45 protein-coding genes and 1 riboswitch (2 of these 46 only partly in view) are annotated in these 57,671 nt (G+C 35.3%); of the genes, 29 read left to right on the top strand and 16 right to left on the bottom strand.

Going from position 1 to position 57,671, the window contains the following annotated elements:
- Both LF887_RS01490 and LF887_RS01485 read right to left on the bottom strand, forming a co-directional pair.
- On the bottom strand, positions 1-1,799 hold the 5' end (the start) of the coding sequence (locus LF887_RS01490; RefSeq protein ID WP_236857075.1) for a CusA/CzcA family heavy metal efflux RND transporter. Its footprint begins 2,563 nt before the window's first position; the window shows 1,799 of its 4,362 coding nt (coding positions 1-1,799); the start codon lies at positions 1,797-1,799; the stop codon falls past the left edge of the window.
- Positions 1,800-1,939: 140 nt separating this feature from the next.
- Positions 1,940-2,263: a DUF6660 family protein gene (locus LF887_RS01485; RefSeq protein ID WP_236857074.1), complete on the bottom strand. Its 324-nt coding sequence runs from the start codon at positions 2,261-2,263 to the stop codon at positions 1,940-1,942.
- A 280-nt stretch (positions 2,264-2,543) separates the two neighbouring features.
- On the opposite strand from LF887_RS01485, the gene LF887_RS01480 reads away from it, so the two are divergent.
- The 13 genes from LF887_RS01480 to LF887_RS01420 all read left to right on the top strand — a co-directional run bounded on the left by LF887_RS01480 (position 2,544) and on the right by LF887_RS01420 (position 18,065).
- Positions 2,544-3,356, top strand: coding sequence for a cell wall anchor protein (locus LF887_RS01480; RefSeq protein ID WP_236857073.1), 813 nt, complete (start codon positions 2,544-2,546; stop codon positions 3,354-3,356).
- A 27-nt stretch (positions 3,357-3,383) separates the two neighbouring features.
- On the top strand, positions 3,384-3,854 hold the full coding sequence (locus tag LF887_RS01475) for a hypothetical protein (protein WP_236857072.1): 471 nt from the start codon (positions 3,384-3,386) through the stop codon (positions 3,852-3,854).
- 5 nt (positions 3,855-3,859) lie between these two features.
- Complete coding sequence (locus LF887_RS01470; RefSeq protein WP_236857071.1) at positions 3,860-10,738, top strand: RHS repeat-associated core domain-containing protein; 6,879 nt, start codon at positions 3,860-3,862, stop codon at positions 10,736-10,738.
- A 2-nt stretch (positions 10,739-10,740) separates the two neighbouring features.
- The gene (locus LF887_RS01465) at positions 10,741-11,091 is read left to right on the top strand and encodes a hypothetical protein (RefSeq protein ID WP_236857070.1); all 351 of its coding nucleotides are present in this window, start codon (positions 10,741-10,743) and stop codon (positions 11,089-11,091) included.
- Positions 11,092-11,330: 239 nt separating this feature from the next.
- Positions 11,331-12,119, top strand: a complete 789-nt coding sequence (locus LF887_RS01460; protein WP_236857069.1) for a hypothetical protein — start codon at positions 11,331-11,333, stop codon at positions 12,117-12,119.
- On the top strand, positions 12,100-12,774 hold the full coding sequence (locus tag LF887_RS01455; RefSeq protein ID WP_236857068.1) for a hypothetical protein: 675 nt from the start codon (positions 12,100-12,102) through the stop codon (positions 12,772-12,774). The genes LF887_RS01460 and LF887_RS01455 overlap by 20 nt, the downstream gene beginning before the upstream one ends.
- 89 nt (positions 12,775-12,863) lie before the next feature.
- Positions 12,864-13,385, top strand: a complete 522-nt coding sequence (locus LF887_RS01450; protein WP_236857067.1) for a hypothetical protein — start codon at positions 12,864-12,866, stop codon at positions 13,383-13,385.
- On the top strand, positions 13,375-13,626 hold the full coding sequence (locus LF887_RS01445) for a hypothetical protein (protein ID WP_236857066.1): 252 nt from the start codon (positions 13,375-13,377) through the stop codon (positions 13,624-13,626). The genes LF887_RS01450 and LF887_RS01445 overlap by 11 nt, the downstream gene beginning before the upstream one ends.
- Positions 13,626-14,264 (top strand): hypothetical protein, encoded by a 639-nt coding sequence (locus LF887_RS01440; protein ID WP_236857065.1) that lies wholly within the window; start codon positions 13,626-13,628, stop codon positions 14,262-14,264. The genes LF887_RS01445 and LF887_RS01440 overlap by 1 nt, the downstream gene beginning before the upstream one ends.
- A 32-nt stretch (positions 14,265-14,296) precedes the next feature.
- Positions 14,297-15,127 (top strand): hypothetical protein, encoded by an 831-nt coding sequence (locus LF887_RS01435; protein ID WP_236857064.1) that lies wholly within the window; start codon positions 14,297-14,299, stop codon positions 15,125-15,127.
- Positions 15,128-15,130: 3 nt separating this feature from the next.
- Positions 15,131-15,700: a hypothetical protein gene (locus LF887_RS01430; RefSeq protein ID WP_236857063.1), complete on the top strand. Its 570-nt coding sequence runs from the start codon at positions 15,131-15,133 to the stop codon at positions 15,698-15,700.
- Between the two features lie 88 nt (positions 15,701-15,788).
- Positions 15,789-16,949: an RHS repeat-associated core domain-containing protein gene (locus LF887_RS01425; protein ID WP_236857062.1), complete on the top strand. Its 1,161-nt coding sequence runs from the start codon at positions 15,789-15,791 to the stop codon at positions 16,947-16,949.
- Between the two features lie 564 nt (positions 16,950-17,513).
- Positions 17,514-18,065, top strand: a complete 552-nt coding sequence (locus tag LF887_RS01420) for a hypothetical protein (protein ID WP_236857061.1) — start codon at positions 17,514-17,516, stop codon at positions 18,063-18,065.
- Between the two features lie 35 nt (positions 18,066-18,100).
- Here the strand turns inward: LF887_RS01420 and LF887_RS01415 are convergent, their stop codons facing one another.
- A complete protein-coding gene (locus LF887_RS01415; RefSeq protein ID WP_236857060.1) occupies positions 18,101-18,259 on the bottom strand; it encodes a hypothetical protein in 159 nt (52 codons plus the stop codon).
- Between LF887_RS01415 and LF887_RS01410 the strand changes: the two genes are divergently transcribed.
- From LF887_RS01410 to LF887_RS01395, 4 genes are all read left to right on the top strand, one after another.
- Positions 18,246-19,097: a hypothetical protein gene (locus tag LF887_RS01410; protein WP_236857059.1), complete on the top strand. Its 852-nt coding sequence runs from the start codon at positions 18,246-18,248 to the stop codon at positions 19,095-19,097. The genes LF887_RS01415 and LF887_RS01410 overlap by 14 nt on opposite strands.
- 8 nt (positions 19,098-19,105) lie before the next feature.
- On the top strand, positions 19,106-19,561 hold the full coding sequence (locus tag LF887_RS01405) for a hypothetical protein (protein ID WP_236857058.1): 456 nt from the start codon (positions 19,106-19,108) through the stop codon (positions 19,559-19,561).
- Between the two features lie 134 nt (positions 19,562-19,695).
- A complete protein-coding gene (locus LF887_RS01400) occupies positions 19,696-20,256 on the top strand; it encodes a hypothetical protein (RefSeq protein ID WP_236857057.1) in 561 nt (186 codons plus the stop codon).
- 88 nt (positions 20,257-20,344) lie between these two features.
- Positions 20,345-20,818 carry a hypothetical protein gene (locus tag LF887_RS01395; protein ID WP_236857056.1) on the top strand — a complete coding sequence of 158 codons (474 nt, stop codon included), beginning with the start codon at positions 20,345-20,347 and terminating at the stop codon, positions 20,816-20,818.
- 521 nt (positions 20,819-21,339) lie between these two features.
- On the opposite strand, the gene LF887_RS01390 is transcribed toward LF887_RS01395, so the two are convergent.
- Both LF887_RS01390 and LF887_RS01385 read right to left on the bottom strand, forming a co-directional pair.
- Complete coding sequence (locus LF887_RS01390; protein ID WP_236857055.1) at positions 21,340-22,833, bottom strand: RagB/SusD family nutrient uptake outer membrane protein; 1,494 nt, start codon at positions 22,831-22,833, stop codon at positions 21,340-21,342.
- A 17-nt stretch (positions 22,834-22,850) separates the two neighbouring features.
- Entirely contained in the window at positions 22,851-25,784 is a 2,934-nt protein-coding gene (locus LF887_RS01385) for a SusC/RagA family TonB-linked outer membrane protein (RefSeq protein WP_236857054.1), read from the bottom strand.
- A gap of 83 nt (positions 25,785-25,867) precedes the next feature.
- Positions 25,868-25,964: riboswitch (SAM riboswitch) on the bottom strand.
- Between the two features lie 242 nt (positions 25,965-26,206).
- On the opposite strand from LF887_RS01385, the gene LF887_RS01380 reads away from it, so the two are divergent.
- Together LF887_RS01380 and LF887_RS01375 are read left to right on the top strand one after the other, a co-directional pair.
- Complete coding sequence (locus LF887_RS01380) at positions 26,207-26,614, top strand: type II 3-dehydroquinate dehydratase (RefSeq protein ID WP_236857053.1); 408 nt, start codon at positions 26,207-26,209, stop codon at positions 26,612-26,614.
- 63 nt (positions 26,615-26,677) lie between these two features.
- Positions 26,678-27,115 carry a hypothetical protein gene (locus LF887_RS01375; protein WP_236857052.1) on the top strand — a complete coding sequence of 146 codons (438 nt, stop codon included), beginning with the start codon at positions 26,678-26,680 and terminating at the stop codon, positions 27,113-27,115.
- A 49-nt stretch (positions 27,116-27,164) separates the two neighbouring features.
- On the opposite strand, the gene pckA is transcribed toward LF887_RS01375, so the two are convergent.
- The 8 genes from pckA to LF887_RS01335 form a co-directional block, all read right to left on the bottom strand.
- Positions 27,165-28,781 carry a phosphoenolpyruvate carboxykinase (ATP) gene (gene pckA / locus LF887_RS01370; RefSeq protein WP_236857051.1) on the bottom strand — a complete coding sequence of 539 codons (1,617 nt, stop codon included), beginning with the start codon at positions 28,779-28,781 and terminating at the stop codon, positions 27,165-27,167.
- A gap of 127 nt (positions 28,782-28,908) precedes the next feature.
- A complete protein-coding gene (locus LF887_RS01365) occupies positions 28,909-29,814 on the bottom strand; it encodes a GYDIA family GHMP kinase (protein WP_236857050.1) in 906 nt (301 codons plus the stop codon).
- Positions 29,815-29,823: 9 nt separating this feature from the next.
- Positions 29,824-30,699: an ACP S-malonyltransferase gene (fabD, locus tag LF887_RS01360; protein WP_236857049.1), complete on the bottom strand. Its 876-nt coding sequence runs from the start codon at positions 30,697-30,699 to the stop codon at positions 29,824-29,826.
- Positions 30,700-30,769: 70 nt separating this feature from the next.
- Positions 30,770-32,710: a LysM peptidoglycan-binding domain-containing protein gene (locus LF887_RS01355; protein WP_236857048.1), complete on the bottom strand. Its 1,941-nt coding sequence runs from the start codon at positions 32,708-32,710 to the stop codon at positions 30,770-30,772.
- 38 nt (positions 32,711-32,748) lie between these two features.
- Complete coding sequence (gene bshC / locus LF887_RS01350) at positions 32,749-34,335, bottom strand: bacillithiol biosynthesis cysteine-adding enzyme BshC (RefSeq protein WP_236857047.1); 1,587 nt, start codon at positions 34,333-34,335, stop codon at positions 32,749-32,751.
- Positions 34,336-34,347: 12 nt separating this feature from the next.
- Positions 34,348-36,288, bottom strand: coding sequence for a putative porin (locus LF887_RS01345; RefSeq protein ID WP_236857046.1), 1,941 nt, complete (start codon positions 36,286-36,288; stop codon positions 34,348-34,350).
- Between the two features lie 90 nt (positions 36,289-36,378).
- Positions 36,379-38,016 (bottom strand): RagB/SusD family nutrient uptake outer membrane protein, encoded by a 1,638-nt coding sequence (locus tag LF887_RS01340; RefSeq protein ID WP_236857045.1) that lies wholly within the window; start codon positions 38,014-38,016, stop codon positions 36,379-36,381.
- A gap of 12 nt (positions 38,017-38,028) precedes the next feature.
- The gene (locus tag LF887_RS01335; protein ID WP_236857044.1) at positions 38,029-40,893 is read right to left on the bottom strand and encodes a SusC/RagA family TonB-linked outer membrane protein; all 2,865 of its coding nucleotides are present in this window, start codon (positions 40,891-40,893) and stop codon (positions 38,029-38,031) included.
- Between the two features lie 436 nt (positions 40,894-41,329).
- Between LF887_RS01335 and LF887_RS01330 the strand changes: the two genes are divergently transcribed.
- Positions 41,330-42,010, top strand: a complete 681-nt coding sequence (locus LF887_RS01330; protein ID WP_236857043.1) for a hypothetical protein — start codon at positions 41,330-41,332, stop codon at positions 42,008-42,010.
- Positions 42,011-42,098: 88 nt separating this feature from the next.
- Here the strand turns inward: LF887_RS01330 and infB are convergent, their stop codons facing one another.
- The 3 genes from infB to rimP all read right to left on the bottom strand — a co-directional run bounded on the left by infB (position 42,099) and on the right by rimP (position 46,861).
- Positions 42,099-45,065 (bottom strand): translation initiation factor IF-2, encoded by a 2,967-nt coding sequence (gene infB, locus LF887_RS01325; RefSeq protein WP_236857042.1) that lies wholly within the window; start codon positions 45,063-45,065, stop codon positions 42,099-42,101.
- A 76-nt stretch (positions 45,066-45,141) separates the two neighbouring features.
- Positions 45,142-46,377, bottom strand: coding sequence for a transcription termination factor NusA (gene nusA, locus LF887_RS01320; protein ID WP_236857041.1), 1,236 nt, complete (start codon positions 46,375-46,377; stop codon positions 45,142-45,144).
- A gap of 16 nt (positions 46,378-46,393) precedes the next feature.
- Positions 46,394-46,861, bottom strand: coding sequence for a ribosome assembly cofactor RimP (gene rimP, locus LF887_RS01315; RefSeq protein ID WP_236857040.1), 468 nt, complete (start codon positions 46,859-46,861; stop codon positions 46,394-46,396).
- Positions 46,862-47,076: 215 nt separating this feature from the next.
- On the opposite strand from rimP, the gene LF887_RS01310 reads away from it, so the two are divergent.
- From LF887_RS01310 to LF887_RS01270, 9 genes are all read left to right on the top strand, one after another.
- Positions 47,077-48,390, top strand: coding sequence for a UDP-glucose dehydrogenase family protein (locus LF887_RS01310; RefSeq protein WP_236857039.1), 1,314 nt, complete (start codon positions 47,077-47,079; stop codon positions 48,388-48,390).
- 5 nt (positions 48,391-48,395) lie between these two features.
- Positions 48,396-49,475, top strand: a complete 1,080-nt coding sequence (gene rfbB / locus LF887_RS01305) for a dTDP-glucose 4,6-dehydratase (protein ID WP_236857038.1) — start codon at positions 48,396-48,398, stop codon at positions 49,473-49,475.
- A 106-nt stretch (positions 49,476-49,581) separates the two neighbouring features.
- Positions 49,582-50,445, top strand: coding sequence for a glucose-1-phosphate thymidylyltransferase RfbA (rfbA, locus tag LF887_RS01300; protein ID WP_236857037.1), 864 nt, complete (start codon positions 49,582-49,584; stop codon positions 50,443-50,445).
- 172 nt (positions 50,446-50,617) lie between these two features.
- Positions 50,618-51,466 (top strand): ABC transporter permease, encoded by an 849-nt coding sequence (locus LF887_RS01295; protein WP_236857036.1) that lies wholly within the window; start codon positions 50,618-50,620, stop codon positions 51,464-51,466.
- A gap of 34 nt (positions 51,467-51,500) precedes the next feature.
- A complete protein-coding gene (locus LF887_RS01290) occupies positions 51,501-52,736 on the top strand; it encodes a polysaccharide ABC transporter ATP-binding protein (protein ID WP_236857035.1) in 1,236 nt (411 codons plus the stop codon).
- A gap of 6 nt (positions 52,737-52,742) precedes the next feature.
- The gene (locus tag LF887_RS01285) at positions 52,743-54,056 is read left to right on the top strand and encodes a glycosyltransferase (RefSeq protein WP_236857034.1); all 1,314 of its coding nucleotides are present in this window, start codon (positions 52,743-52,745) and stop codon (positions 54,054-54,056) included.
- A 3-nt stretch (positions 54,057-54,059) separates the two neighbouring features.
- The gene (locus tag LF887_RS01280) at positions 54,060-55,919 is read left to right on the top strand and encodes a DCC1-like thiol-disulfide oxidoreductase family protein (RefSeq protein ID WP_236857033.1); all 1,860 of its coding nucleotides are present in this window, start codon (positions 54,060-54,062) and stop codon (positions 55,917-55,919) included.
- A 40-nt stretch (positions 55,920-55,959) separates the two neighbouring features.
- A complete protein-coding gene (locus tag LF887_RS01275) occupies positions 55,960-57,084 on the top strand; it encodes an acetyl-CoA carboxylase biotin carboxylase subunit family protein (protein ID WP_236857032.1) in 1,125 nt (374 codons plus the stop codon).
- On the top strand, positions 57,081-57,671 hold the 5' portion of the coding sequence (locus LF887_RS01270; RefSeq protein ID WP_236857031.1) for an acetyltransferase. The gene runs 42 nt beyond the window's last position; 591 of the gene's 633 nt are visible here — the first part of the coding sequence; it begins with the start codon at positions 57,081-57,083; its stop codon lies beyond the right edge, outside the window. Before LF887_RS01275 ends, LF887_RS01270 begins: the two co-directional genes overlap by 4 nt.

Genomic DNA, 57,671 nt, shown 5'->3' with positions numbered 1-57,671 from the left:
AACTGTTTTATAATTCTTGATGCCTGCATTGAGGTCTCTATACTCTGGCTGAGTGAACTTCCCTGTGGCAAAATACAATGGAAAGCAAAGTCTCCTTCCTGCAATTGCGGAATAAATTCACCGCCCATATTTTTGAATATAAAAGCGGAAATAAGAAAGACAACCACTGTTGCAGAGACCACAATATATTTTACTTTGATTGCTTTCTGCAATAAGGGTTGATAGATCTTCTGAAGACGGTTCATCATCTTATCTGAAAAAGTTTCTCTGTGAGAGATCTTCTTGGATAAAAACAAAGCGCTCATCATTGGAATATAGGTCAGAGAGAGAATCAAAGCTCCCAGAATTGCAAATCCTACCGTTTTGGCCATCGGGGTAAACATTTTCCCCTCCACTCCAGCCAATGTAAGAATTGGAATATATACAATAAGGATAATAATCTCTCCGAAAGCAGCACTGCTCCTGATTTTGGATGCAGAAAGAAATACTTCTTCATCCATTTCAGACTGTGTCAATGCCCGGACAGATTTCCTTACCCCCAAATGATGCAGTGTGGCTTCTACAATAATTACGGCTCCATCTACTATTAACCCGAAATCTATTGCACCAAGGCTCATCAGGTTGGCACTTACCCCAAAAACATTCATCATTCCCAGCGCAAACAGCAAGGAAAGCGGAATTGCTGAGGCTACAATAAGACCTGCTCTCAGGTTTCCGAGGAAGATAACAAGAACGAAAATAACGATCAAAGCTCCTTCAATAAGATTTTTTTGAACGGTATTGATCGCCCGGTCCACTAAATCCGTCCTGTCAAGAAAAGGTTCTATTACCACATCATCAGGAAGAGATTTCTGGATGGTTGGAATCTTTGCTTTGATATTGTTAACTACTTCATTACTATTGGCCCCCTTCAGCATCATAACAACCCCACCTACAGCATCTACTTTCCCGTCATAAGTCAGCGCCCCATAGCGAACGGCACTTCCTAAACGGACATCTGCCACATCTTTTATGAAAATCGGAACGCTTCCTGTTTCATTTTTAACAGCTATATTTTTAATATCCTCCAGAGAAGTTACTAATCCGATTCCGCGGATAAAATAAGCGTTCGGCTTTTTATCAATATAAGCTCCTCCGGTATTCTGATTATTTTTTTCAAGGGCGGTAAATATTTCGGTAATACTGGTTCCCATGGCCTTCAAACGGTTGGGGTCAATAGCTACCTCATATTGTTTTAACTCTCCACCAAAACTGTTAATTTCAGCAACTCCCGGAGTTCCGTTCAACTGTCTACGCACGATCCAGTCCTGCATGGTACGAAGTTCTTTGGCATTGTATTTCTTTTCGCTTCCTTTTTTAGGGTGAAGAATATACTGATACACTTCTCCGAGACCCGTACTTACAGGAGCCAGCTCGGGAGTTCCTACCCCTTTTGGAATTTCTTCCACTGCGTTTTTCAGTTGTTCATTAATGAGCTGTCTGGCAAAGTAAACATCTACATTTTCCTTGAAAACGACTGTAATCACAGAAAGTCCAAATCTTGAAATACTTCTTGTCTCCTGAATATCGGGAACATTGGCAATACTCTGCTCTATTGGGAAGGTTACCAGCTGCTCTACTTCCTGTCCGGCTAGTGTAGGACACACAGTGATGATCTGCACCTGGTTGTTGGTGATATCCGGTACCGCATCTATAGGCAGCTTTGTAGCACTCCAGGTTCCCCAGATGACCAGTAATAAAGTCATGATACCAATAACCGCTTTATTTCTGATACTGAATTTTATGATTTTATCTAACACAATTAATATTTAATTTTTATTGAAAATGAATGCACACAGCATTACAATGCTGCTGCAAAAATATCCTGAAAACCTCTGCAATGGTATTGCAAAGTTTCAAGCACGGTTTAGAAAGCTAACTTTCTAAGAATCAATAAAAATTAAATTTTAGGAGGCTGCCAGATGGGATCGTAAATCTGGTAAGCGAAATCGTTTTTCTGGAATAGAATTTTCTTTGAGAAATAAACCGGAATCTGCTCAGGAATCTCCAACAAGGGATCCATTTTGAACGCAGAAACAGTCATCTGACAGCAGCTGCAGGAACAAAGCGGAGAGCAAATGTCTCCTTTTTCTGTGGAATGATTCTCTTGAATGTTTAACGATATCTTTTGATTTCCTGAATTCAGTGGATGGAGCGCATCTTCACAGGGCATCAGTGATAACGCCATGAAATAAATTGCCAGTATCCATCTTAACAGGTTCATTGTGACAAAGGTAGAGATTTTTTCTAAAATGGGTAACAACTCATCTTATAAGTTGAAAAACTATAGCACGACTACCCATTTATCAAAAAATTTCAAAAAATATTTTCCCATTAAACAGATGATTCATCGTAAAAAAAAATACATTTTTTATTTTTATCATCACCCTATACTACAAACAACAAAACCAACTTAAAATCAATACATTAAGTTAAAAATTAGATCAAAAAACATTACTTTTAATGCATAAACGATCTAGAATTCTTAAACAAAAACACAGATTATGAAAACACAATTATTTTCGATTGCACTATTAATGTCATCATTTACATTTGCACAAAATTGGAATATTACAGGAAATTCAGGAACCAATCCTTCCAATAATTTCATTGGGACTACAGATAACCAACCATTAGTCTTTAAAGCTAACAATAACCCATCACTTCGTATACTTCCAACAGGAGCCTTAAGGGTTGGACTCAATGATACGGATACTAATCCTTATACTACAATGAGAGTGTATAATAATGACAATCCTGTTCTTGAAATTGCCAATTCATTAGGAAGGTTTCAAATTGGGAAATCATCATGTAATGGCTGTTATGGTGGTGGTGTAGGGGATACTGTCTTAAGAAATCTTGACGTTTCTCATAATATTATTGTAGCTCAACCTAATGATGGCAATGATGGTTCTACCTATTTTGGTATTCAGGATGGCTATAACGGAACCTGGGTAAAGTTCTTCAATAATGCCATTGCCAGATTTGACGGTAAAATTAAGGCTAAAGAAGTTGAAGTCAAAGCTAATGTATGGGCTGATTATGTCTTTAAAAAAGAATATAAACTGAGGTCTTTAGAGGATGTTGAAAAACATATTATTGAAAAAGGGCATTTGCCTAACATTCCCACTACTCAGGAAGTACTTGAAAACGGAATTAACGTTGCTGAGATGAATTCCAAGCTGCTTGAGAAGATTGAGGAGTTAACTCTTTATTCCATTGAGCAGAATAAGAAATTACAGCAACAATCTCAAAAGATTGAAATATTAGAAAAGCAATCCGAGGAACTTAGAGAGTTGAAACAGCAGGTTCAGTAACTATTATCAACACAAAAATAATCACAAATGAAAACAAAATTACTATCACTATCATCTCTGATGATAGGTTTCTTCGGATTTTCCCAAACAGAAGTCTATTTCAAATACGATGAAGCAGGAAATCAAAGATACAGGGGTACTAATATCGCTGGGAAAATAGCCCAAGAGCCTGCAAAAACAGAAGCTAAAACTGTTTCTATAACACAACCAGAATCTCAAATTATAGATGAAACTTCATTTTGGAAACAAATAAGGTTATATCCAGTTCCTGTAAATGATGTGTTAACTATTGACTGGAGCGAAGAAGTAGATGGGCTAATAGAATCCGTTTCATTATATCAGCACAGTACTATTCACTGGAAATTCCACGAGCAGAATGCGCCTGATCTTAACAAGCAAGTCAAGGTTAACATGATAGGCTATGATTGGGGGGTATACGTTGTACAATTTACCCTAAAAGATGGCAGAATTTTTAGTAAAAATATCACCAAACGATAAGAATCATGAAACGTTACGATAAGAAAATACAACTATTTTCATCATTCATACTGTCTTTATTTTCAGTATTGGGATTTTCACAGACCATACTGTATCAGCCAGAAGGTGTGTCAAGAACGGTGCAAGATCCACAATCAGTGGTGTTAGCACAAGGATTCTATGCTTCTTCAAGCTCATCGAATCCCTTTGTAGCTAAGATCGGTACAGCTACTGATAATCCGGGAGGTGGACCTGTGGATTCAGGAGCGGGAGCAAGTAATCCATCAGGAACGACTGCACCACAGGGACAAAGTTTTCATGATACCAAGGGAAATATGGAAGTCAATGGAGCCGGACAATTGCAATTTACTTTACCCATTGCATTACCACCAGGGGTGAAAAGTGTAGCACCACAAGTTAATCTGGTTTATACCAGTGGCGCAGGGAATGGAATTGCTGGCTATGCCTGGAATTTATCTGGTGTTACAGCTATTTCAAGAATAGGAAAGACCATTGAAAAAGATGGAGAAGTTAAGGGAATACAACTGGATTATTCTGATTATTACAGCTTCAATGGTCAAAGATTAATTCTTAAATCCGGTGAATATGGAAAAGATGGAGCTGAATATATAACGGAGAAGTATTCCAATATTAAGATAAAATCTTTTGGTTCCATACCAGGACAAGCATGGAAAGGACCCGAATATTGGGAGGTTACTTTTGAAGACGGATCTCAGGCCTGGTATGGAGCTGGCAGCGCCACAGGCAATAATTTAGCAAGAACACCAATAGAGTATAATATTGTAAAATGGAAGGATAATAAGGGTAACTATATTACTTATAACTATACCCAAAGTAATAATACGGCTTCCATTAATACAATTCAATGGGGAGGCAATGAAGGACTTGGAAAGGCTCATTATAACCAGATCAACTTTTACTATTCTCCCAGAAATGTTCAGGAATCATCTTACGTCAGGGGAGTTCCTTTACTACAGGACAAAATTCTAAGCACTGTAGTGGTTAAGACAGGTAATGCAACGTTTAAAAACTATTCCATCAACTATTCTGTTGAAACGGTAAATAATGATTCCAATAAAAGGGTTAACTACCAGTTTGTAAAAAGTGTGATCGAAGGTAATAGTGTAGGAGATGCCGCCAATCCGGTTACCTTTACCACAAAGCCATTGACTACCAGCAGCAGTGAAAGTAATTTTGCAGATTACAACAATATTGTTACAACCGGAGATTATAACGGAGATGGATTGGTAGATTTTATCGTGATGCAGCCTGCGCAAAATGGCAGACCGGATGGATACTATATTTATTTTGATGCTATTAACAGCAGCAATCCTTCTTTTGTCTACTTAGGCTCTTCAAGTACTTTCTGGCCAAGTAGCAATTTTACTACATTTAATATAAAATCAGCGGATAACTATATTAAAACCAAGCAGGGACTTATTATCTCCAAGGCTAATTCAGAATATAACCCTCCCTCTACAGGAAACATAGAATTAAGATACTACTCCATTAAAAGCGATGCGTCCGTTTTAAATACGTATAACAACCCTTTAGTGTTGGAATATTCAAAAACAATACAGAGTTCCAGTTACATATTCAGTAGCTCGACATATCCTAATAGCGGAAGTGGTTCCAATGTCTCACGTCTTTCAAATCTGAAAGAAGTTGATATTGATTCTGATGGAATCTCTGAGCTGGTGATGGGTATACAAGATCAAAAATGTCGTTATGTAGTCATTGTTCCTGACCCGCCTAAAGGAAGATGGGATTGTAATACATTAGGATATAGGTATATGGTTGCAGACAATGATGATATACAAAACAACACCATTCATATTATACCCGATACAACCCCTAAAAATATCCTGAGCAAAGGGGGAATTATGGATTTTGACAATGATGGGAAGCAGGATATCGTTTTTGTAGACCCTACTGGTACCAATACAGATGTTACCTTTTTCACCAAAGAATATATGAATGAAAACGGTCCCTCTGTCAGCAGGACTTTTAGTACTCCATTGAACAGTGTTCATCAATATGAGCTCAAAAAACAAAATAATGCCTATATCTTAAATCTGAAAAATATCCATTCCGTAAAAGGACTTGTAGATGGACTTCAATTTGGAGATTTGAATGGTGACAGAAATATTGAAATACTTCTACCCTTACATGAAAATGCAACAAATGATATCTATACCACAGGATGGTCTATTTATTTAAATAATGGTATCTCGTTATCCGAAAGTCTTCAGGGGCTTATGTACTATAAGAAAGTATCTCAGAATCCAACAACACTTGTAAATTATTCCCAGGCCGGACTAATCGACTTGGACAATGACGGGAAAAGCGATATTGTAAACTCTACCGTAATATTTGCAGCTGCTAATAATCAGCAATCAACATGGTTTATTGATAATTATACGGAACCTTATTATAATCCGGCAAATACAGAATTTAAATGGCGTTTTACAAAAAAACAACTCTATTATTCTCAAAGAGCTAAAGTAATAGTAAGTCCTTTATTTGGAGATTTCAGAGTGAATAATAGCTCCTCTAAAGTACTGTTTTTATTAAAGGGTGTGAATAATAGTGAGAGAAAGCTCATCAGTTACCAGCATTATAATCTGAATGCTGATAAGAATATTTCAAGCATACTTCAGGCAGGTCTTCAGTATGATATCGATTATAAAGAGCTTGACCCTGCTGTTAATTCTAATATATATGCTCCGGTAAAAAAAGAGCAGTATCCCTATGTAGAAATGTACAGGCTATCCCAGATGTATGCGGTGACTCAAATCAGGATGTCCGGCAAAAAGCAGGATTTCAGATACAGAGGATATATAGCGAATTTACAAGGGAAGGGTATCATCGGATTTCGCCAAACTGCCCGCTCTTCCTGGTATGCTGATGGTTTTGAAAACACTAAAATATGGAGCGGAACAGAGGTAGATCCTTTCAACGAAGTCGTTCCGGTAAAAGAATGGTCAATCAGAACCAATAACGAAAATATGATCTTTCCTCAGGATATTTCTGAGAACAACTCCCAATTATTAAGCTTCAAATCAACACAATATCAAACCGATAAATTGTTGAACGGACAAGTAGTCACTTCGGTAGCTAATGCTGATAAACCTAAAATCGTAACTGCAATAGTACCAAAGAGTACCAAAACCAAAGACTTTTTAACGGGCAACATTACCGAAAGCAGCATTACCTATGGAGAATATTATCTTCCTGCCCAAAGTATTGTGAATATCAATAACGGCTATGGCATCACTACTTCCACCTTCGATTATACTCACAATCCCTCTGGAAACGGGGCAGACTATTATATCGGACGTCCTCAATCTAAAACAGATGTAGTGCAGGCCTATGGTGATACAAAATCTGCTAAGGAAGAATACACGTATGAAAACAACCTTCTGAAAGTCCTGAAAACCTGGAACAGGGACAATACAGGGTACTTACAGGAAACCTATATTTACGATGGCTTTGGAAATACTATTCAGAAAACTGTAAGTAATAGTGTTGATTCTGGGACTCAGACCACCAAAGCAGACTATGATCCTAAAGGAAGGTTTGTCATTAGAAAAACAGACAACTTAGGATTACAGACCGGTATTGTATACAACGATTGGGGGCAGATTCTGACCCAGGTCGATCCCTTAGGAAATATTCTCGCCAATACTTATGATAACTGGGGTAAATTATTAACTTCTAAAAGTAATATAGCAGGAACTACAACGTATCAGTACGAAAAAGATTATTTCTCTAATTTGATCATTACACAATACGATCCGGATGGGGATATTTCAAAGAAAACAACCAATACATTAGGACAGGAAATTACATCTTCAACCAAAGCTTTTGGTCAGGGGTATTTTGTTTTGAAAGCTTCCCAGTATGATATTTTAGGTAGAAAAATAAGAGAGTCTGAACCTTTTTTTGAAGGACAGGGTGTTAGCCAGTGGAATACCATTGCCTATGATGACAGTGTATTCCCTGCTAAAATAACCTCCACTTCCTTCACTGGAAAACAAGTGAAGACCAGCATTTCAGGACTAACAACAACGGCCCAAGAATCAAATCCTGCGGATTATGGAAGAATCACCACTAAAACAGCAGATGCTCTGGGAAACACTATCACCACTACTGACAAAGGTGGAACGATCACATTTTCTTACAATGCCGCAGGTGAACAGATCAAGGCTCAATATGCCGAAAATATTGTTACCACTAAATATGATTCGTGGGGAAGAAAATCAGAGTTTAATGATCCTTCCAATGGAATCTACAAATATGAATATGATGGATTTGGTCAACCCAAAAAGATTATAAGTCCTAAAGGAACGAAAGAATATACCTATAATAGTGTACAACAACTGATCACTCAAAAAGAACTTTCTACAACAGATGGCGGACAAGCAACCGATAAGACCATTTCTTATTCGTATGATGATAAAGGAAGATTGGTTGCAAAAGCCGGAACTTCCAAAGGTAAAGCCTATGGTTCCAATGTTTCTTATGACCCACAAGGAAGACTACTATCTTCTTCGGAAAATAGCAATGGTAAATATTTTATTCAAAAAGGAATTACTTATGATGATAAGGCAAGAATAATATCTTATGAAAAGCAATTGTATTCTTCTGGAACTTTGACTAAAGTGCAAATAGAAAATGTGTACAGTGCATGGAATGGAGAGCTTACCCAAGTAAAAGATAAAACTTCAGGTAAGATCCTGTGGGAACTTCAGGAAACCAATGCTAAAGGTCAGGCTTTAAAAGCAAAACTAGGAGCAGCAGATATTAATAATAAATATGATGAGAATGGTTTCTTAACTCATGTGAAGCATTTTTCTCTTATACAGAACATTCTAAGCCTTGAATATACTTTCAATGCAATTAAAAATGAACTCAATCTTAGAAAGACTTTAGGAGACTTCAATATTATCGAATCATTTAATTATGAAAATAATGATAACAGATTAGTAAGCTGGACTAATCCTAGAACAGGGCAGACTTCACAAAACACCTATGATGTTAAAGGAAGAATTATAAAAAACGATCAGGTGGGAACGATTAAGTTTGAAAATTCCGCAAAGATCTACCAGCCTACAGGTATGACATTAAATGCTACTGGAGAGCAAAATTATAACAATGATCTCATCCAAAGCATTGTTTACAATGAAAACAATGATCCTGTATTCATTGATGGAATGAAAGGTGATGTTGCTTTCCAGTATGGCTTAAACTCAATGCGTCAAAGAGTTACCTATGGAGGCAACTTCAGTACCGATGGGGAAGGTAAATTCACCAAATATTATAGTGAGGATGGGAGCTTTGAAATAGTAAAAGATAATACAACCGGAAAGGAAAAGCACATTCTTTATATTGGAGGTAATCCTTATGAAAGTAATATTGTATATTTAAAAAATTATACAGAAAGCAGCGGTTCTTACAAATTCCTGCATAAAGATTATATTGGAAGCATCTTAGCGATCAGTGATGAAGCAGGAAATAAGCTGGAGCAGAGACATTTTGATGCCTGGGGCAATTTTACCCATCTTCAGATAGGAAGCGGGGCTATTATCACCGATAAAAATATAATTGACAATACATCGTTATTATTAGAAAGAGGCTATACCAGCCATGAGCATTTTGCAGAAGTAGGCATCATCCATATGAATGGAAGGTTATATGACCCACTATTGAGAAGGTTCTTAAATGCAGATGAAAACATACAGGATCCTTACAATACCCAAAACTATAATAAGTATGGGTATGTGATGAATAATCCACTGATGTATAATGATCCCAATGGAGAGTTTGTATTTGCCATTTTTGCTGCGCTGCCTGTTTTTTGGGGAACTGTAGCTACTGCAGCAGTTATAGGGGCTGCTATTGGAGCAGTTTCTTATATAATGAGTGCGTCTTTCTCCAGTAACTGGAGTTGGGGAGGCTTCCTGAAGTCTATTACCTTTGGGGCAATAAGCGGGGCGGTGACCGCGGGAATAGGAAGTGTATTTGTAAGTTCTGCCGGAACTGCAACCCAGCTTGCAACAGAACTTGGGAAATTAGGGACGGTATTTGTACAAAGTGCTGCACATGCTTTAGCGCAGGGAACATTATCTTTAATGCAGGGTAATAATTTTGGGCAGGCTTTTATTGCAGGAGCTTTGGGTAGCTTAGGAGCCAGTGCATTCGGAGCTATTGCTAAAGGGGCTGCCAGTTCTGCCATAGGACAAATTACTTTTGGAGCTCTGGCAGGAGGTGCAGGCTCTGCCCTTTCAGGAGGAAACTTCTGGGAGGGTGCTTTGATTGGGGGTACAGTTGCTGGTTTGAATCATGCATTGCACTCAGGAGACATGCAGCCTGATCAGGAAGATCCTAAGCAAAAAACACCAGGAAATAAATATGGTACTTTAGAAGAATACCGAGCTTGGAGAGATTATCCAGGTTATCACGCAGGTGAAACCAAGATGGACAGGATTTTCAGGATGATGAACTCTTCCCATATTGAAATAATGGCGGATGAAGGAGCTGGAGGTGGTATGATGTATGGTGGGTTTGGAAGAGGAGTAAATACAGCAAAGAACATAGGAGCTGATGCAAATAGATTAAATCACATATTTGGAAAATCAGAACATGCCTTAGATGGATTAGTTTCAAAGTATGGAAGCCAAGCAAAAGCTTTTAAGGCTGTTCAGAATGCGGCAAATAAAGCATTTAGTGCAGGTAGACTTACACCTAATTCAAACGGGGTTTTACCTAAAGGAAATGCAGGAAATATCATAAATGTAGGCGGGACACCGGTTCGGTTAATTGGTGGTCGAATTCAAGATGGGAAAGTAATAATATCTTCTTTTAGTAGAAAAGGTCTTTAGGAATGAATAAATTAAATAATATAGAATTAAAAATACTGGATAAACTAAGTCTAAAATATCCCAGTATTAAACAACATATCCCTTTACTTAGGGTTTTAAATCGAGAAATAACGGGAGTAGGTATGTATGTTAATTTTTACTACGTAGATCCCTTAAATATTCCTTTTTTAGAAATATGTAATACTTCAATTAGCACTAATGAAGATCTACATCTTGATACTTTACAATATGGGCTTGCTCATGAAGTGGATATTACAGATTGTAAAATTAATTTTATTGAATTTGTAACTTATGGGGAAAACTGGGATGGGAGTTTTATAAATTATAAATGGTCTGATAATATTGATTTGTAATAATGAGAGGTGATATTAAAGCTGCAAAGTTTTATAAGGCAATGAATCCAAAAGCCTCGAATTTATCTCCAGATCAAGGTTTTGCCAGTTCAAATGGAATTAAATGGTAATATTATAAAGGAAGCACAACTAATTCAACTGGATTAACAATCAAAGGCATTACACCTAATAAACAAACAATAATTTTCACAACGATTAGTTATCAGGCTGCTACGGAGTTTGCGAGTACAACTTTAGGAGTGCTGGCGCAAGCTGGAGCTCATGCGGTAGCACAGGGAGTATTATCTTTAATGCAAGGTAATAATTTTGGACAGGCTTTTATTGCTAGAGCTTTGGGAAGTTTAGGAGCTAGTGCATTCGGAGCCATTGCTAAAGGGGTAGCCAATTCTGCCATAGGACAAATTACTTTTGGAGCTCTGGCAGGAGGTGCAGGTTCTGCTTTATCAGGAGGAAACTTCTGGCAAGGTGCTTTGATCGGAGGTACAGTCGCCGGGTTGAACCATGTTATGCATCAGATGGATACGAGTAATAAATTAGTAACAGAATTAGATTCTCAAGGTAAATATATACTGGAGAGCCAACTTGAACAAGCAGGTTATGATCCTTGGGCTAAGCCAGTAGCTACAAAAGAATATGCTCAAACCATGATGGAAAAAGTGGCAATACTTAAAAATCAAAGAGATTTAGCAGGCGGAAGAGGAAAGATTGCAGGATTCACAAATGCAGATAGCTATCATGGAGCAACAAATGTAAAAACCGGAGATATTTATTTAGCTAGAAATAGCTTATCAACAGCAAGTAATATGTCTTTGGGAACAGTTATTTTCCATGAGCTAAAACATTTAGTATTTTATTGGAATCCAGGATTCCAAAAACTTCTCAAATACTCTGGTCAAAAACGGAGTGACTATGAACATTTTTTAATACATAAAGAAATCGGTACTGTATTATTAAATAGTAGATTTACTTTTGGTACAGGAGATGCATTAAAATCATTAAATCAAAAATATGGCTGGCAATATAAATAACTCATTATTATTACTTTTTCTGTTTTTACTTTGTAATTGTTATAATCTAAAGAAAACTGATGAAAAAGAAAATATCTACATTAGGTTGAATAAGAATATTTCTTATAACCAAGATATTGTAAGTTATTATATTGTAAACAAAACAGATAATGACATACGAATTTTATGTAATCCTGATTTTTTTCAACGTGAAAAAGATAGTCTTTTTATAAATACATGGTTTAACCCTAAAATAAATATATACAACAACAAAAATATTGTAATTCCTGGTTTATTTAGGGTGAATTATAAAGGAAAAATTTTAGATAGTTTAGCTTCTATAAAAGAAGAATATAAAGAAATAGAAAGTTTGAGTAACATCAATAATATTGATCTTTCTCTTTTAAGAAGATATATTAAAACTATCAAAAGAAATGATTCTATGAAGTTTTCAACAAGAATTGATTTTGAAAATGAACCTCGTTTTTATGATTTTTCAGAAATAGAAGGTTATATTTTGAAAAAGGATAAGAAATACAATTTAAAGATATGTCTTAACGAAAATATTAATCCTCAAGTCAGAGATTATCTAAAAAAAGAGAATATTTATAACAGAAAAATTTGTAGTAATCAAGTACAATTAGTCTTTATTAAAACTAATTATTCTGATGAGTAGCAACACTTCTTGGGCTTGATAGTGCTACCCAAATTGCCAACGAAATTGGAAAGTTTGGAACTATTTTAGTACAGGGAGCTGCACACGCTATGGCACAGGGTGTATTGTCTTTAATACAAGGACAGGATTTCCTTGAAGGTGTACTGAAAGGGACTGTCATTGGTGGTGGTGTGGCCGTAGTTACAAGTTTAGTATCTTCAACATTTCAGTATTTCTTGAATAAGAGACCTGCACTTACAACTTTAGAAGATCTTAAAAACCTAGGATTTGATATTACTGCAACAGGAGAAGATTATACTAGTACATTACAAGTCAGAAGTGACTTTGATAATTTAGTAGAAGATTATGAAACATCAGCATCTAATATAAATAATGAAATGAAGTTAGCTACCAATGCTGATTTATATGCGTACAACTACAATTTCAATAGTAATGGTCATATTCAATCGAATGATATAAGAGATACAGGATATATTTTAGGCTTTAACGTCGGAAAATCACGTTCTTGGCTAAGTACTTTATTTAATAAAAAACCAGAATCTGTTACATACATTTCTCCTGTATTAGGAAGATATACTGATGGAGTGAAGAAAGCCTGTCATGGGACATGAATATATTCATGGCTTTCATAGATATATCGGTTTGGCGGCTAGATATTCCCAAGAAGCATTCCACACTTATACAGAGGCTTCAGCACATCAATTTTCTTTAGGAGTTTCAACGATTTTTGGAGATTCATGGTATCAACAAAGTGAACTTCAAATGTTTTTAAACTATGGGGGTAAATTTCCGAGTGCATTTGATTGGAAGCCTGCTTTATCTAAGATTAGTAATTTAAAACTTTTTAAATAATGGTATTAAGAAGAGTGTTAAGTCTATTATTAATAATTATATTATTAATAATTTCATATTTTTTCAATACATATTCTGCAAATTACCCATCAAAACTAAGAGCTGATTTAATAAGTTTTGATTTTGACATGAAAATATTTCTATATTGCTTGATTGCAATATTCCTATTATCCACTTTTATGGCTGCCATACCTTTTAGAAATAAAAGATATGGATATAAATTTTTTTTAGTTTTTATAAGCATGAACTTAGTTTTTATAATCATAAATTTTATAGGAAGTTCAAAGCAATATTTTGAAAAAAAAAATGAATATGAATATTTACTTGTAAAAACAAAGCAACGTGCAGAATCTGACATGAAGACAGATCTTATCAAGTGTTATTATTTCGGAGGAGATTTTATTTTTGATAATTTGTACAGGGATCACCAAAAAATAGGTAAAGAAATTGATAGTTTAACAAAAACCTATGGGGTTATATATATTAATAAAGGAGGAGCTATTGATGATATTTCAATTGAATTAAATAATAGATATGAAGAATATACGGAAAGTTTTTTAGAAAAAAGAAATGGTAAAAAATGGAAATATAAAATGAAAAAAGAAATAGAATTACTTAAAAACAAGTACAAAAAATAGCTTACAAGCGCCTTTATCAATGCCCTCTGTTAATGGGTTCTGTCACAGGAGGAATCTCCGGTGGATTAGGACAGGTTTTTAGTGCCAGCGGTTTCTGGGGATCTGTAGGAAGCAGTGCTTTCGCAGGAGCAGGAACAGGAGGTGTTACAGCTTTACTTACCGGACAAAACTTCCTTGAAGGAGTACTGAAAGGGGCTGTGATTGGAGGGGTGGTCACAGCACTAGGACAGGGTATTAACCAACTCTTTAATAGACCTAATGGAAATCAAATTGTAAGCGAAGTAAAAAGAGAAGATATTTTTAGCCCTACAGTATCAAGTCCTGAAGATACGCAAAAGTATTCTTATGGTACAATGAAAGAATTTGAAAAGGGATATGGTAGTTTAAGAAAGTATGGTGTAGAATATTATTACTTGAAAAATCCAAGTGGTTACGGTATAGCAAAAGATGGGAGTTTTTATAGATTGAGCTTTTGGAACAAAATTGGACTGGGAAGCGTACCGGAAACTTCAAATGTACTGGGAGTAACTTTAGGCAACGACATTTATATCTCAAAGGCAGCATTTGCATCCAAAGGTTTATTAACGGAAGTTGTTACACATGAAACCGGACATGTTATTTTAGGAAACTCAAATCTTTCCGTGTTAGCAAGTTCTTTTTTTGAGGGAAAAGGTAGATTTGCTAAATTCTTTGATGATTTAGGGCATATATCAATAAGAAAAATGTCTCTAAAGCTATTTGATACAAATACATGGCTACAAAAGTCAGACTGGATGCAAGTTATAAAATCTTGGGAGATTCCGGAATCAAATCCTCTATTAGATAAGTTACTTATTCCTTTGATTAAACCTTTTAAATATTAACTTATGAAAAAGTATATAGCACCATTGTTACTTTTTATTTTCACCTCTATACTTATATCGTGTGAAAAAAAAGACTTAAAAATTTATGCTTCAATAAATAAAAAAGATTCTATTTTGATTTTAAAAATTGAAAATACAACAGAAAAAGATTTTTTAATAGAAATCCCTACATTGGAAAACTTTTTTTATGAAGATGAATTCAATGAAATTGGTCCTGAATATTTTGGGCCACTTACATTACTAATTATGAAAAAAGATAGTAGTGATATTAAAAAGTATATTGCTTTAAAATGTGAAGGAATAGAAGACCACCATACCTTAAATACTAATTATCCAAAATTTATTGATAAAAAAAGTAGTAGAAAGTATTATTATAAATTAGTTGGATATAAATCTGGGCGAACAATTCTTTTAAAAGATGACAATTTTAAAACTGTTATACATAATTTAAATATTTCAGTAAATGATAAACGAAAGGAGAAGCTTATGAAACTGAAGGATCAAACATGTGGCAATTATACATATTTTACCGGAAGTATAAAATTTTACCCAGATAAAATTATTTTGCCTTAATAGAAATGGTTTTTACAAATTTTTATATAAGGATTATACAAGAAGCATCTTTAGCCATGAGCATCTTACAAAGGTAGGAATCATCCATATGAACGGTAGATTGTATGATCCTTTATTAAGGAGATTCTTAAATGCAGATGAGAACATCCAGGACCCTACAAATACGCAGAATTATAATAAATATGGCTATGTTCTGAACAATCCTTTGATGTATAATGACCCGAGTGGAGAATTTGCTATTGTTGCCTTGATAGCGGTGATGGCTAAAGCGGCCTTCGCTGCAATTGCAATAACCGCTGCTACCTATACTACCATAGCATTAATAAAAGGAAATTGGACGGTTAGCGGATTTTTTAGGTCTATTTCTTCAGCAGCGATTACCGGAATGGTAAGCGGAGCACTGTCTTTTGGGATAGGAACATTGTTTCAGGTCGCTAGTATTGCCAATTCTTTAGGAACAACAGGCGTTACGCTTGCAAGAGCGGGATTACATGCTGTAAGCATGGGTGTACTTTCTTCCGTTACAGGAGGTAGTTTTTGGAGTGGTGCTGCAAGTGGAGCATTTGCAAGTTTAAGCGGTGATTTGCTGAACGGTGTTAAAGGCGGATTTTTCGCAAGTGATACGGGCAAAATTTTAACAGGTATGACCTCTGGAGGTGTAGGTAGTGTATTAGCAGGAGGAAACTTCTGGGAGGGTGCTATGAGCGGATTTTTTGTGATGGCTTTTAATCATTTGGAACATAAAACAGATAACCCGTTCGATACAGAAAAAAATAAGAAAGCAAATTATAAGATTCCAAGAAAAAACGTAAACGCTTCAGACGGTGACGGGGTTATGGATAAAATAGGAAAGGCATTAGGTGGTTTAGGAATATCAACCAACACCAAATTAGCGATCATGCAATTAGTAAAAGGAGATCTTACCGCTTTTGGAGGCTATTTGAAAGGGTTGGCTAGGTTTGGACAAGGAATTGCTGTGTTAGGTGCAGGAGTAGCACTTTATCAATATTCTATTAATCCTACTACGGCAAATCTTCTTAATTTTGTAATAAGCACAGCTTCAATTATCTTTTCACCGGCGGCTAGTTTAGCTTTAGGGTTTTTAGATGCAACAGGAGTTAGTGGCAAGGTTTATAACTATGTGGGTAATATAATTGATAATCAAGTAGGCTATTCTGTAGGAAAAGCATTCTTTAACAACTTTCAATATACCTATAACCATATCCAGACACAACTGGCAAAACCATAATCTATGAAAACACTTACTTATTTATTTTGGAGCTTGAAAAAATATTATGAAAAAGTTTGGTTAACAAAGGGACAGTATAATTGGACGATATTAGTTTTTAGTCTCCCCTATAATATTCCTATAATGCTTTTTTCGGGAGCCTTTGTCCAGGTATTTATTAACCCCTATTTAGAAATGGAGATATTGCGAATAATAATATTTTTATTATTTACTTTATTAATTTTCTTTTTATTAGCGCAGCCTCTGAAGTTAATTTTCCCAAGGAAAAAGATAGAAAGCTTATCTTATACAAAAGAGGAGGTAAAAAGATATCGATTAAATATTTTATACTTTTTCCTGGGTGTCATACTCTTAATTGCTTTATTAGTAATCTATAAAAAGTATGTTAGCTAATCGAGAACAAAGGTAGTATGAACTATTGTATTCGGAGCTATTTATGGAAGTGTAAGCTCCCCCAAAAACAGGAAACTACATGGATTAATCTTTACCAGGATATGATGGTAAACTTCCCTGTTTCAGTTTACTTAAGAAATTTTTACTACCCGTTTTTAATCGAATAATGAAATGAAAATAATATTTATATTACTAATTATCGCACTTGGAATTTGTTCTTGTACAAATAAGAATGAGTGCAAGGCCATTACATTGGAAAAAAAATATATTGGGAATCAAGAAGATCTTATTATAGATTTAAATTATAGTACTGATAAAAAAGCAATAAATTTATCCATATTAAACGTAGGAAAAGATTCTATTGTTTTTACGCTTCCAAAATTGAACTTTGTTTTGATAGAAAATAATAATAAAATAAATAAAGATGATGATGTAATAAAGCCATATACCCCCTATGTTCATATCTCCAAATCAATTTCATATATTAAAAAGGGCTCTAATATTAAAAATATCAGCACAGATTTTACAATGCAAAGAAATGAAGAAAGTATTCCTATTAAAATAGGATTCAAAGAAAAGTTTATAAAAGAACTTTATATAGATTGTAAAAAATCTGATATAGGAGATTACATGATATATTTCTTAGCAAAAAATAATTCAAATAATGATAAACTTATTCAAATTCAATATCCACGTGAGGTTATTTTAAAGATCAAAAAATGATGTTAATATCTGTTAGCATAAAATGAGTAATTTATCTAGGTATCAGGATTTTTCCTAACGTATATTGCTCTGGTCATTTGGGGAGCAGTAGTAGGAACATTGATCAGTGCAGGGATGTATGCAAAACAGGCACTGGTCATGAATAGCTGGTAATGGAATGGTTTTGCCAATGCTCTGTTAATGGGTGCAGTCACAGGAGGTGTCTCCGGCGGGCTGGGACAGGTATTCAGCGCCAGTGGCTTCTGGGGGGCTGTAGGAAGCAGTGCTTTTGTAGGAGCAGGAACAGGTGGGGTAACAGCTTTGCTTACCGGACAGAACTTCCTTGAAGGAGTATTGAAAGGGGCTGTAATCAGTGGCGGTGTGGCTGCTGTAAGTTATACTGTTAATTATTTTATAACAAACCAATCCACAACATCATATATGGAAGCATCAGACGAGAATATTCTATCTGATGGAACGCCTGTTGGTAATAGAAGTTATGCAAGAGAGCTTTATAAATCTCAGTTTGAGCACCAAAGTGGATTGTCTTCCGGTGATATTTATAACAGAGCTAATCCGGGAGGAACTATGAATTCGGAAACAGGATTTATAGAATATTATTCTAAAAATGGTGAAAAGATAGAAGCATTAGGAGTGACAACAACAAAAAAAGATTTTATTTCAGGAAAAATAAAATCTAAAATCTACCTTTCTAATCAAGCTTTCAGTAGTAGAGAACAACTATCCTATGTTCTTCAGCATGAATTAAATCATGTTAGGTTAGATTGGTCAGCTTTTGCAGATGCTAGCGGAAAATCAATTTCATTTAAAAGTGACGAACCTGCTTTTAAATATAAAAACAGGCTTAATAATGTCGGGCATTACTATATTGAAGAAAGCGGTACCAATTTCCTTAATAATAATGGATGGCAGAATATGATTAAACATATTCCAGATAGAGTTTTTAATACTATGTGGTATCATGATTTTAATGAAGCGATTAAAAAACTTTTAATAGGTACGGATAAAAAGATAAATATAAACTTTAAATAACAATTATTATGAAGTTAGTAACAAAGACGATTCTGACTATATGTCTTTTATTAATAGTAAGTTCTTGTAAAAAGAACAGTAAAGAATATGAAATTCTAAATGATTTTATTCAAACTAATAAAATTGAGATAACTTGTTTGCAAGATGAACCTTTTTGCTTTAAAGATTTGCATTTAACTGATTTAGAAAAAAAAACATTAAATATAAATCTTAAAAATGATGTATTTTGTAATGGAAAAATTGATTTAGATAAATTACATGGAATCAAAATTAAAAAAGAGATGTATAAAAGTCAGATATCTTTTCCTATTTATAGTAATGACGGAAAATACATCTATGTAGTTGTATCACGTTACTATACTAATAAAATTAATTTCTATGAATCAACCATATTATATAAGCTTGAGAAAATTAATAATCATTGGAAAATTATTGATGAATATAAAAATGTTACTCAAAGTTAATTAATTCAAATTATCTATGAGAAGGTGAAGAATTCCCGTTTTTCAAACAGTTAATAAATATAAAATATACTCTAATACACTAAAACTTCTTATATTGCCTACAGACAAGAATGGATAGGAATTTTATCGAAGAAATGAAGTTAAGAAAAGCACTATTGTTATTATGCCTTTTTCAGTTTACAGTTATCTTATCTCAGGAAAGCTGTATTAGTATGACAATTAACCAGGCTAAAAATGACAGTTTAAATATAAGATTTACAAATAAATGCAAGGAAGAAGTTGCATTATACCAGTATAATACGATAACCAATACACCGCTTAATAAAGCTTATGATTTTGACAGTATTGCTTTATTGGAAAAAAGGAAATACGATATACAAAATATTACAGTGGCTCAAAACCACGAAAGTCCAATTGATTATCAAAAAGTAAAAAAAGACTTTTTCATTTTAAACCCGAATGAATCCCATGAGTTTACTTTTCCTTTGCTCATTTTTCTAAAAAAACACCAATCAGTTTATGAGAAAAATGACAATTATTATCTATTTCATAATAAATACGAGGGGAAAAAAGTACAGTTTAAGCTAAGGTATGACGCAAAAATCATCAGTGAAAAGCTGGTAAATTTTGAAAATCAAATGTCCTTATACACTCAGTCCATCAAGTCTAATATGATCAAAGTGGTTTTAAAATAGAACTTAGATGATTCTTCAATGTTTCGACAGCAATTTTATTTGGAACAAACCGTTATTTTTATTTCAAATCACAGCTATAAATATTCGAATGAACTTATTTACTCCAAAAAAAATTCTATTCTTCATCTTTTGTTTCACCGTATTATCCTGTGAACAAAAAGAAGTACTGGCCAAAGACATTTCAATTAAAACATTCAGCAGAAATCTTTCTACAATAAACGGAACCGATATTTATACAACAAACCTTATGACTGAGTCTGACACTTCCGACACACTCAGGTTTAAACTAACAGATAAGGATTGGGCTTTTTTAAGAGAAAGTTTTGACAAAAATAAAATCTATCTTATTAATAATAACACAAAGATAGGGATAAAAGCAAACTCCATTACCCCTGGAGATACTATTGTAATGAGAACAAATGAAAGATCTCTTTCAATAAACTATCGCTATTTTCTTGACGAAAAAGAGAATATAGATACCGTAAAAACCAGAAATTTCAAAAAATTCATGCACACTTTTGATTCATTAGTTTATTATAGATCCAGGAAACCTATTAATTAAGATTTTAAATGCCGAAAACACATCCTGGGATTGTAGCAAAAAGTGATTTAAGCTTTGAGCTATCCTATATTGGATATAATACTTTCTCAATCGAACAAATATTATTTTTAATGAAGGCTGTGAGCCCTGATTTTTATTCAAATCAATGGCAACATCTACCTACTTTCAAATTTTAATGGTTACAGTCATGATGATGAAAATAGATTTGATAATACACCACAGGGAAAAGAAAGATACATCAATAACATTTCCCTCTCGGATCTTTTTTATTTTTCGGAAGACCTACAATCTCATGAGCCAGAAACTCAGAAGAAAATAGGATCATATATTCTGGAATTTTGGAAAATGAGACTTTATTATTTGTTTCCGGATAAAAAATTTGATTTTATTGTTTCAGAAAATGGATTATTTGACGAGAGTGGTATTTGTATTACTTTTTCTCAAATCTCATAATACCTATATTGAAAAAACCACTGCAAAAGCAGTGGCTAAAAATCAAATCTAATTATTTGGATGATGTATTATAAATTAGGGTTATTCTCAGATTCTCTCTGTGGAATACTGAATAAATAATAATTGCTGTTGGGCGTGAAAGCAGATTTATCCGGAAAATCAAGAACAGAATGCCCCTTGCCATCTACAGTTTTCACGGTACCATCCGGTGTCGTTATCTGAACTTTTATCGGTTTACCATCAGCATCTACAAACGGTTTTCTTACCACTGTCCCCTGAGTTCTGATAATATCTGAAAGGGAGAAACCTTCTCCGAATAATTCTTTTCTTCTTTCGATCAGAACTGCATCTACTACTGCATTCTGTGCTAGTGAACCATTATAAATATTGGCATTTCTTGCTGATTTCAACTGATTCAGAACAACTACTGCCTGAGATACATTTCCGTTTCTGGCCTCGGCTTCAGCTTCGATCAGATACATTTCTGCAGCTCTCATGTATACAATATCTGCAATAAGGGTGGATTTAAATTTAAATTTAGCATACCTCAGCAGCCCTTCCCTTCCTTTAAGGCCATCCCATGAAAATAACTGGGATCTGATATCATTGGCATCAAACAGATCTTTAAAGTAAGGATCGGCCATAAAGCTGTAATAATAACTTCCCGATGAAGACACATCCAGATAATGGAATGCATAACTTGCATCAGATTGTTCCTGCGTCTGCCCATGTCCCCAGATCCATTCTGCATTGTTGATATCATTGAATCCGTCTTTATATTTTTCAGGAGCCATCAGTGGAAAGCCTTGTCTTGCAATTTTTGCGGCTGCTGAAGCTTTGCTCCATTCACCGGTATTCAGATAAGTTCTTGCCAAAAGACCGTTCACAACAGAGCTGTTAATTTTATCTTTATTGTTTCTTGTATAATTTTTCAACAGGTTATCTGCCTCTGTAAGATCACTTTTAACCAATACATAAATTTCTTCAAGACTGGCTCTTTTCTTTCCTATGGTACCGGTAGTAGATGGTTCCGTATAAATCGGAGCCGTTAAAGCTGTTTTATCTTTCAGATAGCTGAACTGGTAAAAACTCGCCAGATTCAGATAACAGAAAGCGCGTAATGCTTTTGCCTGGCCTTTTACCTGATCCTTTTTATCCTGGCTTCCTTCCGTACCGTCGATTCTTGCAATAACATTGTTCATATTATTAATTGTGGAATACAGCATTGTCCAGATGAATAGCGGTCGGCTCGCCGTACTGTTCACCATTTCTGTAAAAGCATAGGTAGAAGCAAATCCATATTTGTTGGTCAATACCGCTACATCACTTCCCATGGCATCACTTGCTCTTAAAACAGTTGAATAACCAATGTTAGCATAGGTAGTTCCGTCGTTATTAAATTTTGCCCAGGTACCGTTCACTACTGTTTCAGCACTTTCTGCTGTTTTAAAAACTTCTACACTGTTAGCCTGATCAGTTGGAGCAGTATCCAAATCATTTTCACAACTTGTAAGCGACCATAATCCGACAAGAGCAAATGATAAATATTTTAATTGTTTCATTGTTTCAATTTTAAAAGTTAAAGAGTTGCCTGAAGACCGAAAGTGATCGTTCTCATTGCAGGATATCTGTAATAAGTAGTTCCGTCCAGTGCCTGCTCAGGATCCATTCCTTTATGTTTATAGAAGGTCAGAAGATTTTCCGCCTGAATATAAATTCTGAACTTTTTAAGTCCTATTTTTTCAAAATAATCACCAGGAAGCGTATATCCTAAGCTTACATTTTTAAGTCTTGCATACGTTCCTGAGTATAAGAATCTCGAAGATGTTGACGTCCAGTTATTCGTTGTTGTGCTCAATCCCGGCACATCTGTATTAGGATTTTCCGGTGTCCACCTGTTCAGCATTTCTGCACTCCATGCACGTCCTCCGGCACTTCCGTTATGCATGATTGAAGTATAATCGGTATCGAGAATCTTCCCTCCTATTTTAAATGTCAGTAACCCTGAAAAATCAAAATTCTTATAAGTGATACTAGTACTGATTCCCCCAGTCAGCTTAGGCAGCGCAGAACCCTGTATTATTTTTGTTGCTTTTGAATACTCTGATGTTGTTCCTTCCACAGAATTTCCGTTAGCATCTGTAGAAATCGTTTTCCATAGAGGCTTTCCGTTGCTAGGATCTACTCCTGCCCATTCCGGAATAAAGAAATCATATACAGAACCACCTTCGCGTAAAAGTTTAGTTCCTACAACAAGAGATCCTGCCGGTAACTTGGTCACTTTATTATTTAAAGTACTTAGGTTTATATCTACATTCCACTGGAAATTATCATTCCTGATCGGGGTAGTAAATAACGAGAACTCGAATCCGGAATTTTTAATTGTCCCAATATTTGCCGGATAATCGCTGATCCCCAATGATGGTGCAACAGGCATATTAAACAACAGATCCTGGCTTTTTCGCTCGAAGTATTCAATATTTCCTTTAACTCTGTTATTCAGAACGGCAAACTCTAACCCTACATTTAAATTAAGGTTGGTTTCCCACTTCACGTTCTTTGTAGATGTTTTCTCCAGAGTTGTTCCCGGTTCTCCTCCAAGGCTGATGAACCTGTACAGTTCCTGATAGGCATAATAAAGAGGCTGCCCATTCGGACGCAGTAACTTATCATTCCCCTGACCACCGTAACTTGCACGTAATGTCAACTGATTGAAGGTGTTCAGGTTTTTGATAAATTCTTCATTTGAGATCTTCCATGAACCTCCAACAGACCAGAACCTCCCCCATCTGTTATCCGGCGAGAATCTCGAAGAACTGTCCGCCCTTCCGGAAGCAGATAGGAAATAGGTATTGTTATAGTCATACTCTACTTTTCCAAGGAAACTCAATAAACTTAATTTATTACTGTTTCCACTGAAACTTCCCAATAAAGAAGCCGCATCCGGCTCATAATAGTAAGGCAGAGAAAACTGGCTTCTGGTACCGGATATGGTCTGGTAATCGTATTTGTAGAACTCATGTCCTGCCAAAGCATTCACATGGTGTTTTCCAAATTTTTTATCAAAAGTCAGAATATTACTCGTTGTATAAGAAAGTGTTCTGCTATTGGTTCTCGTTACCGAGCCTCCGATCTCAGCTCCCTGTCCAAGAAGCGGGTTTGAGTAATAATGTCCATTATAATTAACCAGATCAACAGAAAAACTGGTCTTGAACTTTAGCTCAGGTAAGAATGTAAAATCAAGGAATCCTTTACCAGAAAAATTATCTTCCTGATTTTCGTTTTTATCCAACGGTAAAGTTGCTGCAGCATTCTGATTCTGAAGAGCATTGGTTGGTCTGTATTTTCCAAAATCATAAATTCTGTTTCCCGCTGCATCTACAACATATGAACCATCTGCATTTCTTTCATAATAAGGATAGAATGAAGGAATGAACCGTGCCGCATTGATAATATTACTTGCCTTGGAATCTGAAGAGGTAGGAGCCTGCTGAACACTGTTTGTGTAACTTAAGTTCACCCCAACATTCAGCCATTTTTTCACTTCAGAATTAATCTTTAATCTTGTATTATACCTTTTAAATCCTGATTCAATAGCCATTCCTTTATCATCCAGATATCCGAGGGAAAAGAAATAATTGCTTTTTTCACTTCCACCGCTAATATCCAGATCTACCTGGTTTCTGGAAGCTACTCTTTGCAGTATATCTCTCCAGTTATCATTCCATAGAGGTGATGCTCCCGGCAAAAGTTTCCCGTCCGTCCCTACCGGTTTCGGATAACTTGCTCCGTAAGGGTTAATCCCAAGGGTTGAAACAAGATTATCAGTTGCCATCTGGCCGGCCTGCTGTGAAGATATTTTACCGGATTGATATCCGTTTCTCAAAGCTTCCCAGTATAATTGAAAATACTGATCCGTATTCACCTGCTCATAATCTTTTACTGCTCTTCCGGAGAACCCCTGGCTTATATTAAAGTTAATTTTAGCTTCGCCTTTTTTCCCGGATTTCGTAGTAATGATAATGATTCCGTTTGCTCCTCTGGATCCGTACAAAGCACTTGCTGTAGCATCTTTTAAAACACTTATGGATTCAATATCACTTGGACTTATAGAGTTTAGGTTTCCATCAAAAGGAATTCCATCCACTACATAAAGTGGATCACTGGAAGCACTGATTGATCCAATTCCTCTGATTCTGATTGTAGAAATAGCCCCTGGCTGCCCTGAAGCACTTGTTGCCTGAACCCCCGCTACCTGTCCTTCCAGAGCTTTGGTAATATTGGTTACAGGTCTATTGTTAATTTTATCACTGGAAATAGTTGCTACTGAACCTGTATAGCTGTTTCTTTTAGCCTTTCCGTATGCTACTACAACTACTTCATCAATCTCCTTTTCACGGAGCGTATCTTTTTTCAACCTGGAAGTCTGCCCGCTTACACTTGCAATTCCTAAGAAAAATACAGCTACTGGCGGTATCCAAATTTTAGAATTAAATAAAGTTTTATTAATCATAATCAATTTTGTTTATCAAATATTAAAAATTAACCCCTTGCAGAAAAGACAGCAAAGGGCATCGATAAATACGATAAACCAAATGCTTATTTTTCCTTTATAGGCTGAATGTAACACCTTACGTATAGCAGGTTGTCAAGATTTCGCAGGGTCAGTTCCCTCCATCTTTCTTTATAAGCCGATCGAAATATGGTTGCAAAGCTATAAACTTTTAGTCTACAAAACAAGTAGACTTATTAAATTTTCATGATAATTTTTCAAAAATTAACATAAGATTTTATAAAACTCACTAAAACAGAACATTTAACGAATTACGATTTTAATAAATATGATAAATATCATTATTAATATTTCAAGAAATAAAAATGAAGCTTATAAGAAATTTTTAATCTTTAATTGAAAAAACTTTTTAATTTTATAGAATGAAAGTTTTAATTATAAATGGACCTAATCTTAATCTTTTAGGAACCAGAGAACCGGAAATCTACGGAACAGTTTCTATGGAAAGCTACTTGGAAAATCTAAAATCAGAATTTCCTTCTCATGAATTGAAATATTATCAATCCAATATTGAGGGCGAGCTTATCAACAGGCTTCAGGAAGATGATTTTGAAGCGGTTGTTATCAATCCCGGTGCTTTCACTCACTATTCATATGCTATAGCAGATTGTTTAAAGAATATTCAAAAGCGTAAAGTAGAAGTTCACATCAGCAATATTTACAAAAGAGAAGAATTCAGACAGAAATCTGTAACGGCAGCCTGCACAGATTCTGTATTATCAGGATTTGGAATGGATGGGTACAGGCTGGCTTTATTAAGTCTGCAATAATTTATAGAGTTCATTTTAGCAAGAGTCTACTCAGATATTTATGTATCAGTAATACAATAATCCATGAAAGTAAAAGATGAAATTTTCTGTAATTCTGTCGGCGTCTATTCTAATCAATTAACAAAAAGAAAATCCTATGTTATTCAGAAAATAAATGATGAGAATATTAGGGTTTTTAATGATGAAAATAAATTGAAGTGGTATTCAAAATACTACTTTAGTCTTAATAAAGAACCTGAAATTCTTTCTATCCATATTGATGACAAGATAGACAACGCTGAATCTGATGAGATAGAAGTGACCATAGAGTTCACAGATAAAGAAAAATATTGGTTGACTTTTACCACTCCGAAATATGTAGATGAGATCCTGGACAATGATTATTATTTCTCCGCCAGCCATTTTATCATCATCAAAAACCTGAGTGAAGAATCAATCAAATCAACAATAAAAAAACTGGATGACCAGAACAAACTGATTGAACATTGCCAGAAATATTAAAAAAGCCTCATCAGTGATGAGGCTTTTGTATGTATTATAAGGAATTTTATTAAGTAGTCTGTTCCTGCAATTGAGGTCCTGAAGCGATCAATTTTCTTCCTGCCTCAGTATCACAGTACTGCTCAAAGTTCTTGATATATCTTGAAGCCAGATCTCTAGCTTTTTCTTCCCACTCTGAAGCCATCTCATAAGTATCTCTAGGATCTAAAATACCTGCAGAAACGTTTGGAAGTTCAGTAGGAATTTCAAGATTCATAATCGGAACCTGAGTTTTAGGAGCATTATCAATAGAACCATCAATGATTGTATCAATAATTGCTCTTGTATCTTTCAGCGAAATTCTCTTACCCGTTCCGTTCCAACCTGTATTTACTAAATATGCTTTAGCTCCGTGCTCCTGCATTTTACCGATCAATGTTTTAGAATACATTGTTGGGTGTAGTGTAAGGAAAGCTTCTCCAAATGCAGGTGAGAAAGATGGCTGAGGTTCAGTAATCCCTCTTTCAGTACCCGCTAATTTAGACGTATAGCCACAAAGGAAGTGATACTGTGCCTGATCTTCATTAAGGATAGAAACCGGAGGAAGTACTCCGAATGCATCTGCTGAAAGGTAAACAATCTTCTTAGCATGACCTGCTTTAGAAGGCAGTACAATTTTATTGATATGATAAATAGGATAAGAAACCCTTGTATTTTCCGTGATTGAACCGTCTGTATAATCTGCTACTCCATTGTTAACAACAACGTTTTCAAGAAGTGCATCTCTTTTGATGGCTCTGAAGATATCCGGTTCTTTTTCTTCTGATAAATCAATTACTTTAGCGTAGCATCCTCCTTCATAGTTGAATACTCCGTTATTATCCCATCCGTGTTCGTCATCACCGATAAGGTATCTTTTAGGATCTGCAGATAAAGTAGTTTTTCCTGTTCCGGAAAGACCAAAGAATAAAGCTACATCTCCTTTTTCTCCAACGTTTGCAGAGCAGTGCATTGAGGCCATACCTTTTAACGGAAGGTAATAGTTCATCATTGCAAACATTCCTTTCTTCATTTCACCTCCATACCAGGTACCACCAATAATCTGTAGTTTTTCAGTAAGGTTAAACATGATAAAGTTTTCGGAATTCAACCCCTGAGCTTCCCAGTTCGGGTTGATAGTTTTAGACCCGTTGATTACTGTGAAATCCGGCTCACCAAAGTTTTCAAGCTCATAATGAGAAGGGCGAATAAACATATTAGTCACAAAATGTGCCTGCCATGCTACTTCAACAATAAATCTTACTTTAAGTCTTGTATCTGCATTGGTTCCACAGAAAGCATCTACAACATAAATTTTCTTAGCTTCAGCAAGCTGATTCAGCACTAGTTCTTTACAAGACCCGAAAATTTCCGCTGTGGTAGGTAAGTTTACTTTACCATCCCAGAAAATTGTATCTCTTGTAACATCATCCTGAACAATATATCTGTCTTTAGGTGAACGACCTGTGAAAATTCCTGTTTTTACTGATACCGCGCCAGATTCTGTAAGCTCAGCTTTCTCAAATCCTTGATTTTCAGGAGAAACTTCAGCCTGGTACAATTCTTCGTAAGAAGGGTTATACACTACTTCATAGTTTCCTTTAATCCCTAATTTCTCTAAATCCTGGATGATTTTAGTGTTTTTCATTTTACTTATATTTTCTATTTCTTTATTGACTTCAACAAAAATAATATTAATTATTTGTTAAAGGTGGTTTAAATATACTGATATAAGTCAGAATGACAAATAAAAAAACAGGGCTGTAAAATATTGATTATAAATCAATTATATTTTTCCATTCAAAAATAGTTGCAAAACCTTTCTCCAAAAAATAGTCTTTATAGCCCCCAAATTTGGCACTCATTACAAAATCGCCACCCCATGCACCCAAACTTTTGACAAAAGACGGGCAATCAGGAAATACCTTTTCTTTAACTGTGGAAATATCAAGAAAATCAGCAATTTTTCGCTCATGAATCAAAATTAATTCAGAAAAACTTTCCAATTCATTGCATAACAAAATTTTCTTTGTGATATCTGAAAATTCGGCAATCAATTCCGGAGACTTCTTTTTTGACTTGTAAAAGTTAATTCCTTCTCTGCTATCCTGCTTCTGATTTAAATGAATAAAAATCAGTTCATTTTTAAAGGAAGGGTTAAAATCTATCTTCTCGTATTTTATTTCAGGTTTATTACGGAAAAGCACTGCTGATTTTTCTTTTGCAACGGCAATATCATATCCACTCCCTCCAAGGCTTATAGTATTAAGGTGGAAGGGATCAATATCTGCCCACTCAGAAAGATTGTTCATTAAAGTAGAACTGCTTCCAAAACCGTAGTCTGCAGGAAACTGCAGGTTTGTTCTTAAATGGTAACTAAAGTTATTTTTGAATTTACTGTGAGAAAGCTGCTGAACATTCTTTAATGTCCTTACAATAAATTCAGCGCTTGATGGTATATTGGTTTCCAGGATCTGCCATTCTTTGTAATCGATGACAGCCGTTAACCATAGTGTATTTTGATGATATGCTTCCCAGAAGATAAGGGATTTTTCATCGTTTCTTTCTTCAAAAAAAAACTCTTGTCCCAGCTTGGTTGGCACCGCTAAGACAAGAGCTCCGTCGATTGCGAAATATTCTGAAGTAAGCATAAGCTTGCCCGGTGAAAAGATCGCGTTCATATTTTTTTATTAGATTGCAGAAGCAACTTCTACTGATCCGTCAATTTTTTTGATCAATCCCTGAAGGGTTTTTCCCGGTCCTACTTCAATGAAGTTTGAGCCACCATCCTTAATCATATTCTGAACAGACTGCGTCCATTTTACGGGACCTGTAAGCTGAGCGATCAAATTCTGCTTGATCTCATCAGGATTGGTTACTGCTGTAGTGGTGATATTCTGATATACAGGAATAGTTGCTTTTCTGAACTTTGTTTTCTCGATAGCTGCTGCCAGTCTTTCTTGTGCCGGCTGCATCAATGGTGAATGGAAAGCTCCGTTTACAGGTAATAATAGTGCTCTTTTAGCTCCGGCTTCTTTCAATTTTGCACAAGCCTCTTCTACTGCCAGTGTTTCTCCTGAGATTACCAATTGCCCCGGGCAGTTATAGTTAGCAGGAACTACGATTCCACTAATCTGAGCACAGATTTCTTCTACTTTAGCATCTTCCAATCCTAAAATAGCGGCCATAGAACTTGGATTTGCGTCACAAGCCTCCTGCATTGCCTTAGCTCTTTCGGATACTAATTTCAGTCCATCATCAAAAGATAGAACGCCATTTGCTACCAATGCAGAGAATTCCCCTAAAGAGTGTCCTGCTACCATTTCAGCTCCTAAACCGTTTACTGCTTTTAATGCTGCTACTGAATGTATAAATATTGAAGGCTGGGTAACCTCTGTTTTTTTAAGATCAGCATCCTCTCCGCTAAACATAATGGAAAGAATATCAAAACCTAAAATTTCATTGGCAGATTCCATCAGATCTTTAATATCTTTTCTAGAATCATACAGTTCTTTTCCCATTCCTACGAACTGAGAACCCTGCCCTGGAAATACAAGTGCTTTCATGTATTGAATTAAATATTATGCAAATATAACTATAATGTTAAGAATATTCTTTGAAAAAGCTATAAATGATTTAAGGTACTAATCTAATTACTCTGTAACCGGTATTCACATAAGCTCCGTTAGCTTTTGATTTTACAAACTCAAATTTTGTTGCAAGCTGAGTCTGCACTTTATTCATCTGCTTAAAGATTTCGCCTTTTTTATTTTCTCTGGTCAGCATATCATTGACTACATCAAATCCTACTATTGCATATTTAGGAGGTGTTTTGCAGTATTTGCTCTTATATGCCGCCAAGATTTCTTTTTCAAAGTTACCATCAGTATTGATTTTTCTATCCATCAGATAAACCAAACTTGCCTGGCTCAAATCATCTACCCTCTTTTCGAAAACCGGAGAATAGAACATACTGAAAGCTTTTACACCCTGTACTTCTTTCGAAAGTGCAATTATTTTTGTAGCAAAAGCATCTCCAGCGTTATTGTCATCATTCGCAAGAATGGCAATTACCGGTGCAGACTGTCCCGTCATCATATTTTGGTCCAGCTGAATATCAGCCGGAGAATTAACGATTACAACATCAGCATTTTTCACTGCTTTTTCAAGACCAGCTTTGATGTAATTGGCGTTTTCTTTCTTAGCGTCTGCCACTACATATATTTTCTGGTTAGAATAGATTCCTTTTACTTCTTCTACGATCTTATCAGCATAGGTCTGATTGTTCGTTTCAACGATGATAAGATTATTATAGTTATATAATTCCGGAGTGTTGGCAAATGGTGCTACAACCGGGATTTTTTGATTTTTTGTAAAGTCCAGAACGTCTATGACGTTGGATTTGAAGAATGGACCGATAATCAAATCTGTATTATCGGGATTAATCTGGGTTAAAGAACTTTTGAAAGATGCTTCATTTCCAGAGTCAACAATCTTGATATCCAATTTTTGCCCGCCTCTTGCATTTCTTTCGATAGCAAGTTTAGCACCGGTCAAGAAGTCAAGTGCCATTGCTCTGTACTGTGTTTCGTTCGTACTATATCCAAATGGTAGCATAAGTACTACGCTTAAGGCATCTCCGTTTTTCTTACTATATGCCGGATCCTGCTTTTTGATTTTTAAAACCATTCCGGTTTTCAAACCATGTGAAAGGTCCGGGTTAAGAGCAATCAGTTCATCGATTGAAATACCAAATCTGTTAACAATAGAGAAAACGGTATCTCCCTGCTGAACAGTATACGTTACGTAATCATCCCCCACAACTACATTGGAAGAAGTAGATGATTTGTCGCTTCCTGAATCCATTTTTGCTTTTGGATTTACAGCAGGCACATCAGTAGGGGTAACGGTCTCAGTATTTGATTTTTTTATTCTGATGGAATCTCCAGGCTTTAATCCTTTCTCTTCCAAACCTGGGTTTAAAGTGTAAAGATCCTGTTGGCTGATTCCAAACTGTTTTGTAATTCTGTAGTAATTATCTTTAGCCTGGATCACATAAGTTTCTCCTTCTACAGCAGGGGTAGCTGCTACAACTTTCTCAACGGGAACCTCTACAGGTTTTTCTGTTGCTACAGGCTGCTGGCTGCCTCCGAATTTTTTGATACTTGCAAGAGGTAGTGTAATCTCATCCCCGATTTTCATATGAGTATCCAATTCAGGATTCAGTTTTCTCAGATCGGTTTCAGAAATTCGGTATTGCTTGGTAATTCCGTAGATCGTTTGTTTTGGCTGCAAAACAATTTTACCAACGGAAGTACTGGGAGCTGCCTTTTCAGCAACAACTGTTTTTGTAACTACAGGAGTAACTGCTTTATCTGATTTTACAGTTAAAACATCTCCAATAGCCAGCTTACCATCTTTATGCTTTGGGTTTAGCTTCAGCAATTCATCTACAGTTATTCCATACTTTTTTGCAATGTTGTAAGGGTTATCACCTTGTACAACCGTATGTGATTTCTGGGCTGAAACTCCCAAAACCATAAATAAACTGGATAGAATAAAAAACCTCTTTATCATATTCGATAATTATAATTTACAAAAATACTTCTTTAAAATTAAATGGCAACAATTATTAGTTTGGAATCTTGAACCACCATTTCTTCGAAACAATTTTCAAGCCACGAATAACCATAGTCTGAAAAGAACACACTAAAATTATAGACTCTTTCCTGCCATGTTTTCCCGGGATGAACATCTAAAAACAGATTTTCAAGTCTTTCCAACAATTCAATCTGTTTTATTTTTTCGGCATGAAGCAAACGCTTTTTCATTCTTTTGAATGATTTCAGCTGTCTCACTTCTTCTGCTTTCACCATATTTCCAAAAGATTTCTCAGTAGTTTCTGCAGAAGTTTTTAGCTCTTCAAAATTATGCATCAGCAACTCCTCTTTCTCATCCAATAATTTCAAAATGGTATTATCTTCTAAAATTTTATGATTGGTAAGTACTGTGAAATTCTGAAAAAAGTCTTCTATTTTAAGATCCAGCTTTTCAATTTTCCCAAGTATTTTCTCTTTTAAGAAAAGCATAGAATTCCTTGGAATGAGGATAGGAAAAGGAATATTAATGGTTGAAAAGTAATCTTTAAGTTCCAGCCAATACATGATTTCTGCATTTCCTCCAATGTAAGCAAGATTTGGAAGTACCCTTTCCTGATATACCGGACGCATTAATGCATTAGGACTGAATTTTTCAGGATGATTTTCCAGTTCAGACAATATCTCCTCTTCTGTAAACTGAATATTCTTATCTACAATGATATATTTCTGACCATTAAATTCAATTCTGTCTCTGGTATCGGAAAGATAGAAAAGATTAATTTCCCTTGGGTTCACCTGAACCTTTCCATATTTTTCGGTCAGAAAATCTACTTTAGCTTTAGATTGTTTTTCTAAACTGAAATGAAGAAGTTCATCTTTAAAAACTCCTTTGATCTGATTTTTCAGTTCTTTGGAATCACCATCTAATATCAATAGACCAAATTCAGAAAAGAGACGGTTTACAAGAATTTTAATAGCCTGTGTTAAAGTATTTCCCGGTTTATAGGCCTCCTTCATCATCAGGATCAATTCGGTTCCGAAAACAGAATCTTTAAATTCTTTTTCAAATTCGGAAATAAAATAGATATCGCTGATTTCTATTCTCCCCACCGGGCCTCCTGATTTTTCGTTGGTCTCGTAGTAATTGTTCTCTGTTTTAAAATGATTGATCTCGGCAAAGTCATGATCCTCCGATGCCATCCAATATACTGGAACGAAATTAAAATCCGGAAAATTTTCTTTTAGATAGGTACAGGTTTTTATTGTCTGAAGAATTTTATAGACAAAGAATACCGGTCCCGAAAACAGATTCAGCTGATGCCCTGTTGTAATGGTAAACGTATCCGGCAGTTTAAGGTATTCCAGATTTTCTTTCTGTTTTGAGGACAGCTTAATATCCGAAAGCTGCTTTTCAAATACATCAAATAAAACGGTTCTCTGTTCAGGTGAAAAGGAGTTTTGTTTTTGATGTATCTGCTGGCTGAAGTTATCTAAAGAAAATGTTTTATTTTCAAAACCCTCAATTTTTTGGTTCAAAAAATCTTTTACCAATTGAGGTATGCTTGCTATATCGTTAAATGATAATTTATTAATTGTTTTCAACTTGTACAGTTTTTAGTTGAACATATACCATACAATACCAATATTGAGTCTGAAATCATATACCGGGTAGTGTGGAAATGCATACGCTTTGTTATTAGAAATAAAGGTCCCTATCTGCTGTCCTTCTATAAAGAAGAACATTTTCTTCACTTTCATATTGATATAAAGGTCCGCAATAGGCTGCCCCCCGATTGAAAATGAGTTTGAATCGGGAAGAATATATTCATTGAGGACAGGAAGATAATCTCTTGAGGCAAATTTAGAGAAGTAATACACTTTAAGTCCTGCCTGAATTTCTGCAGCTTTTTTGAATGCCTGTGTCTGATAGAAGAAGTTGGCTCTACCAATAAATCCCGGCATAGGAAGCAGATCTTTATTTGTCAATGCATTTTGGAAATGCAGTCTTGTATTTAAGTGAAATTTACCATAGCTAAATGTAGCATCACCTCCGATCTGAGAAATATTCAAAGAGTTATCACTCTGTTTCGGATTCCCATTGCTGTCAAAATAGGTATAATTATCAATTCTGAAATAGTTGGCAAAGATCTCTGTTTTAAACCATTTTAAATTGATACTTCCTCCAAGTTCCATTACGGACTGATTTTTTGCATTTTCAAGATAATAGTTGAATTTATTATATACAGAAGTATTTAGCAAATAATTGAATGATGGATAAGCACTTTGAAAATTAACCTTAGCATTTACAAAATAATCTTTTATAGGCTCAAACTTTAAATTATTTGTTGTTCTAAGATAGCTTTTAAACTGACTTCCGTTTGAAAATTCTAAAAATGAATTTAACTGAATTTTATCCAAAAGTTTTACCTGTAAATTTCCGACAGCTCCAATCCTGTTTTCTTTAAGCTCGCCAGGAAAAGGAACTCCGTTCAACGCAACGACATCTCTTATTCCAAGTTTGATGATCTGATAACGTACTCCAGCATCAAGCTTAAATTTTTCGTTATTAAAAATCAAACTTACCGTATTGCTTAAGTTTTCAGAATATTTTTTTGTTGTCAGCGGAAAGCCATTCACTAACTCTGTTGCATCCTTGTACCAATAAGTTTCTAATGCACCCTGATTATAATAGTATTTATTTCCCTGGTGAAAAATGGTATGTCTGATGCTGAAAGGAAATTTTTCTGAATTAAATGGCGTGAACTGCTGGCTCAGATAATATCTTCTGTAAGAAAACTGGGAACTACTCGAAGCTAAGTTTACCTGAGCATTCTGTCTGTTTTTATAGTTGCTGTCCCCGTTCTGAAAAAGATTATCTTCAGTGATCCCCCCACTTTCCTGGTTATTTACATTTTGATGTAAATAATGGGCAAAAAGTTCATAGTTTCCACTTTTCGAAGTATAGTGTCCTGAAAATATGGTATTATTATTTGCCGCTAATGAATTTCTGTAAAGTCCCTGAGAGCGGAGTCCCATATATTCAACAGAAAAGTTGAATCTTTTTCCAATGTTTTGAGTATAGGTAGAATTTAAAGCAGCTCCATTTCTCATTGCATTATGATAAACAAAAGTTGCCGTAGGTGTTTTTACGTCGTAATACTTTACATCATTAGCTCCAATGATCATATAAGATTTATTGGAAGGCAGTAAAGAAAGGTTTTCTTCTGCATTGACTTCAAAAACCAGGGGATTGAATCCCGAACCTATATTGGCCGGCTGAATTCTCCCGAAGTTGTCACGGTTATTATATTGAGAAAAGATGTTGGTCTTATCAAAAGTCATTACTGTATCATAAATCTTCTTTTCAGAAAACTGGGTTTGAAACTGGTAATCATTGATAGTAGGTTTGAAAATTTTAAGGGAATCTTTCTTTCCCGAGTCTATTACTAATGTATCTTCTTTTTTCGGCAGAGGCCTCTTATTAGCTGCTTTATCCACAATCTGTGCCTTGGCTACGAAACTAAAGAAGGAAAGTATGAAAAGGATGTACTTCATTATTCATTATTGTACAGCAAAAATAAGAAATAATAGCAAATAAAAAACCCTGCTCGGAGCAGGGGTTGTATATAATATGATTATTGTTAATTAATAACCAGGGTTTTGCTGAGCATTCGGGTTAGCCGAAGTCTCTTGCACAGGGATAGGTAAAGTATACTTATAACTATCATTTGGCAGATTAAGAACAGGAAGCGTGATAAAATCATCTTTAATGTTTCTATCCATCGTTACACCTGCTACTGTTGCAAGTCTTTTTAAATCTATATAACGGTGTCCTTCTAAAGCTAATTCAATTCTACGCTCTTTCAAAATATCAGCATAAGCAGATTGAGCATTAGCATAAGTAGGAGTTGTTGCTGTTCCTAAATAATTTCTAGCTGCTCTCACTTGCTGAATTAATCCCTGAGCTGTAGATAAGTTACCAGCCGCTGTTTCAGCTTCGGCCAAGATAAAGTACATTTCTGATAATCTAAATACTTTTAAATCATTTCTTGTCGCTGTACTTGTTTTACCTGGATACTTATCAATTACTAATCTATCGGCTTTAGAATCAACATTCATATAATTTGTATTGATAACAGATGTTGGATCTATATAATTGTATCTTCTAATATCTCCTTTGTCTGGCTGCCCTGTAGGAGTATAAATTAAATTAAATAAATTTCTGCCTAAGAACCACATTGGTACTCCACTTACAGTAGATTGGTTAGTATTCCATCTTGTTCCGATACTTCCACCTGCTCCTAATGGAAGTCTGTTTAGAGAGAAAATAATCTCCCCTCTTGCAGAATCATTCCACATATTTCTGTATGGGTTAAAAGAAGATGCTGTACCATAAAATGCTGTATTCCAAGCTGGATTACCTACAGGTTGAAATCCTAAAGCAGGATTATTAGGGTCAATGAGAATAGAGCCAGGTGTTGCTACAGTAAGGCTCAAACCAGAATTTGAAATAACATCTTGAGCATATTGTTTTGCCAATGCTGTATTTCCTCTATATATATTGAAACGAGCAGTAAGAGCATTAACGAAATTTTTATCTACATAATACCTAGCAGCATTAGATGAAGATGAAGTTAATATACCTCTTGCGTAATCTAAGTCTGAATTGATAAAGTCATAAACATCCTGATTCTTTACTCTAGGCAATTTAGCATCTGTAGAAGGCACATCTTTAACAAGAAGAACCCCTAAAGCACCAGGATCCTTCATGTTGGTAGAAAAATAAGCCTCCAGCTGAACATAACAAAATGCTCTGATTGCTCTCGCTTGTGCAAGGATATTATTATATGTAGCTGTTTCCGCAGCACCATTAGGAGTAATACTTTTCGCTCCTTCCAACAATCTGTTAATTCTGTTAATAACTTTATAGTTATTAAGCCAGATTCCGTCAGTTGAGGTAGTACTGATAGTACCTCCTCCAACAGCTGAAGTAGATGGATCTAGAAAGAACCTGTGTAAATCATACTCCTGACCTCCACTACCACTACCCGGTTTTACCTCATCAGTAAAAACAGCAGTAAAATATATTTCATCTATTGGATCAAATATTGCATAAACTGATCCATTTAAAGCTTCACTTAAATTTGATACATTCGTAAACACTTCTTCAGGCTTTAATTCTCCTGCTTGTTTAATATCAAGAGCATCTTGGCAACTGTTCAAAGCAAATCCTGTTGCTGATAAAGTTGCTAAAATTAAAACTGTATTTATAATTCTTTTCATAATTCTTTTTTATTAAAAATCAACATTTAACCCAACTGACACCGTTTTAGGGTTCGGATATACGTTTAACGAATAAGTAGTAACCGGCTCTGGGTCAAAACCTTTCCAGCTGCTCCATGTATAGATGTTTTCAGCCTGAACGAACACTTTAATTCCCTTAACTGGTAATTTTCCTAACTGTTCTTTAGTGAATGAATATCCTAAAGAAATATTTTTAAGTCTTATGAAATCTGATTTATACAAGAATCTGTCTGACGACCCATCTAAAGTAGCGTTGGTAGCATCTAAGTTCGGAACGTTAGATCCTGTATTCTGTGGAGTCCAAGCATTTAATAAATCTGCAGATACGTTGATATTACTAGCTGCATAATCAGGATTCATTACCCAAGAGTGTAAGTTATCATAGATATATCCTCCTTGCTGGAATGAGAATAGAGTATCCAAGAACCATCCTTTATACTGGAAGTTAAATCCAAAACCACCGGTAAATTTAGCATACGGAGATTTTCCAGTTAAGATTCTATCTGCAGATGTTACGTTTTCTGTAGTATTTCCGTTTTTGTCAACAAATAGTAAGTTACCATTTGCTGAATTTACACCGGCATAGTGATACAACTGATATTGACTAATAGGTCCTCCAACAGCATTAACGACATCTCCTGCAAGATCCTCATTACTCATTGAAACAATTTTGTTAGAATTGTATGCACCGTTAACAAAGATTGATAACTTCAGGTTTTCATTTTTAATTGCATTAAATCTGATTAAACCTTCAACCCCTTTATTATCAAGAACCCCGTTATTCCCTCTAATACCATAAGTTCCGGTAGCTGCAGAGAATTGTAAAGTGTTATACATTCTGGATGTTCTTTTTTGATAGTAATCAAAACTACCTTCTACAATACCTTTATAGTTAAAATCTAAACCAATATCTGTCTGTTTTACCTGCTCCCATTTTAAGTATGGGTTTGATAAGTTAACAAAGTTATATCCCATTAAGTTCTGGTATCCTGAAATTCCTGAGTATAAATCAAGGAAGTTGTTTGGAAGTAACGCTAATGGGTTAGCATTATTAGTTGCAATTCCTAAGTTCTGGTTACCTGTTGTACCAATGGAAGCTCTTAACTTAAGTAATCTGAATCCAGAGTTGGCCATGAAATCTTCTTTATCGATATTCCATCTAACCGCAGCAGACCAGAAAGTCTCCCATCTGTTTGTAGGTAAGAAACGGTATGACCCATCTCTTCTTACAACTCCACTTATCCCATATTTATCTTTATAATCGTAATCTAACGTCCCGAAATAAGCTAATGTTCCCGCTGTTACTTTTGAAGCGCCAACAGTTGGTCTGTAAATATTTGGAGTATCCGGGTTAAAAGGAATATAACCTGTACCTGCTCCGAATTGCCATTGCAATGGGTTCAATCCATTTTGAGTTTGAGTATTAGTATTTACATGAGCTTTTATATAATCCATGTAAGCCGCTACTGAAAGCGTATGATCTCCAAATGTTTTGTTAAATGTAATGTTCGTAATACTGTTAAATGTTAAGTCCTGAGTTGTAGTAAAACTTTCTGACCCTCCGTATTTAGCACCTGAACTAGCAGCTACAGCTGTAGATAAATATCCCTGAGCACCTCTTGCAAAGATTCTTTCGTATTCTTTATACTCAATACCAGTTCTGTTACCAACAGTTAAATAATCAGTTATTTTATAGTTTACATTGGCATTAGCAGAAATACTTAATTCAGTAAATCTGTTTCTTACGCCTCCATTAATGTTGTCCTGAAGAACCCAGGGTCTGTAGGCTGCGCTATTCTGTCCGATAGCATTGAATAATTGCACCCCATTAGAATAAGGATTAGGAGCTAAATAAGTAGGTGAAATTACACTTCCAAATAATGGGTTTTGTATTACATTGTTAGAAACTCCTGAATTCTCCTCATCATCTAACTGATTTCTCTTAGAATATCCTAATCCTATAATAGTTCCGAAGGTTAACTTACCATCTTTAGATCTACCACTCAAGTTATTTCTCAATGTAAATCTCTTGAAATCAGTAGACTTTATAGTACCTTCACTATCTAAATATCCTAAAGATAAGAAATTATTAATATTTTCTCCACCACCAGTAATAGACAAGTTATGTTGCTGGGAAATACCTACCTGAGTAAATTGTTTTCTCCAGTCTGTGTCTGTCGACCAATTATCAATGTCTTGTTGAGACAAACCGACATCAGCTGCATAACCTCCATCATAATTTTTTTGTATTTGTAACAACTGCTTAGCATTAGACATGTTGTACTGTGTCTTAGGTATCATGGAGAAAGATGTCAATGCATCATAAGAAACCTTTAATCCAGAATTAAATTTCCCTCCTTTTGTTGTAATTACAACAACCCCATTAGCTGCTCTGTTACCATAGATGGCAGTTGCCTGAGCATCTTTCAGAATACTGAATGTATCAATATCATAAGAGTTTAGGTTTCTAAACTGAGATCCAGATGTGATGACACCATCTACTACATATAATGGATCTCTAGAACCATTTAATGAACTCAAACCTCTAATAAGGATATTGAATTTACCAGAACCCGGAGAACCAGATGCTGAGTTAACTACAATACCAGGAGCTGTACCCTGAATTGAGTTCAAAACAGAAATATTTGGTCTGTTTTCTAACGTTTCAGAACCAACTGTCACTGAAGCAGTTGTAGATTTTGCCTTTGTAGCTGTCTTACTATACCCTAAAACAACTACCTCCTCAATTTTCGTCTCCTTGTCCTTTTTGTCCTTAGAGCCATTTTCCTGAGCAAACACAGCCTGGCCTGTAAAAAACAAAACACCAGCTGTTAATACACGTAGTTTAACATTCATATTAACAAATTTTAATATATTTTAGGGGCAAATATGTTAATAAATATTAATACTAGCAAATTTTTCATTTACATCTTACTCTTTAATATTCACAATATACCAGGTTTAACATTGAATATATAACATATTTCGTAATTTATCATGTAAATTATTCTTTAAAATTTAAAATAAAATCCAAAAATTCAATCTTTTAACGTTTTATAGTCAACTTAAAAAAAATTATTTATAATAAATCTAAATTACAATAGTGCTAATTTTCAGCCTTCTAACAACTTTATAGAAGAAAATATATTTTTAAGGCAAGATCATAATATTTTATTCATTAATTTCAAAAAAATCACTTTCTTTACAAACAAAAAAGAATATATGCTATATTCTTATAAAATAGTATATTAACATATTACTTAAAAAAACAAAAATTTCATAAATTTAAAGCATGAAAAAAACGATTTTAACCACATTAATTCTCGCTGGCCTTAACTTCAGCTTTGGCCAACAGACCCTTTCTATAAACGGTGCTACAGGCGCACAATCCGTATTTGATGGAATCAAGTCTACAACAGGTAAAACTTTGAAATATGATGAAATTCCAGGAGCTTCTCCATATCTTACTAAAGAATTTTCTAACGCTAAGGTGGCTGCTAACTATGAACAGGTTCCGGTACGTTATAACAGCTATAGTGATGAAGTGGAGTTTAAGAAAAACAACGAAATTCAGGTTCTTCCTAAGACTGCAGACTTTTCAAGAATTGAAATTTCCTCTCCTAAACAAACAATCGTACTTCTTCAGACCTCTGATGATTTAAGCGGCTATTTTTTAGAACTAGTTAATGGCAAAAACAGTTTGTATAAAAAAGTAAAAACCAAATTCACTGATCTTGTTCCGGCAGCTAATTCTTACGCTAGTGACAGACCGGCAAATTTCAGGGCTTTAGATCCTGCATATTATATAAAAACAGACAAAGGTTTTATAAAGAAACCTCGAAATCAGAAAGAAATCATCGAGCAGTTTCCTGATAAAAAAGAAGCTTTAAACACTTTCTTTAAGTCTAATAAAATCAAGTTTGATAAAGATGAAGACTTGATAAAACTGGTCACTTTCTTAAACCAGGATTAGGCAATCAACATCCTAGTGAAATAGAAAAATTATTACAAATAAAACAGCCGTCTCATTGAGACGGCTGTTTCTATTTTATCTGAAAGAATTATTTCAGTTTTTTCTTAACGGCTACTTCTTCGTAAACTTCAAGAATATCACCGACTTCGATATCATTATACCCTTTCAGGTTCAGACCACATTCGTAACCTTTTGTTACTTCCTTCACATCATCTTTGAAACGCTTCAAGCTTTCAAGCTCTCCGTCAAATTTCACGATTCCATCTCTCAATACTCTTACTTTAGAGTTTCTGGCCACTTTTCCTGAAAGAACCATACATCCAGCAATTGTTCCGACTTTAGAGATCTTAAATACCTCTCTTATCTCGACATTACCGATTACCTGTTCTTTAATTTCAGGAGAAAGCATCCCTTCCATAGCTTCTTTCACCTCTTCAATAGCAGCATAGATTACAGAATAGTTTCGGATTTCAATTTCTTCTCTGTCTGCAAGATCTTTAGCGTTAGCACCGGCTCTTACGTTAAATCCAATGATAATAGCATCTGAAGCGGCAGCTAAGTTAACGTCAGATTCAGTAATCTGTCCTACTCCTTTGTGAAGAATATTAACGTTAATTTCGGCAGTAGATAACCTTTGCAACTGATCGGATAGTGCTTCCACTGATCCATCCACGTCACCTTTTAAGATAATATTCAATTCTTTGAAATCACCTAAAGCAATTCTTCTACCTAATTCTTCAAGTGTAGTATGTTTCTTAGTTCTGATTGAAAGTTCTCTCTGAAGCTGCTCTCTCTTATTAGCGATAGTCTTAGCTTCACTTTCATCTTCATATACTTTAAACTTATCACCGGCTGTAGGGGCTCCGTCTAATCCTAAAATAGTTACAGGAATAGATGGACCAGCTTCTGTAAGGTTTCTTCCTCTTTCATCAAGCATCGCTTTTACCTTACCGTGGTTTTTACCTGCCACTACATAATCTCCCACTTTTAAAGTTCCTGTCTGTACCAACATTGTTGCTACGTATCCTCTTCCTTTATCCAGCGAAGCTTCAATAACAACACCTTGAGCATTTCTATTAGGATTAGCTTTTAAATCAAGCATTTCTGCCTGAAGTAATACCTTTTCTAATAGAATATCCATATTGTTACCAAATTTTGCAGAAATTTCCTGCGCCTGTACATTCCCTCCCCATTCTTCTACCAGAATATTCATTCCGGAAAGCTGCTGTCTAACATTATCAGGGTTTGCACTCGGTCTATCTACCTTATTTAATGCAATAATCATTGGTACACCAGCAGCCTGTGCGTGAGAAATAGCTTCTCTCGTTTGAGGCATCACATCATCATCGGCAGCAATTACGATAATTGCAATATCCGTGATCTGAGCACCTCTGGCTCTCATCGCTGTAAACGCTTCGTGACCTGGAGTATCTAAGAATGTAATTCTTTGTCCGTTTTCAAGTTTCACGTTGTAAGCACCAATATGCTGTGTAATTCCTCCAGATTCACCGGCAATTACATTTGTTTTTCTAATGTAGTCAAGTAATGAAGTCTTACCGTGGTCAACGTGTCCCATTACTGTTACAATTGGAGCTCTTGACATAAGATCCTCTTCAGAATCTATAATTTCTTCACTATCACTTTCTTCCAGATCAGCATCTGAGAATTCAATTTTATAACCAAATTCGTCAGCAACCAATAATAAAGTATCAGCTTCAAGTCTCTGGTTCATCGTAACCATTACACCTAGTGAGAAACAAGCAGAGATTACTTCAGTTGGGGAAACATTCATCAAACTCGCCAATTCACCTACTGTGATAAATTCCGTTACTTTAAGAGTTCTGTCTTGTGCTTCTAGCTCTTGCTGACGCTCATCCTGTTCTCTTCTGTATGTTCTTTTATCTTTTCTGTGTTTTGCAGATTTAGACTTCCCTCCTTTGTTAGTAAGTTTCTCTAATGTTTCTTTGATCTGGTTTTTAACTTGTTCGTCAGTCAGTTCAACTGGCATAACTCGTTGTCCGGGTCTGTTATTCGGGGCACCTTTTTTGAATCCTCCACCTTGACCACCTGGGCGGTTCTGGTTATTGTTATTTCCAAAACGGTTTCCTCCCGGACCTCCCTGACCTTGAGGCCTGTTTCCTGGACCACCCTGACCATTTTGGCCCTGACGGTTACCACCTTGTCCACCGTTGTTATTCTGACGGTTTCCCTGGCCCTGGCCTCCTTGGTTATTATTTCCTGAGTTTTGATTATTCCCCTGACCTTGTTGGTTATTCGGGCCACCTGGTTTTTCAATTCTCTTTCTTTTCTTTTTCGCTCCAGAACCTGGTTTTGGTGCAAACTGAGTTAAGTCAATCTTTTCTCCAACGATCTTAGGACCATCTAGTTTTTGATAAACTGTTTCAATTTTTTGTGGTTCTTGAGACTCAGGAGCAGCTTCTACTTTAGGAGCTTCCACTTTTTTCTCTTCTACAACTACTGGTTTTGGAGTTTCTTTCACTGGTTCCACAGGTTTAACTTCTTCTTTTTTCTCCTCCATTTTTGGTTTGTCTTTTTTCACAGGTCTGTTTCTAGATTCTATTTGAGACAAATCAATTTTATCCAAAACTTTAAATTCCTGCTTTTCAGGGGCTGCTTTAACTTCCGGTTGTTCTTCTTTCACGATTTCTTCTTTCTTTTCCTCAACCGGTGTCGCAACAGGAGCCACAGGAACTGCAGGAGCTTCCTCAACTTCAGGCTTCTTAGGCTCTAGATCTATTTTACCTAAAATTTTAGTCTCTGGTTTATTTGCTTTAGCTCTTATCACTTCAGGGGTTTTCTTTTCTTCAATTTCCAGTTTTTCTTCCGGAACTTTAGTGATCACCACCTCATGGGAAGCCTTTCGTTGTTCGCCATCTTTAGCAAACTCAGCTTCCAATGCAGAATATGCCGATTCTTCCAATTGAGCGTTAGGATTGCTTTCAACCACGAAACCCCTTGACTGTAAAAATTCTACTAATCTGGACATCGAAATATTGAATTCCTTAACCGCTTTATTTAATCTAATTTTTGGCATCTATATTATTTACTGTTTTTTAATTTTTAAAATTAAAGTATTTCCTTTTTACTGTTTATTAAAATTTATTAAAATCTTAATCTTCAAATTCTTCTCTCAGAACACGTTTAACCTCTTCAATTGTTTCTTCTTCAAGGTCTACCATATTTAAAAGACTTTCAGTTTCTTTATCCAATACTGATTTTGCAGTCGTAAGTCCTACTTTCTTAAACTCATCCAAAATCCACTGCTCAATGTCGTCGTTGAATTCTCTCAATTCAACATCGTCATCCTCGCTGGACTCTCTGTATACATCAATCTCATATCCTGTCAACCAAGAAGCCAGTCTGATATTTTGACCTTGTTTTCCGATTACTTTAGAAATTTCTTCAACCGGAGTATATACCAATGCATAATTGGTCTCCTCATTGATCTCAATCTTGTTAACCGTAACATTTCCTAACGCTCTCTTCACCAAAATCTCAGGGTTTTTAGACCACTGAATAACATCGATGTTTTCATTTTTCAACTCTCTTACAACGCCATGAATTCTGGATCCTTTCACTCCAACACAAGCTCCTACCGGATCAATTCTGTCATCATAAGCATCTACTGCAATCTTCGCCTTCTCCCCAGGAATTCTTACTACCTTTTTCAGGATAATAGTTCCGTCCTGGATTTCAGGAATTTCCAACTCAAGTAACTTTTCAAGAAACTTAGGTGCAGTTCTGGAAATAATAATCTGTGGTTTTGAACCTTTAAAATCTACTGTCTCAACAATAGCTCTGATATTCTCACCCTTTTTAAAGAAATCGGATGGGATCTGGTTTTCTTTTGGTAAAATAAATTCATTCCCTTCATCATCCAACAAAATCACGTGCTTGTGACGGATATGGTGAATTTCCCCAACAACTATTTCTCCAATTTTATCTCTAAACTGTTCATACAGCATTGCATTATTATGCTCCTGAAGTTTTGTAGCCAGAATCTGCTTCAGTGTAAGAATATTTCTTCTTCCCAACTGAGCCACAGGAATTTCCATTGTAAAATCCTCACCTACTTCAAATGTAGAGTCAATCTTCTTTGCTTCAGAAATTTCAATTTCCAAATCATCGTCTTCAGACATCTCATCTTCTACAATTGTTTTATTCAAAAATATCTGAAAATCTCCTTTATCTGGGTTCACAATCACGTCAAAGTGGTCATCTGAATCAAATCTTTTTCTCAAAAGTGTCTTCAGTGAATCCTCAATAATTGCCATAAGATCAATTTTACTGATCCCCTTTTCGTCTTTAAAATCACCAAAGGATTCAATCAACGCTATATTATCCATCTATTCTTTTTTCTTTTTAAAATTTAATTACTACTAATGCTTTTTTGATCTCGGAGTAAGGTATTTCTTTCTCCTCCTCTGCATCTACCTTGCCTTTACCGATATCTTTCGGCTTACGGTAACGTAGAATAAGGGTGATCTTCTCTTCATCTACTTTTGACAATTCTCCTTCAATTTTAGAAGAATCCTCCAGCATCACTTCAATTTCTCTTCCAATGTTTTTACCAAACTGTCTTGGAGTAACCAAAGGCTCACTTAATCCTGCAGACATCACCTGCAGACTAAAGTCATGTTCTTCACGATCCATATTGAACTCTATTGCACGGCTTGCATCAAGGCAATCCTGCAAAGAAACTCCATTGTCTCCATCTAAAATCACTGTAATATCATCCCCTGCAGAGATCTTAAGATCAATAAGAAACAGATCTTGTCTTGTCTCAAGGAATTCATTTAATAATTCTTCAATTCTTTTTCTAAACTCCATACGTTCTTTTATCTTGATTTACAGTACGAAAAAAGGCTTTCTTTCGAAGCCTTCCCATTTTTCCCGTAAATCCAATGCAAATATACGTCTTTTTTCTAAAAAAGCAAAATAATCTTATTATCAAGCAAATAGCTTAAAATTCTTTTACGATAAATTAAAGAAGCAAGTGAAAGTATTTTTATTATTTTTGCTTCTAGAATTTAAAAACAAACATTTTGAATATAACGATTGTAGGAACAGGTTATGTAGGATTGGTTACAGGAACTACTCTGGCAGAACTTGGCAATTCAGTATACTGTGTTGATATTGATGAAAAAAAAGTAGAAGGTATGAAAAACGGCATTGTTCCCATCTATGAGCCGAACCTTGAAGAAATGTTTCTCAGAAACATCCAATCCGAAAGATTATTTTTCACCACCGACCTTAAACAGGCATTAGACAAAAGTGAAGTCATATATCTGGCGCTGCCTACTCCTCCCGGAGAAGACGGTTCTGCGGATTTATCCTATGTACTGCATGTTGCCAGCAATATTGGCGAAATGATGACAGAATACAAAGTCATTGTCAATAAAAGCACCGTACCTGTAGGAACTGCCGATAGGGTAAGAGAAACTATATCTTCAAAAACAGACATTCCTTTTGATGTAGTTTCAAATCCTGAATTTTTAAGAGAAGGTTTTGCGGTTGAAGATTCCATGAATCCATCCAGAGTGGTTGTAGGAGCAAGCGCTGAAAGAGCAAAGGACATTATGTCTAAAATCTATCAGCCCTTTACCAATACCGGCATCCCCATTATCTTTATGGATGAGAAGTCATCCGAACTTACAAAATATGCTGCGAACTCATTTCTTGCTGTAAAAATCACTTTCATGAATGAGATTGCCAATTACTGTGAAAAGGTGGGTGCAGATGTAGACAAAGTAAGACTTGGAATGGGTAGTGACGACAGAATCGGGCACCGGTTTTTATTCCCGGGTATCGGATATGGCGGAAGCTGTTTTCCTAAAGATGTGAAAGCATTGATAAAATCCGGAAAACAGGAAGATTTTAACTTCCAGATTCTGGAAGCAACAGAAAATGTAAATACCACTCAGAAAGTAATTTTAGTATCTGAAATTGAAAAATATTTTGGAGGCAACATTGAAGGAAAGAAAATCGCAATGTGGGGGCTTGCTTTCAAGGCCAATACAGATGACATAAGAGAAGCTTCATCATTGGACAATATCGCTCTTTTATTAGAGAAAGGAGCAAAAATCACAGCTTATGATGCCGTTGCAGAAAACAATGTTAAAAAATTCCTCGGAGACAAGATACAATACGCCAAGGGAATGTATGATGCGTTAGAAGATGCAGATGCACTATTCATCGCTACAGAATGGCCGGAGTTCAAAAATCCTAATTTTGAACTTATGGCTAAAAAAATGAAAAACACAGTCATTTTTGACGGCAGAAATATGTATCCGCTGGAAATCCCTGAGCAAAACGGATTTTATTATAAAAGTATAGGAAGAAAGACCATTTTAAAATAACATAAATGAAAAATATTATTATTACTGGAGGAGCCGGATTCATCGGATCCCATGTTGTGAGAGAATTTGTAAAAAACAACCCGGATACCATGATCATCAATCTTGATGCTCTTACCTATGCCGGAAATCTGGAAAACCTGAAAGACATCGAAAATGAGCCTAATTATGTTTTCGAAAAAGCAGATATCACCCAACCGGAAGAACTTAGAAAAGTCTTTGAAAAATATAATCCGGATGCTGTAGTACATTTAGCTGCAGAAAGCCATGTGGACAGAAGCATCACAGACCCAATGGCATTTATCAACACCAATGTGAATGGAACAGCCAACCTCCTCAATCTTTGTAAAGAGTTCTGGACATTAAATCCGGACCATACCCACGGAAGATTCCCTGACGAAAAAAGAACCAACTTATTCTATCATGTTTCTACAGATGAAGTATACGGAAGCTTGGGAGAAACAGGATTCTTTTTAGAAACAACATCTTACGACCCTCAGTCTCCATACTCAGCTTCAAAAGCAGCTTCCGACCACTTGGTAAGAGCCTATGGAAACACATACGGCATGCCTTTCATTGTATCAAACTGTTCAAATAATTACGGACCTAATCACTTCCCTGAAAAGCTAATTCCTCTTTGTATTTCTAACATTATGAATGAAAGACCACTGCCAATCTATGGTGATGGAAAATATACGAGAGACTGGTTATTTGTAATCGATCACGCAAAGGGAATCCACCAAATTTTTAACGAAGCTAAAACAGGAGAAACTTATAACATTGGCGGTTTTAACGAATGGCAAAATATTGATCTGGTGAAAGAGTTGATCAAACAGATGGATGCTAAGCTTGGAAAACCGGAAGGCTATTCTGAGAAACTCATCACTTTTGTAAAAGACAGACCTGGACATGACAAACGTTATGCTATCGATGCAACTAAGCTGAATCAGGATCTAGGATGGAAACCATCTGTAACTTTTGAAGAAGGATTAGGAAAAACAATTGACTGGTATCTGGAAAATAAAGAATGGCTGGAAAATGTCACTACCGGAAATTACCAGGATTACTATCATAAACAATACAGCTAAACTTTTAATAATAAAGCTAATAAAGCACAACTTTCTTATTAGCCTTTACAAAGTAAAAATAATCAACTTACAACACAAAAGAAATAAGCGTAATACGCACTAACACATGAAAGGAATAATATTAGCCGGGGGTTCCGGAACAAGACTTTACCCTCTAACCATAGCAGTCAGTAAGCAATTAATGCCTGTTTATGATAAACCTATGATTTACTATCCACTATCTACGCTTCTTTTAGCCGGGATTAAGGATATCCTAATTATAACAACACCACACGATCAGGAAGGATTTATCAAGCTTTTGGGGGATGGCTCTCAGATAGGATGTAATATTGAATATGTTGTACAGCCAAGCCCGGATGGACTTGCCCAGGCATTTATTTTGGGAGATCAGTTTATTGGCAATGATTCTGCCGCTCTGGTTTTAGGTGATAATATTTTTTATGGTTCTGAAATGGGAACTTTACTGAAAAATAAAACCAATCCTGAAGGAGGGGTTGTATTTGCATACCATGTTGCCGATCCTGAAAGATATGGTGTTGTAGAATTCGACAAAGATCTAAAAGCGGTCTCTATTGAAGAAAAGCCACTGAATCCAAAATCAAATTACGCCGTTCCAGGTTTATACTTTTACGACAACAATGTAGTGGAGATTGCAAAAAACATTCAACCTTCTGCAAGGGGTGAATTAGAGATCACTGACATCAATAACGTCTATCTGAAAAATCAAAAACTGGAAGTCGCCGTTCTGGACAGAGGTACTGCATGGCTGGACACCGGAACCTTTGACTCTCTTCACGACGCTTCTGAATTTGTAAGTGTTATCGAAAAAAGACAAGGCTTCAAAATTGGCTGCATCGAAGAAATCGCATTCCGAAATAAGTTCATCAATGAAGAAAAACTGCTTGAAACCGCAGTAAAATACGGAAAAAGCGGCTACGGCGAATATTTAAAACAGCTTATCCGTAAATAATACAAACTTTACACATACTGCAAACTATTGGCTTTATGCCAATAGTTTTTGCTTATACCAACAAATATCAATATATTAGTTGTAATTTTTTAGTTTTATTTTAACAATAATTCATAAACTAGAAAAACAAGGTAAGAATTAATTATTTATAAATTTGCAAAAACTTACACAGATGAATGAACCACAACAAAAGTGGACAGAAACGATTGATGCAGATCATTCGTTATTTGACTTGAAGCTAAAGGAGGTCTGGAAATACAAAGATCTTGTCTATATGTTTGTCAAAAGAGATTTTGTTTCCAGCTTTAAACAAACTATCCTGGGCCCGGTATGGTTTTTTATCAATCCTATTTTAACAACTATTGTATATCTGGTAATTTTTGGCAGAATTGCCAAGTTACCCACTGACGGCGCTCCCCCTCTACTCTTTTATCTGGCAGGTGTTACTCTTTGGAATTATTTTTCCTCCTCATTACTGGCAACTTCCTCTACTTTTTCAGGAAACGCAGGAATATTCGGCAAGGTATACTTCCCAAGACTTGTCACTCCCCTATCGATTGTTATTTCCAATCTTATGCGGCTTGGTGTGCAGTTTCTTTTATTCATTATCGTATGGGGATATTATTTAAGTCAGGGGCAGATTCATGTTAACTGGTGGATTCTTGCAACTCCCTTTCTTATTTTACTGATGGCGCTTTTCTCATTAGGACTGGGAATGATATTTTCCGCTCTCACAACGAAATACAAAGATCTCAGTATGCTTCTGGGATTTGGTGTAAGTTTATATATGTATGCCACTCCTGTTATCTATCCTACTTCTGCTCTTAGAGGAATTTTTAAAGAGGTCGCTTTATATAATCCTTTAACCGGAATTTTTGAATGTTTTAAATATGCATGGTTGGGCGTTGGTGACTTCTCCCCGCTTATGCTGGGTATAAGCACTTTCATTATTCTTATCATTATGGCTGCAGGAATTGTCATTTTCAATAAGGTTGAAAAAACCTTTATGGATACTGTATAATTACTCCTTATTTAAAAATATAAATTGAAAAAATATGCTGGCTTTAAAAGCAGAAAATATATCTAAACAATACCGCCTGGGACAGGTCGGAACAGGTACTCTTTCTCATGACCTCAACAGATTCTGGTATAAAGTAAGAGGAAAAGAAGATCCTTATTTGAAAATTGGGGAAGCAAACGACAGAGCGACCAAAGGGGATTCTGAATACGTTTGGTCTCTCCGTGATATTAATTTTGAAATCGAAAAAGGTGATGCTGTAGGAATTATTGGAAGAAATGGTGCCGGAAAATCTACTCTGCTTAAGTTGTTGAGTAAGGTAACAAAACCTACTACAGGAAAAATATATACCAATGGTAGAATCGCTTCATTATTAGAAGTAGGTACCGGGTTTCACCCTGAGATGACAGGACGGGAAAATGTATTCTTAAATGGTGCCATATTAGGAATGACCCGTAAAGAAATCAAACGTAAATTTGATGAAATCGTAGCTTTTTCCGGAGTTGAAAGGTACATTGACACTCCAGTTAAAAGATATTCTTCAGGGATGTATGTCCGCTTAGCTTTTGCGGTAGCGGCTCACCTGGAATCTGAAATTCTTATTGTAGATGAGGTTTTAGCGGTAGGAGATGCTGAATTTCAAAAGAAATGTCTGGGGAAAATGAATGATGTAACAAAAGGTGAGGGAAGAACCATCCTTTTTGTGAGTCATAATATGGCCGCCGTTAAGCAACTCTGTACATCCGGTATTCTTTTAAAAAACGGACAGGTTGACCATCACGGAGACATTAACAGTGTATTGGAAAACTATATCATCAATGAACTTTCTCCTAATGTTGAGTTCAGCTATATTGAGGATATAAACAAAAAAGCCCAAATCCAAAAAGTCAGAATCTATAATAACAAATCTGTTGAAACCACAGAATTTGGACACAATGAAGATATTAATGTTGATATAAGCTTCATCAATAGAAGGGTTACTTCTGGTATCAGAGTAAATATCGCTGTTTTGGACAAATTTGAAAACGTAATCTTTATCGCCAGAAAGGTATTTGATGGAAAAAACGAAAATAGTTTTACTATAAAGATAGAAGGTGAAAAGCTGATTCCCAACACTTATGTACTTTCAGTTGCTATAGATACTCCCTCGGTAGAATTGTATGATATAATAAAAGGAGGTGTACAACTTAATATCATAGAAACGGGGCATGAGAACTTTCTTGCCGGAGATACAGACAACGGAATCATTACCCCTCCTGTAATATGGATGTAAAAACAAATGAGTAAAAAAATATTAATTTTATCTACAGGTGACCTAAACGGAGCATATGAAGCAATGTATAAAGTTGCTCATATTTTAAAAAATATGGGGCATGAGGTTGTCATGTGCGTAAAGTATAAAACGAAAAATGAAGAATTCATTAAAGCTTACAGTCATCAATCTTCTGTTCCTGCGAATCCAGGGTTACTAAGAACTATAACGAATAAAGTCAAAGCTAAGCTTACAACAGCTTCTTCCTCACAGGCAAAAAAAAATTTTAGTACTGACAGCAAATACTCTTTTTTAAGTAAAGATGAATTGTCAGAAAATATTAATGTTGAAAGTCTTATAAAAACAGTTGGTTTTACACCGGATTTTATTTTTACAGGAATGACCATTGACTTCCTCAACAGTACAGACTTGTTGAATATTTATAATGCCACCCAGGCAAAAATTTTCAACATTACAGTAGATATGAATCACTTTACCGGAGGATGTCATTTCTCCTGGGGGTGTGAAGGTTATATCAGAGGTTGTGATGAAAAATGTCCTGCTATTATAGAAGCTGACGAAAAAGTAATCGCAAAAAATAATTTTGACAGAAAATATGAAAATGCTCAAAAAGCTAATTTTCAGATTATTGCAGGTTCAGGATTAACATTCACACAGGCTCAGAATTCAAAGATCTATAAAGATCAGAAAACAATTCACAATATCAACAGCCTCATCGATACCAAGCTCCTTAATGATAAAAATAAGTCAATTGCTAAAAGAATTTTCTCTTTATCGGATGATTATTTTTATATTTTAACAGGAGCCCAAAATATGGAAGATCCCAGAAAAGGTTTTTCTTATTTACTTGATGCTCTGAAAATATTAGATAAAGAATTACCTATAGAATTAAAAGAAAAAATAGTCCTTCTGGTGGTTTCCAATACTGTAAATGAAGAGTTTGACCAGGTAACCTTTAAAAAACAAAAAATAGATTATATAAAAGATTATAGACTGCTGGCTTTATTATACCAAGCAGCTGATATTTTCATAAATTCATCTATCGAAGATTCCGGGCCCATGATGGTTTCGGAAGCATTAGCCTGTGGAACACCTGTTGTGGGATTTGATACGGGAGTTGTTACCAATATGGTAATTGACGATTATAACGGATATAAAGCTCCGGTAAAAGACAGCAGAAAATTAGCTGAAGGAATAAGAAAAATCTTTGAACTCAGTAAAGATTCCTATACTGTTTTCTCGAAAAACGCAGTCAGACAGGTTCAGGAATTTTCATCTTATGAATATGCTGAAAGAATTTTCTCAAAAATTTTAGAATAACAAATGATTAAAAATCTTTATAATAAAAAAATTTCAGGACTAGGACTTGCTGTATTCAGAATAGCTTATTCATTGATATTACTTTGTGGAGTGATGCAGTTCAATTATTTCAGGCATCTGATTTTTGATAAAATACCATTCCTGGATCCTGCTGAAATAAATTTTGGAATCCCAATCAAGATCTGGATGACAGCCCTTGTTTTCATTATATTCGGGCTGTTTACAAGATTAGCAACCATCATCAACTATTTGATGACCATTATTCTTATTGGGAGTATTAACACCTATGAGTATCATATGTTTTACGCCTATCTCGGAATAAATTTCCTGATGCTGTTTCTACCTTTATCCCAAAATTTATCATTAGACCGTCTGATTCAAAAGCTCAAATATTCCAATACCCGCTTTAATTATGAACCTACCAAAAAGGTAAGCGTATTATGTTATCTTATTCCAGTTTTTATAGGCGTCGCATTTGTATATTTTGATTCAATATTTTACAAATTCTCCTCTTCTTACTGGACTAAAGGCTTAGGCGTATGGTATCCTACAAGCTTTCCTTTCACCAATTTTATTTCGATTCCAACTATTTTGGATCAGGAGTATCTGATGTTATTATTAGGATATCTTACCTTACTTTTTGAATCTGTATTTCTTTTTACTTTTTTTCGAAAAAAATGGCGTATTCCTCTACTTATCATTGGCCTGGGACTGCATTTGGGAATCGTAATATGCTATCCAATCCCATGGTTTGGATTTGGAATGTGTACAATATATTTATTAATGGTTCCCGTTTCATTTTGGGAAAAATTATTTGCCTTAAACAAAAAAAATTCCCAGTTGTTTTTTTATTATGACGGAGAATGTCCCCTGTGTAATCGTACAAAAATCATTATTCAACATTTTGACATTGCCGGAAGGATAGATTTTAAAACAGTACAATATTATGCAGAACAGGAACTATTACTAAAAAACATTCCCACTGATGATCTTCTGGATGACATCCATTCTATCAGAAATGGTAAAATATACAAAGGTTTAGATACTTACATCCAGGTTTTTGATTCTATAAACTATTTAAAACCCATAAGCTGGTTTTTGAGAATACCCGGAATTTATCACCTAGGAAAGCACGTATATAAGTTCATCGCTAAAAACAGAAATACGGAACGATGTACAGAGGAAAACTGTGGATATATTCCTCCTGTAATTCCTCAGGATGAAGACCATTTTAAAATTCTTCAAAATTACACTCTAAAAGACCTAAAAGTATCAGGAATTAAATTCGGACTTTATTTTATCATATTATTACAGATTATCGTCTCCTACAATTCTATTGGAAAAAAAGGAGGTTTTGAAAAAACTTCATTGGGTCATGTAATAAATAATATCTCAAATACTGTAGAACCTATAACCAAGACTTTTTTGGGAATTACCCATCATGGGGTATTTATGGACTACCACTTTAGTGAATACAATCATATTATTGCTGTTACCTGTGTAGACAAAAGCGGTAATGAAATCTGGTTACCAATTATTAATAAAGATGGGACACCGGGAAAATATCTTTATTATGGACCTACATGGGTCAAATGGTCATTCCGGGTTAACAACAATGAAATCAACCAGGATAATCTGAAGAAAGGAATACGTGATTTCACCGCTTTCTGGGCATACAGAAATAATATAGACTTAAATGATGCGAAGTTTATTATCAAACTTAAGAAAATAGATACCCCACCCTATCATTGGAAAAAAGGATTTCTTTCAGAGCAGATGGATAAGCCATGGGCAGATATAGGCGAAGCAATATGGAACAACAAGGAATTCTCTATAGATGTTCCTGAAGTTGAAACACTGTAATATTAATAGAACAAATTATTATCTTTCCAATTTATTAATCATGAAAAAAATTGCAATATTAGGAGCTAGTTATTTACAATTACCTTTAGTTCAGAAGGCGAAAGAAAACGGTTTGGAAGTACATTGCTTTGCCTGGGATGATGGAAAAGCAGTATGTAAAGAATATGCTGATTATTTTTATGATATTTCAGTTTTAGAAAAAGAAGCTATTCTTAGAAAATGCAAAGAGATTAACATTGATGGTATATTGACAATAGCAACGGATATCTGCATTCCTGTAATAGCGTATGTTGCTGATAATTTAAAACTGGTAGGCAACAGCATAGAATGTTCTTTACTCACTACCAATAAATCATTAATGAGAAAATGTTTTGAAGAACATGGCATTGACTCTCCCAGATCTACCAGTGTCTCAACATTCAATGAAAAGGATTTTGATTTATTTAGTTATCCCTTAATTATAAAACCTGCTGACAGGTCAGGAAGTCTGGGAGTCATAAAAATAGATTCTCCCGAGGGCACCAAGGAAGCTATTGAAAATGCCGTCGGATACTCATTTAGCAAGACTTGCGTGGTGGAAGAATTTATAACGGGCAAAGAAGTAAGTGTCGAAACAATTAGCTGGAAAGGCGAGCATAAAATCATAACAATTACTGATAAAGAAATAACCAAAGCACCCTATTTTGTAGAGCTTGCCCACCATCAGCCATCAACATTATCTGAAGATATTAAAAATAAAATACATGAGATCACCTATAAAATACTGGCGGTAACAAAAGTTGAAAATGGAGCTTCTCATGTAGAGTTAATTATAACCGATAAAGGAAAAGTATATCCCATTGAAATTGGAAGCAGAATGGGAGGTGATTTTATTGGATCAGATCTTGTAGAACTATCTACAGGCTTTGATTATTTACAGGCTGTAACAGATATCGCCTTAAACCAGTTCACTTTTCCCACACCTATAAAGTCAGAAAAATATTCAGGAGTCTATTTTTTGTCAAAGAATACTGAATACTTACTTCCTCTCTTTTCTGATGATATAGAAAACCAAGATATAGTAAAAAAAGAAATTACCAATCCTTCATTGCAGGAAGCACATTCCAGCAACGATCGTTCAGGATATTTGATCTATCAGTCTGACCATAAAATTGATTTTAAATGAAACGTATTGCGATAATCGGATCCGGTCATCTGGGACAGCAGATTCTGCATCACATTCATACTGACACAGCAGACAAAGTGGTGGGTTTCTTTGATGACTTTCAAGAAAAAGGAAGTCTTGTAAAATACCTTCCGGTATTAGGTAATAGGAGCAACGTTTATGATTCTTTTCAGCAGGATATTTTTGATGAACTGGTGATTGGTATTGGATACAAACACTTAGCATTTAAGAAGCAGGTGTTTGAAGATTTTAAAAATAAGATTCCTTTTTATCAATTTATTCATTCAACAAGCATTGTTGATCCTTCAGCAAAAATAGGACAGGGAACCATTATCTATCCTAACTGCATGATCGATCAGGATGTCATAATAGGTGATAACGTTCTTGTTAATATTTCATGTTCTGTGGCCCATGACTCAACTATAGGAGATTATTGTTTTCTATCTCCTTCTGTAAGTCTGGCGGGATTTGTAAATATTTCCGAACAATGTGTTCTTGGAATAAACAGTACTGTCATTGACAATATAAACATCTCGGAGAGGGTACAGTTAGGAGGAGGGACTGTAGTGATAAAAAATTTAGATACA

This window comes from Chryseobacterium sp. MEBOG06, from assembly GCF_021869765.1.
Classification (GTDB): Bacteria; Bacteroidota; Bacteroidia; order Flavobacteriales; family Weeksellaceae; genus Chryseobacterium.
Note: the sequence above shows the minus strand (reverse complement) of the source record. Positions and strands in the feature narration are given on the sequence as shown.

Bases quoted from the DNA above. Each gene is read 5' to 3' on its own strand.
- LF887_RS01295 (WP_236857036.1), top strand. From the start codon at position 50,618: ATGAATGAACCACAACAAAAGTGGACAGAAACGATTGATGCAGATCAT.
- LF887_RS01365 (WP_236857050.1), bottom strand. From the start codon at position 29,814: ATGAACGCGATCTTTTCACCGGGCAAGCTTATGCTTACTTCAGAATAT.
- LF887_RS01385 (WP_236857054.1), bottom strand. From the start codon at position 25,784: ATGATTAATAAAACTTTATTTAATTCTAAAATTTGGATACCGCCAGTA.
- LF887_RS01285 (WP_236857034.1), top strand. From the start codon at position 52,743: ATGAGTAAAAAAATATTAATTTTATCTACAGGTGACCTAAACGGAGCA.
- LF887_RS01335 (WP_236857044.1), bottom strand. From the start codon at position 40,893: ATGAATGTTAAACTACGTGTATTAACAGCTGGTGTTTTGTTTTTTACA.
- LF887_RS01290 (WP_236857035.1), top strand. From the start codon at position 51,501: ATGCTGGCTTTAAAAGCAGAAAATATATCTAAACAATACCGCCTGGGA.
- LF887_RS01400 (WP_236857057.1), top strand. From the start codon at position 19,696: ATGAAGTTAAGAAAAGCACTATTGTTATTATGCCTTTTTCAGTTTACA.
- rfbB (WP_236857038.1), top strand. From the start codon at position 48,396: ATGAAAAATATTATTATTACTGGAGGAGCCGGATTCATCGGATCCCAT.
- LF887_RS01355 (WP_236857048.1), bottom strand. From the start codon at position 32,710: ATGATAAAGAGGTTTTTTATTCTATCCAGTTTATTTATGGTTTTGGGA.
- LF887_RS01275 (WP_236857032.1), top strand. From the start codon at position 55,960: ATGAAAAAAATTGCAATATTAGGAGCTAGTTATTTACAATTACCTTTA.
- LF887_RS01465 (WP_236857070.1), top strand. From the start codon at position 10,741: ATGAATAAATTAAATAATATAGAATTAAAAATACTGGATAAACTAAGT.
- LF887_RS01380 (WP_236857053.1), top strand. From the start codon at position 26,207: ATGAAAGTTTTAATTATAAATGGACCTAATCTTAATCTTTTAGGAACC.
- rfbA (WP_236857037.1), top strand. From the start codon at position 49,582: ATGAAAGGAATAATATTAGCCGGGGGTTCCGGAACAAGACTTTACCCT.
- LF887_RS01485 (WP_236857074.1), bottom strand. From the start codon at position 2,263: ATGAACCTGTTAAGATGGATACTGGCAATTTATTTCATGGCGTTATCA.
- LF887_RS01395 (WP_236857056.1), top strand. From the start codon at position 20,345: ATGAACTTATTTACTCCAAAAAAAATTCTATTCTTCATCTTTTGTTTC.
- LF887_RS01450 (WP_236857067.1), top strand. From the start codon at position 12,864: ATGGCACAGGGTGTATTGTCTTTAATACAAGGACAGGATTTCCTTGAA.
- LF887_RS01330 (WP_236857043.1), top strand. From the start codon at position 41,330: ATGAAAAAAACGATTTTAACCACATTAATTCTCGCTGGCCTTAACTTC.
- rimP (WP_236857040.1), bottom strand. From the start codon at position 46,861: ATGGAGTTTAGAAAAAGAATTGAAGAATTATTAAATGAATTCCTTGAG.
- LF887_RS01390 (WP_236857055.1), bottom strand. From the start codon at position 22,833: ATGAAACAATTAAAATATTTATCATTTGCTCTTGTCGGATTATGGTCG.
- fabD (WP_236857049.1), bottom strand. From the start codon at position 30,699: ATGAAAGCACTTGTATTTCCAGGGCAGGGTTCTCAGTTCGTAGGAATG.
- LF887_RS01280 (WP_236857033.1), top strand. From the start codon at position 54,060: ATGATTAAAAATCTTTATAATAAAAAAATTTCAGGACTAGGACTTGCT.
- LF887_RS01435 (WP_236857064.1), top strand. From the start codon at position 14,297: ATGGGTTCTGTCACAGGAGGAATCTCCGGTGGATTAGGACAGGTTTTT.
- LF887_RS01345 (WP_236857046.1), bottom strand. From the start codon at position 36,288: ATGAAGTACATCCTTTTCATACTTTCCTTCTTTAGTTTCGTAGCCAAG.
- LF887_RS01475 (WP_236857072.1), top strand. From the start codon at position 3,384: ATGAAAACAAAATTACTATCACTATCATCTCTGATGATAGGTTTCTTC.
- LF887_RS01440 (WP_236857065.1), top strand. From the start codon at position 13,626: ATGGTATTAAGAAGAGTGTTAAGTCTATTATTAATAATTATATTATTA.
- LF887_RS01425 (WP_236857062.1), top strand. From the start codon at position 15,789: ATGAACGGTAGATTGTATGATCCTTTATTAAGGAGATTCTTAAATGCA.
- nusA (WP_236857041.1), bottom strand. From the start codon at position 46,377: ATGGATAATATAGCGTTGATTGAATCCTTTGGTGATTTTAAAGACGAA.
- LF887_RS01375 (WP_236857052.1), top strand. From the start codon at position 26,678: ATGAAAGTAAAAGATGAAATTTTCTGTAATTCTGTCGGCGTCTATTCT.
- LF887_RS01410 (WP_236857059.1), top strand. From the start codon at position 18,246: ATGGGTGCAGTCACAGGAGGTGTCTCCGGCGGGCTGGGACAGGTATTC.
- LF887_RS01445 (WP_236857066.1), top strand. From the start codon at position 13,375: ATGGGACATGAATATATTCATGGCTTTCATAGATATATCGGTTTGGCG.
- LF887_RS01430 (WP_236857063.1), top strand. From the start codon at position 15,131: ATGAAAAAGTATATAGCACCATTGTTACTTTTTATTTTCACCTCTATA.
- infB (WP_236857042.1), bottom strand. From the start codon at position 45,065: ATGCCAAAAATTAGATTAAATAAAGCGGTTAAGGAATTCAATATTTCG.
- LF887_RS01340 (WP_236857045.1), bottom strand. From the start codon at position 38,016: ATGAAAAGAATTATAAATACAGTTTTAATTTTAGCAACTTTATCAGCA.
- LF887_RS01480 (WP_236857073.1), top strand. From the start codon at position 2,544: ATGAAAACACAATTATTTTCGATTGCACTATTAATGTCATCATTTACA.
- LF887_RS01420 (WP_236857061.1), top strand. From the start codon at position 17,514: ATGAAAATAATATTTATATTACTAATTATCGCACTTGGAATTTGTTCT.
- pckA (WP_236857051.1), bottom strand. From the start codon at position 28,781: ATGAAAAACACTAAAATCATCCAGGATTTAGAGAAATTAGGGATTAAA.
- LF887_RS01405 (WP_236857058.1), top strand. From the start codon at position 19,106: ATGAAGTTAGTAACAAAGACGATTCTGACTATATGTCTTTTATTAATA.
- LF887_RS01470 (WP_236857071.1), top strand. From the start codon at position 3,860: ATGAAACGTTACGATAAGAAAATACAACTATTTTCATCATTCATACTG.
- LF887_RS01455 (WP_236857068.1), top strand. From the start codon at position 12,100: ATGGCTGGCAATATAAATAACTCATTATTATTACTTTTTCTGTTTTTA.